This window comes from Mesobacillus jeotgali (assembly GCF_031759225.1).
In the GTDB taxonomy this organism is placed as follows: domain Bacteria; phylum Bacillota; class Bacilli; order Bacillales; family Cytobacillaceae; genus Mesobacillus; species Mesobacillus jeotgali_B.
This window is the reverse complement of record NZ_CP134494.1, coordinates 1,225,515-1,283,185: the sequence shown is the minus strand read 5'-3', so window position 1 is coordinate 1,283,185 and position 57,671 is coordinate 1,225,515. Positions and strand designations below refer to the sequence as shown.

51 protein-coding genes (2 of these 51 cut by a window edge) are annotated in these 57,671 nt (G+C 44.5%); 19 read left to right on the top strand and 32 right to left on the bottom strand.

The window, feature by feature from the left end:
* The 3 genes from cls to RH061_RS06335 form a co-directional block, all read right to left on the bottom strand.
* Positions 1 to 1,467 carry the 5' portion of a cardiolipin synthase gene (gene cls / locus RH061_RS06345; RefSeq protein ID WP_311074723.1) on the bottom strand. 45 nt of this gene lie to the left of the window's left edge, so only the first 1,467 of its 1,512 coding nucleotides appear in the window; it begins with the start codon at positions 1,465 to 1,467; its stop codon lies off the left edge, out of view.
* 147 nt (positions 1,468 to 1,614) lie between these two features.
* On the bottom strand, positions 1,615 to 2,631 hold the full coding sequence (gene moaA, locus RH061_RS06340) for a GTP 3',8-cyclase MoaA (protein ID WP_311074722.1): 1,017 nt from the start codon (positions 2,629 to 2,631) through the stop codon (positions 1,615 to 1,617).
* A 287-nt stretch (positions 2,632 to 2,918) separates the two neighbouring features.
* A complete protein-coding gene (locus RH061_RS06335; RefSeq protein ID WP_311074719.1) occupies positions 2,919 to 4,418 on the bottom strand; it encodes a nitrate/nitrite transporter in 1,500 nt (499 codons plus the stop codon).
* A gap of 339 nt (positions 4,419 to 4,757) precedes the next feature.
* Here RH061_RS06335 and RH061_RS06330 point away from each other — a divergent pair, with 339 nt between their 5' ends.
* Positions 4,758 to 5,456: a Crp/Fnr family transcriptional regulator gene (locus RH061_RS06330; RefSeq protein ID WP_311074717.1), complete on the top strand. Its 699-nt coding sequence runs from the start codon at positions 4,758 to 4,760 to the stop codon at positions 5,454 to 5,456.
* A 68-nt stretch (positions 5,457 to 5,524) separates the two neighbouring features.
* On the opposite strand, the gene RH061_RS06325 is transcribed toward RH061_RS06330, so the two are convergent.
* From RH061_RS06325 to RH061_RS06315, 3 genes are all read right to left on the bottom strand, one after another.
* Positions 5,525 to 6,649 carry a TIGR04053 family radical SAM/SPASM domain-containing protein gene (locus RH061_RS06325; RefSeq protein WP_311074716.1) on the bottom strand — a complete coding sequence of 375 codons (1,125 nt, stop codon included), beginning with the start codon at positions 6,647 to 6,649 and terminating at the stop codon, positions 5,525 to 5,527.
* A 193-nt stretch (positions 6,650 to 6,842) separates the two neighbouring features.
* Positions 6,843 to 7,154, bottom strand: a complete 312-nt coding sequence (locus RH061_RS06320; protein WP_167832161.1) for a metal-sulfur cluster assembly factor — start codon at positions 7,152 to 7,154, stop codon at positions 6,843 to 6,845.
* Positions 7,155 to 7,232: 78 nt separating this feature from the next.
* A complete protein-coding gene (locus RH061_RS06315; RefSeq protein WP_311074715.1) occupies positions 7,233 to 8,000 on the bottom strand; it encodes a prolyl oligopeptidase family serine peptidase in 768 nt (255 codons plus the stop codon).
* Positions 8,001 to 8,260: 260 nt separating this feature from the next.
* Between RH061_RS06315 and RH061_RS06310 the strand changes: the two genes are divergently transcribed.
* From RH061_RS06310 to RH061_RS06300, 3 genes are all read left to right on the top strand, one after another.
* Positions 8,261 to 9,079, top strand: coding sequence for a Cof-type HAD-IIB family hydrolase (locus tag RH061_RS06310; RefSeq protein WP_311074713.1), 819 nt, complete (start codon positions 8,261 to 8,263; stop codon positions 9,077 to 9,079).
* 797 nt (positions 9,080 to 9,876) lie between these two features.
* Positions 9,877 to 10,029, top strand: coding sequence for a hypothetical protein (locus RH061_RS06305; protein ID WP_167832158.1), 153 nt, complete (start codon positions 9,877 to 9,879; stop codon positions 10,027 to 10,029).
* Position 10,030: 1 nt separating this feature from the next.
* Positions 10,031 to 10,222, top strand: coding sequence for a DUF3813 domain-containing protein (locus RH061_RS06300; RefSeq protein WP_311074710.1), 192 nt, complete (start codon positions 10,031 to 10,033; stop codon positions 10,220 to 10,222).
* Between the two features lie 38 nt (positions 10,223 to 10,260).
* Here RH061_RS06300 and RH061_RS06295 read toward each other — a convergent pair whose 3' ends face one another.
* On the bottom strand, positions 10,261 to 11,049 hold the full coding sequence (locus RH061_RS06295; protein WP_311074709.1) for a BsuPI-related putative proteinase inhibitor: 789 nt from the start codon (positions 11,047 to 11,049) through the stop codon (positions 10,261 to 10,263).
* A 22-nt stretch (positions 11,050 to 11,071) separates the two neighbouring features.
* A complete protein-coding gene (locus RH061_RS06290) occupies positions 11,072 to 11,914 on the bottom strand; it encodes a YitT family protein (RefSeq protein ID WP_311074708.1) in 843 nt (280 codons plus the stop codon).
* A gap of 129 nt (positions 11,915 to 12,043) precedes the next feature.
* Between RH061_RS06290 and RH061_RS06285 the strand changes: the two genes are divergently transcribed.
* Positions 12,044 to 12,904, top strand: coding sequence for a DegV family protein (locus RH061_RS06285; protein WP_311074707.1), 861 nt, complete (start codon positions 12,044 to 12,046; stop codon positions 12,902 to 12,904).
* Positions 12,905 to 12,968: 64 nt separating this feature from the next.
* Positions 12,969 to 13,100, top strand: a complete 132-nt coding sequence (locus RH061_RS06280; RefSeq protein WP_071976845.1) for a DUF3941 domain-containing protein — start codon at positions 12,969 to 12,971, stop codon at positions 13,098 to 13,100.
* A gap of 20 nt (positions 13,101 to 13,120) precedes the next feature.
* Here the strand turns inward: RH061_RS06280 and RH061_RS06275 are convergent, their stop codons facing one another.
* A complete protein-coding gene (locus RH061_RS06275) occupies positions 13,121 to 13,984 on the bottom strand; it encodes a CvfB family protein (protein ID WP_311074702.1) in 864 nt (287 codons plus the stop codon).
* Positions 13,985 to 14,316: 332 nt separating this feature from the next.
* On the opposite strand from RH061_RS06275, the gene RH061_RS06270 reads away from it, so the two are divergent.
* The 3 genes from RH061_RS06270 to RH061_RS06260 all read left to right on the top strand — a co-directional run bounded on the left by RH061_RS06270 (position 14,317) and on the right by RH061_RS06260 (position 18,165).
* Positions 14,317 to 14,808 carry a YajQ family cyclic di-GMP-binding protein gene (locus RH061_RS06270; protein WP_311074700.1) on the top strand — a complete coding sequence of 164 codons (492 nt, stop codon included), beginning with the start codon at positions 14,317 to 14,319 and terminating at the stop codon, positions 14,806 to 14,808.
* A 486-nt stretch (positions 14,809 to 15,294) separates the two neighbouring features.
* Entirely contained in the window at positions 15,295 to 16,947 is a 1,653-nt protein-coding gene (locus RH061_RS06265; protein WP_311074699.1) for a CoA-disulfide reductase, read from the top strand.
* A gap of 351 nt (positions 16,948 to 17,298) precedes the next feature.
* The gene (locus tag RH061_RS06260; protein WP_311074697.1) at positions 17,299 to 18,165 is read left to right on the top strand and encodes an SDR family oxidoreductase; all 867 of its coding nucleotides are present in this window, start codon (positions 17,299 to 17,301) and stop codon (positions 18,163 to 18,165) included.
* 207 nt (positions 18,166 to 18,372) lie between these two features.
* Here RH061_RS06260 and RH061_RS06255 read toward each other — a convergent pair whose 3' ends face one another.
* From RH061_RS06255 to RH061_RS06235, 5 genes are all read right to left on the bottom strand, one after another.
* The gene (locus RH061_RS06255; protein WP_311074696.1) at positions 18,373 to 19,416 is read right to left on the bottom strand and encodes a LacI family DNA-binding transcriptional regulator; all 1,044 of its coding nucleotides are present in this window, start codon (positions 19,414 to 19,416) and stop codon (positions 18,373 to 18,375) included.
* Between the two features lie 105 nt (positions 19,417 to 19,521).
* The gene (locus RH061_RS06250; protein WP_311074695.1) at positions 19,522 to 21,054 is read right to left on the bottom strand and encodes an alpha-amylase family glycosyl hydrolase; all 1,533 of its coding nucleotides are present in this window, start codon (positions 21,052 to 21,054) and stop codon (positions 19,522 to 19,524) included.
* Positions 21,055 to 21,125: 71 nt separating this feature from the next.
* Positions 21,126 to 21,968: a sugar ABC transporter permease gene (locus RH061_RS06245; RefSeq protein ID WP_167832147.1), complete on the bottom strand. Its 843-nt coding sequence runs from the start codon at positions 21,966 to 21,968 to the stop codon at positions 21,126 to 21,128.
* Between the two features lies 1 nt (position 21,969).
* Positions 21,970 to 23,253, bottom strand: a complete 1,284-nt coding sequence (locus RH061_RS06240) for a sugar ABC transporter permease (protein WP_311074693.1) — start codon at positions 23,251 to 23,253, stop codon at positions 21,970 to 21,972.
* 442 nt (positions 23,254 to 23,695) lie between these two features.
* The gene (locus RH061_RS06235) at positions 23,696 to 24,973 is read right to left on the bottom strand and encodes a sugar ABC transporter substrate-binding protein (protein WP_311074692.1); all 1,278 of its coding nucleotides are present in this window, start codon (positions 24,971 to 24,973) and stop codon (positions 23,696 to 23,698) included.
* 362 nt (positions 24,974 to 25,335) lie between these two features.
* On the opposite strand from RH061_RS06235, the gene RH061_RS06230 reads away from it, so the two are divergent.
* Together RH061_RS06230 and RH061_RS06225 are read left to right on the top strand one after the other, a co-directional pair.
* A complete protein-coding gene (locus RH061_RS06230) occupies positions 25,336 to 27,096 on the top strand; it encodes an alpha-glycosidase (RefSeq protein WP_311074691.1) in 1,761 nt (586 codons plus the stop codon).
* A 231-nt stretch (positions 27,097 to 27,327) separates the two neighbouring features.
* Positions 27,328 to 28,689 (top strand): MATE family efflux transporter, encoded by a 1,362-nt coding sequence (locus RH061_RS06225; protein WP_311074690.1) that lies wholly within the window; start codon positions 27,328 to 27,330, stop codon positions 28,687 to 28,689.
* Between the two features lie 375 nt (positions 28,690 to 29,064).
* On the opposite strand, the gene asnB is transcribed toward RH061_RS06225, so the two are convergent.
* The gene (asnB, locus tag RH061_RS06220; protein ID WP_311074689.1) at positions 29,065 to 30,912 is read right to left on the bottom strand and encodes an asparagine synthase (glutamine-hydrolyzing); all 1,848 of its coding nucleotides are present in this window, start codon (positions 30,910 to 30,912) and stop codon (positions 29,065 to 29,067) included.
* Between the two features lie 190 nt (positions 30,913 to 31,102).
* On the opposite strand from asnB, the gene RH061_RS06215 reads away from it, so the two are divergent.
* Positions 31,103 to 31,663, top strand: a complete 561-nt coding sequence (locus RH061_RS06215; RefSeq protein ID WP_311074688.1) for a DUF2777 domain-containing protein — start codon at positions 31,103 to 31,105, stop codon at positions 31,661 to 31,663.
* A gap of 37 nt (positions 31,664 to 31,700) precedes the next feature.
* Here RH061_RS06215 and RH061_RS06210 read toward each other — a convergent pair whose 3' ends face one another.
* The 6 genes from RH061_RS06210 to RH061_RS06185 all read right to left on the bottom strand — a co-directional run bounded on the left by RH061_RS06210 (position 31,701) and on the right by RH061_RS06185 (position 38,663).
* Positions 31,701 to 33,740 carry an EAL domain-containing protein gene (locus RH061_RS06210; protein ID WP_311074686.1) on the bottom strand — a complete coding sequence of 680 codons (2,040 nt, stop codon included), beginning with the start codon at positions 33,738 to 33,740 and terminating at the stop codon, positions 31,701 to 31,703.
* A 126-nt stretch (positions 33,741 to 33,866) separates the two neighbouring features.
* Entirely contained in the window at positions 33,867 to 34,220 is a 354-nt protein-coding gene (locus RH061_RS06205) for a YisL family protein (protein WP_311074684.1), read from the bottom strand.
* Positions 34,221 to 34,302: 82 nt separating this feature from the next.
* Complete coding sequence (locus RH061_RS06200) at positions 34,303 to 35,211, bottom strand: fumarylacetoacetate hydrolase family protein (RefSeq protein ID WP_311074682.1); 909 nt, start codon at positions 35,209 to 35,211, stop codon at positions 34,303 to 34,305.
* Positions 35,208 to 35,738 (bottom strand): DNA topology modulation protein, encoded by a 531-nt coding sequence (locus RH061_RS06195; protein WP_311074681.1) that lies wholly within the window; start codon positions 35,736 to 35,738, stop codon positions 35,208 to 35,210. Before RH061_RS06195 ends, RH061_RS06200 begins: the two co-directional genes overlap by 4 nt.
* Positions 35,738 to 36,922, bottom strand: coding sequence for a DUF418 domain-containing protein (locus tag RH061_RS06190; RefSeq protein WP_311074680.1), 1,185 nt, complete (start codon positions 36,920 to 36,922; stop codon positions 35,738 to 35,740). Before RH061_RS06190 ends, RH061_RS06195 begins: the two co-directional genes overlap by 1 nt.
* A gap of 148 nt (positions 36,923 to 37,070) precedes the next feature.
* A complete protein-coding gene (locus tag RH061_RS06185; protein ID WP_311074679.1) occupies positions 37,071 to 38,663 on the bottom strand; it encodes a long-chain-fatty-acid--CoA ligase in 1,593 nt (530 codons plus the stop codon).
* Positions 38,664 to 38,921: 258 nt separating this feature from the next.
* Here RH061_RS06185 and RH061_RS06180 point away from each other — a divergent pair, with 258 nt between their 5' ends.
* From RH061_RS06180 to RH061_RS06155, 6 genes are all read left to right on the top strand, one after another.
* On the top strand, positions 38,922 to 39,143 hold the full coding sequence (locus RH061_RS06180; protein ID WP_311074677.1) for a spore germination protein: 222 nt from the start codon (positions 38,922 to 38,924) through the stop codon (positions 39,141 to 39,143).
* 14 nt (positions 39,144 to 39,157) lie between these two features.
* Positions 39,158 to 39,412, top strand: a complete 255-nt coding sequence (locus RH061_RS06175; protein WP_311074675.1) for a spore germination protein GerPB — start codon at positions 39,158 to 39,160, stop codon at positions 39,410 to 39,412.
* Between the two features lie 40 nt (positions 39,413 to 39,452).
* Entirely contained in the window at positions 39,453 to 40,067 is a 615-nt protein-coding gene (gene gerPC, locus RH061_RS06170) for a spore germination protein GerPC (RefSeq protein ID WP_311074672.1), read from the top strand.
* Positions 40,067 to 40,249: a spore gernimation protein GerPD gene (locus tag RH061_RS06165; protein ID WP_311074671.1), complete on the top strand. Its 183-nt coding sequence runs from the start codon at positions 40,067 to 40,069 to the stop codon at positions 40,247 to 40,249. The genes gerPC and RH061_RS06165 overlap by 1 nt, the downstream gene beginning before the upstream one ends.
* A 5-nt stretch (positions 40,250 to 40,254) precedes the next feature.
* Positions 40,255 to 40,653 (top strand): spore germination protein GerPE, encoded by a 399-nt coding sequence (locus RH061_RS06160; protein ID WP_311076302.1) that lies wholly within the window; start codon positions 40,255 to 40,257, stop codon positions 40,651 to 40,653.
* A gap of 83 nt (positions 40,654 to 40,736) precedes the next feature.
* The gene (locus RH061_RS06155; protein ID WP_214908812.1) at positions 40,737 to 40,955 is read left to right on the top strand and encodes a spore germination protein; all 219 of its coding nucleotides are present in this window, start codon (positions 40,737 to 40,739) and stop codon (positions 40,953 to 40,955) included.
* Here RH061_RS06155 and RH061_RS06150 read toward each other — a convergent pair.
* From RH061_RS06150 to addB, 3 genes are all read right to left on the bottom strand, one after another.
* Entirely contained in the window at positions 40,952 to 41,296 is a 345-nt protein-coding gene (locus RH061_RS06150; RefSeq protein ID WP_311074669.1) for an HNH nuclease-like protein HlpB, read from the bottom strand. The two genes, RH061_RS06155 and RH061_RS06150, sit on opposite strands and share 4 nt — an antisense overlap.
* A gap of 407 nt (positions 41,297 to 41,703) precedes the next feature.
* Positions 41,704 to 45,483 (bottom strand): helicase-exonuclease AddAB subunit AddA, encoded by a 3,780-nt coding sequence (gene addA / locus RH061_RS06145; protein ID WP_311076301.1) that lies wholly within the window; start codon positions 45,481 to 45,483, stop codon positions 41,704 to 41,706.
* Position 45,484: 1 nt separating this feature from the next.
* On the bottom strand, positions 45,485 to 49,060 hold the full coding sequence (addB, locus tag RH061_RS06140; RefSeq protein WP_311074667.1) for a helicase-exonuclease AddAB subunit AddB: 3,576 nt from the start codon (positions 49,058 to 49,060) through the stop codon (positions 45,485 to 45,487).
* Between the two features lie 217 nt (positions 49,061 to 49,277).
* Here addB and RH061_RS06135 point away from each other — a divergent pair, with 217 nt between their 5' ends.
* Complete coding sequence (locus tag RH061_RS06135; protein WP_311074665.1) at positions 49,278 to 50,432, top strand: MFS transporter; 1,155 nt, start codon at positions 49,278 to 49,280, stop codon at positions 50,430 to 50,432.
* Between the two features lie 16 nt (positions 50,433 to 50,448).
* Here the strand turns inward: RH061_RS06135 and RH061_RS06130 are convergent, their stop codons facing one another.
* The 8 genes from RH061_RS06130 to RH061_RS06095 form a co-directional block, all read right to left on the bottom strand.
* Positions 50,449 to 51,966, bottom strand: coding sequence for a class I adenylate-forming enzyme family protein (locus RH061_RS06130; RefSeq protein WP_311074664.1), 1,518 nt, complete (start codon positions 51,964 to 51,966; stop codon positions 50,449 to 50,451).
* Between the two features lie 280 nt (positions 51,967 to 52,246).
* Positions 52,247 to 52,582: a hydrolase gene (locus tag RH061_RS06125; RefSeq protein ID WP_311074662.1), complete on the bottom strand. Its 336-nt coding sequence runs from the start codon at positions 52,580 to 52,582 to the stop codon at positions 52,247 to 52,249.
* 580 nt (positions 52,583 to 53,162) lie between these two features.
* Complete coding sequence (gene fabG / locus RH061_RS06120; protein WP_311074661.1) at positions 53,163 to 53,903, bottom strand: 3-oxoacyl-ACP reductase FabG; 741 nt, start codon at positions 53,901 to 53,903, stop codon at positions 53,163 to 53,165.
* Positions 53,904 to 53,915: 12 nt separating this feature from the next.
* Positions 53,916 to 54,818, bottom strand: coding sequence for an intracellular short-chain-length polyhydroxyalkanoate depolymerase (gene phaZ / locus RH061_RS06115; protein ID WP_311074660.1), 903 nt, complete (start codon positions 54,816 to 54,818; stop codon positions 53,916 to 53,918).
* The gene (locus RH061_RS06110) at positions 54,818 to 55,834 is read right to left on the bottom strand and encodes a 3-oxoacyl-ACP synthase (RefSeq protein WP_311074659.1); all 1,017 of its coding nucleotides are present in this window, start codon (positions 55,832 to 55,834) and stop codon (positions 54,818 to 54,820) included. The genes phaZ and RH061_RS06110 overlap by 1 nt, the downstream gene beginning before the upstream one ends.
* Positions 55,835 to 56,075: 241 nt before the next feature.
* Positions 56,076 to 56,255, bottom strand: a complete 180-nt coding sequence (locus RH061_RS06105) for a hypothetical protein (RefSeq protein WP_311074657.1) — start codon at positions 56,253 to 56,255, stop codon at positions 56,076 to 56,078.
* Positions 56,255 to 57,265 (bottom strand): branched-chain amino acid ABC transporter permease, encoded by a 1,011-nt coding sequence (locus RH061_RS06100; RefSeq protein ID WP_396654863.1) that lies wholly within the window; start codon positions 57,263 to 57,265, stop codon positions 56,255 to 56,257. Before RH061_RS06100 ends, RH061_RS06105 begins: the two co-directional genes overlap by 1 nt.
* A gap of 5 nt (positions 57,266 to 57,270) precedes the next feature.
* On the bottom strand, positions 57,271 to 57,671 hold the 3' end of the coding sequence (locus tag RH061_RS06095) for a branched-chain amino acid ABC transporter permease (RefSeq protein ID WP_311074656.1). 460 nt of this gene lie beyond the right edge of the window; 401 of the gene's 861 nt are visible here — the last part of the coding sequence; the start codon falls outside the window, past its right edge; its stop codon occupies positions 57,271 to 57,273.

Sequence of the window (57,671 nt, the reverse complement as noted above, 5' to 3'; positions counted from 1 at the left end):
TTCCCAATATCCGCGCTTATGATATTGAACAGCACTTATTTTCTCCGAATCCTCCAGGTCCTCTTCATAATGAGCTACAAGGTCCCTGATCGAGCTTGTACCAAACAAGAAGACATTCACTTCAAAATTAAGATGGAAGCTCCTCATATCCATATTGGCTGTCCCAATTGAAGCGATATTCCCGTCGACAATGATGACCTTCTGGTGCAAGAACCCCTTTTTATAAGAGTAAATTTCAGCCCCATTGCGCAACAGTTCCGAAAAATACGAGCGGCTGGCATACTGTGTCAGATAACTATCATTGATTTCAGGCACCATGATCCTTACTTCTATTCCTTTGGCTGCCGCCACTCTCAGCGCAGTCCGGATCGCTTCATCAGGAACGAAATAAGGAGTGGCAATCCAGATTGACTTCGTTGCACAGGACATCATTGTGTAGTAAAAATCACTCATGATCCCTTGCTGTGTATCTGGTCCGCTTGGTACAACCTGGATCGCACCATCGAGTTCATCATCTTCGTGTATTTTTTTCACTGCCCGATGATTTTCCAGGACACTCTCACCGCTTATATATTCCCAATCCATCAGGAAGACATTGTGGAGGGTATAGACAGCTTCTCCAGTCAGCATCATATGTGTATCACGCCAGAACCCTATCTTTTCATCTTCACCCAGGTATTCGACTCCGACATTCAAACCGCCGACAAAGCCGATCTCCCCATCGATGACGACGATTTTCCTGTGATTGCGGAAATTGAATTTCTGGTTGAAGAAGCCATACTTCAGCGGGGAAAATGGAGCCGCTTTTATCCCTGCATCCTGCATGGCCTTTAAATCGGCTGCAGCGATTTTCATGCTGCCCGCGGCGTCAAAAATAAATAACACCTCGACACCCTGCCGCGCTTTTTCAATCAGGATCTCGATTATCTCCCTGCCAAGCCGGTCGGACCTGAAGATATAATATTCCATATGAATGAATTTTTCAGCTTCACGCAGTTTCTTTTTAATTTCGGCAAAAGTCTCTTCGCCATTCCTTAGGATTTTTGCCCGGGAAGCGGTTGTAATAGGGGTCAAAGTCGCATTCTTAGCATATTGCGCAAAGCACTGCTGATTCTCGATTAAAAAAGAAAGGTCCCTAGACTCTTCCTTCCTCATCAATTTCTCCCATTGATCACGGTCACGCGTACGCTTACTCTTATACAAGTAACCTTTCAGATACAGCTGGCCCGAAAACAGATAGAAGAAGTAACCGCCCACAGGAAAAAGCAGCATGACATACATCCACATCAGTGTGTGCTGAGCAGAACGGTTCTCAAGCATCAATGAATACATGCTGATCAAGATGATCGTCGCATAAGTAATGATGGCTGTTACTTTGACAGCCTGGCTTTGATCAGTAAAAAGAACGATATAAAAACATACCATTAAAATAAATACAAATAAAAATTCAAGTCTTCTCTTTAGCATTCAGCATTCTCCAACAAATTTTATAGTGATTTATGTATACCCTAAAATCATTTGTCTGGAAACATAGTATGCCCAAATCTCCCTGAAGAGAGTGAAGCCGGCAGAGTTCATTAAAAATAGCCCCAAAAAAAGACCCCCGAAGGAGTCTTAGCCGCCGATATAGGACATTTCAATTTTCTTTCTGTTCGCAACTGTTTCAGCTGTTCGTTCATCTGAATAACGGTCTGTTCTATGATTCCACACGTCCGCTATACGGGCGCGGAGTTCATCATCCGTGGCACCAGCGCGCATGAAGTCGCGGATATCATGGCCATTGCCATTAAACAGGCAAGTGAAAATCTGGCCGTTCGCTGACAAACGTGACCTTGTGCAGCTTGAGCAGAATGACTCTGATACCGATGAAATGAATCCAACATTAATATCCGTACCTTTATAGCGGTATTTCTTGGCGACCTCACCGAAATACTCCGGATCAACAGGTTCCAACTCATATTGCTGGATTAGAAGGTCATGAATCTGTTTCTTGGTGATGACATCGTCCATTTTCCAGCCGTTCGTGCTGCCCACATCCATATATTCAATGTAGCGAAGCTCCAGGCCTTCTTTCTTGCAGAATTCGGCCATTGGAAGAATCTCAGTATCATTGAGTCCCTTTTTGACTACCATATTGATCTTAACGCCCAAGCCAGCTTCCTTTGCTGCCTCAATACCCTTTAACACCGGTCCGACGCCAACATTCCGGCCATTAATTTCCCCAAACAATTCATCCTTTAAACTGTCCAGGCTGATATTGACTCGCTTCAGGCCAGCAGCATGCAGCTCCTCCGCATACTTAGGCAGCATTACGCCATTGGTGGTCAAAGCGATATCCTTTAATCCTTTGATCTCATTCAGCATCCTGACAAGGATCGGCAAATCCTTGCGCATCAATGGCTCCCCGCCTGTGAGCCTGATCTTTTCCACTCCAAGCTCTATGAATAACTTGGCTACACGTTCAATTTCTTCATAAGACAATAACTCGCTTTTGGGAAGAAACTTAAAGTCAGGGCCAAAGATCTCGGCAGGCATACAATACTGACAGCGGAAATTACATCGATCTATAACAGAAATACGCAAATCGCGGAGCGGTCTATTTAATTGGTCTTTAATTATGCTTTTTACCATATGTGTCAACTCCAATTATAGAAGTGATAATTACTGACATTGTAACAGCAACATAGATTGTTAACTGTTAATATTCTCACAGTAACACTTTTAGTCCTCTATTAGAATAGTAGATTTCATCCTTATGTCTATATTACAACATAAAAACTGCCAGGATAGTGTTTTTATGCAGAAATGTCATTATGTTGTCATAAAATCTTCAGAAATGTAAGCGTATTCGTGCTTAAGCCGCCACTTTCCTTGTAAAGGAAGAAAAGACTGCGTCAAGGACGCAGTCTTTTAATAGCTTATTTTTTTTTCATGGTCATTTCACTGAACATGCCCACAAAGTTCTTGAGTTCGCCAGCCTCATTTTTCACCATGCTGATTGTCAGAAATTCAGGATAAATCCTTCCGTTCTTCTTTTTATTCCAGATTTCCCCTTGCCAGGAACCCTTTTCCGAAATCACTTGCCACATCTCCCTGTAAAAGTCTTCCCCATGTTTTCCGGATTGAAGGAAGCGGGGGTTTTTCCCGATCACTTCTTCAGCACTATATCCCGTTACAGTCGTGAAGGCTGGATTAACTTGCTGTATCATACCCTTTAGATCCGTAATCATGATTCCCTCGGCTGTGTGGTCAATGATATTTTTAGCAAGACTCAATTTATCCTGATAGTACATCCAGATCACGATAATCAAACTTGCCAGTGCCACCTGTGATAAGGCCATTAACCCAATGGCGTAATGTCCGGTAAGATTGAACAGGAATGCCAGCATAAGCGGCGGGAAAAATCCTCCTAATCCGCCCATGGCTGATACGATTCCGTTCACGATACCGGCTTGCTTGGAGAAATAAAGCGGAACTAACTTGAAGACCGTTCCATTTCCGATGCCGGCACTGATTGCGACTGCAAGACAGCCAATTGTATACAGTGTCAACGAAGGTGTGAAGGAAAGCAGGAATCCTGAAATTGTCATACCAGCAAACACACCCATCAGTATGACAAATGAGTTGAATTTGTCACCAAGCCAGCCGCCTATCGGCCTGAAAAATGTTGCGAGGGCAATAAAGCCTGCCGTCCTTAGCCCAGCATCGACTTTATCAAGCTCGAAATGAGATACAAGGAAATTTGGCAAATAAATCGTAAAGGCCACAAATGAACCGAAAGTTATGAAATAAAATAAGCTCAGTGCCCAAAGCTTCTGGTTTTTATATACACTCCTGATCTGCTCACCCATTGGAGTCACAACTTTTATTTCTTTCTTGTCACCAAGGAAAAAGTTAAGGACTGCAAATGCAATCAATAGAATCATGAAAAGCTTGACTGTTGTCTCCCACCCGAACTGGGAGGCAATAACCGGTGCCGAAAAAGTTGTGAGTGCAGTTCCAAGGTTTCCTACTCCATATATCCCATTGACGAATCCGTGGCGATCTTTCGGATAATATTTCGGAAGTGAGGTGACTCCTACAGAGAAGATCGCTCCCCCGATTCCGACAAACAATCCTCCAATCAACAAGTCCGTAAAGGAATCAGCGATACTGATGAAAAACACGGGAAACAAAAGGAATGCAAAGCTGGTAAAAAACAGTTTCCTTGCACCATACTTGTTCGTCCAGAACCCAATTGGAATTCTAAGGACAGACCCGAGAACGACAGGTATGGCAGTGGCCATGGCAACCTGGTTCGCATTTAGCTGTATATCCTCCTTAATGAAGGGCATTAACGCCGATAAAATAACCCAGACCATAAATCCGGCCACCAGACTCAGCGTTTGAAGCGGCAATTGGATATTTTGAGGTTTCATGATTTCCCCCTTTTGTTTGCAGATTATTTTAGATAAATAGTAAGAAAAATCAAAAACAATGGATATGACGAACTTCACATCATCTTTTTTGTTCAATAAACTGTCACAGTTGTTTCTAAACATGCGAAACACCCGTCATCTTTTATCGATATAATAAAAACAGAGAAAGACAATGTTTCTAAAATGTGAACAAAACCGTTTAAGATTGTGACGAGATTATGAACTTTCCTTTATCCATATTTAGTTAACACTATCCCGGTGTTATTATTGTGTCAATAAAGATCTGCCACGGAAAAAGCTCTCATACAAAGAGCTAAAATCAAAAAAAGGGTGATGACCATGCCAAACACAACTAAAGTAACTCATTCAATTGAAATTAAAGAATTACTCCAGTTTGCCGACCGGACGATCCATGTTCCAAAAGGTTCATACCTGTTCCAGGAAGGCATGGAGGCTGAGGAGCTTTACTTGATTCTGGGCGGCAAGGTCCAAATCAGCAAGGTCACCCAGGATGGCCGCGAGCTTGCCTTAAGAATCTGCGGGGAAAATGATATTTGCGGAGAACTGACTCTTTTCACCGATGCACCTAAATATCTCTTGAGTGCGCTTATACTCGAAGATGCAAAAATCGCAGCAATCAGAAAAGATGTGATTGAAAAGGAGATTTTCCACAATCCGTCACTAGCATTTGAATTCATGAAGTGGATGAGCGATCATTTCCGCAAAACTCAGACGAAGTTCCGCGACCTTGTACTCAACGGAAAAAAAGGAGCATTATTCTCTACCTTGATCCGTATGACCAACAGCTACGGTGTCCAAAAAGATACCGGCATTTTAATTGACTTGCCGCTGACGAACCAGGAGCTGGCTAATTTCTGCGGAACTTCACGCGAGAGCACGAACCGCATCCTCAACGACCTGAAGCGTGAAGGAATAATCTCAGTTAAAAAAGGAAAAATCCTTGTACATGATGTGGACTATTTGCGCCAGGAAATCGGCTGCGAAAATTGCCCGGCCGTATTTTGTTCGATTGATTAATATAAAAAAAGCGAGTGAATGCCCTGATGGCATCACTCGCTTTTTTTATTGTCCACCAGGAGAGCTTTTTAGCTCTCCTGTTTTTGTTTTCTCAACGCTTTAGGGATGTAAACGCAGAATGGCTCGCTCTCCAGATAATCACCTGTCATGGCGTATGCCCGTGAACGTGAGCCCCCGCATACATGCCTGAATTCGCACACTCCGCATTTCCCTTTGTATTCGTCCGGATTCCTCAATGACTTAAAGACCGGAGAATCTCTATAAATTTCAGCAAGTGGCTGCTCCCTTACATTGCCTGCTTTCACCGGCAGCAGTCCGCTTGGATAGACATCCCCAACATGGGAAATGAACACGAAACCGTTCCCATCATTGACCCCTTTTGGCGCGCGGCCAAGGCCGTCGATAGACCCGGTCAACCCTTCCTTTGTCAGAGCGGTCAGATAATCAATTTCTTCAGTATGATCCTTCGCTTCGCGCATTTTTTGCTGGATGACAACACGGCGATAATGCTGGGCCGCAGTCGTCTTAATGTCAAACTTGACCCTTTTGCTTAAATCATACAGCCAGGTGAATACTTTTTCATGCTCAACAGGAGAAATCATGTCCTTTTCCTGCCCTCGTCCTGTCGGAACAAGGAAAAACACACTCCAAAGGACACAATCCAGATCTTCAACCATTTTTGCCATTTCATCTAGATATTCAATATTATAGCGTGAGATAACAGTATTGATCTGAATCGGGATTTCCAGTTCATGCAAATACTTGATTCTTTCCATCGTTAAATCAAAAGAGCCTGCTGTTCCCCTGAAGTGGTCATGGACTTCAGCAGTCGGCCCGTCAATACTGAACGCCCAGCGGGATAATCCAACCGACTTAGCCCTTTCAATCGCTTCCTTCGTCACATTAGGTGTCGCACTTGGTGTCATTGATACACGCACGCCTTTTTTCACGGCATACTCAGCAATATCAAAAACATCCTCCCTCATCAATGGGTCCCCACCCGTGAACACAAGCATCGGATTATTCATTTCATATATTTGGTCAATCAGCGCTTTCCCTTCTTCAAAAGACAGTTCACGCGGATCTCGTCTATATTGTGCTTCCGCACGGCAGTGCAGGCATTTTAATTGGCAGGCTCTTGTAAGTTCCCAAATCACAATGAATGGGTCTTTGTTAAAATCTCTTTCAAACATATTGGCGCCTCCTTAAGTACTTCTCTATAAAAGAAGTATATAAGTGTTTCCAACATGATTAAGTGAACTAACTCACATAATTTGAGCCATATTTGCCTTTTTGTATGACAATTTTGTGACCTGAAATATCATGTAGGCTCTTTGTGCAATAGAAAAAGCAGCAGGAGGTTCCTGCTGCTCGAAAGTTAAGATCTTAATCTCTCACACCTAGTGCAATCTTAGCATAACGGGACATCATGTCCTTCGACCATGGCGGGTTGAATACGATGTTTACTTCAGTATCTTTAACTTCCGGAAGGTCGGCAAGAGCCAATTTAACCTGCTCAACGATCGTGCCGGCAAGCGGGCAGCCCATTGACGTCAACGTCATCGTCACTGTCGCAAGTCCTTCCTCATTCAAATCCACATCATATACAAGCCCTAAATTAACGATATCTACGCCAAGTTCAGGGTCAACGACCATCTCAAGCGCACCCATAATGCTATCTTTTAATTCCTCATCCATCGGTGAACACTCCTTTTTTATTGCTGTAACCTATCACTATCATAACAATGATTAAAGATCATTTAAAGCGGAAAGGCATCAAATATGCTTTTCAAACCAATTTGCACTTGCCTCCACGCCTGCATTAGACACATTATGTCCTGCGTTTTCGTCTGAAATGAATTCAAACAATCCTTCTGTTCCCTCATAGCTTTTCCTGTTTTGCTCGTAAAAATGATAAGCCGATTGATATGGTACGACCGGATCCAACTTTCCATGCCAGAATAACAGCGGGCGTTTGTTCAACTTTTCAGGCTGCTGGCTTAAATCGTATTGTTTGAGCTGGTTCAGCAAACTTGAAATTTGTTCCTGGGATAACCCTATCTTGACATTCCTTTTTTCGATTTCATTCAACTGCCATAATGCGAACTCCTCGAAGGCAGGGTTGCCCATCAAGCTGACACCAGCTGTTATCCAATCATACTTGGCCATTGCTCCTAGCGTCGTGATGCCGCCCATCGAGGTTCCGGCAACACCAATTCGGGCTGGATCGACCAGACCTTCCCCTACCAATTCCTCTTTGATCATCGAAAGCTCCTCGATGGAAGTGATGACGATTTCCCAAAAACGGAAACCTAACTCATTCTCTGTCAACCCTTTGCCCCGGGTCCCGTGATATTTCGCCTCTGGCATGATGACCCTGAAGCCCTTTTCTGCAAATAGATAAGCATAATGCATGTTTCGTTCTTTCGTGCTCGTAAACCCATGCAGGAAAACAACCAAAGGCATTCTATCTGAAAATTGCTTCTGTTTCACAATATGGAGAACGGGAATATGTTGAATGCGTTTCTTCTCGACTAAAATCAATGATTAACCCTCCTGAAGCGAGCGGATCTAAAATTTACCGCCCTTTTAAGTATCTAAAATGATTTTTTTACAATTTATATGTAAAATGGTTACCATAGTGGTTATAGACCAATTAACCATCATCCAATATATGTATTGTAGAACTCTTACGAAAAAAGAGCCAATCATACGCATATCAGTAGAAAAGCGGAAGCGCCTTGCTCAGCCCCGACAAGCGCTAAATTGAGACACTACGACAAAACATTTAAGAAGGAGTATTTATGGCTGAAAAACATTTAATTGCATTAGACCTTGATGGAACATTACTGACAGATGATAAAACCATTTCAGAAAGAAACAAGCACGTGATTAAAAAAGCACGGGAAGCAGGCCACGTGGTCATGATCGCGACAGGAAGACCATTCCGTTCCAGCGAGATGTACTATCATGAGCTTGCACTCGATACGCCAATCGTCAATTTCAACGGCGCATTTATCCACCATCCTCTCGATAACAGCTGGGGAGTCCATCATTCTCCGCTTTCAATCGATGTGGCAAAAGATATTGTAGAAGCACTAGATGATTTTAAATTTCACAATATCATTGCCGAAGTAATCGACGATGTATATGTCCACTATCATGATGAAAAACTGATGGATATTTTTAATATGGGAAACCCGAATATCACCACCGGCGACCTAAGAAGGTATTTGAAAGCATCACCAACAAGTATGCTGATCCATTCTGATGAAGAGGACGTCCGTAAAATCCGCCAACACTTGTCAGAAGTCCATGCCGAAGTAATCGACCACAGAAGCTGGGCTGCACCGTTCCATGTCGTCGAAATCGTTAAAAACGGCTTGAACAAAGCAGTTGGTTTAAAGAAAGCATCAGATTACTTCCAAATCCCTGCTGATCGCATCATTGCCTTTGGCGATGAGGATAACGATTTGGAAATGCTTGAATACGCAGGCCGCGGAGTCGCCATGGGCAATGCCGTGGACGAAGTGAAAAACATCGCGAACGACATGACATTGACAAACGAAGAAGACGGCATTGGCGTCTACTTGAATGATTTGCTTAATTTGAAAGCTCTATAAGATACACCCCAATGTCCGGTAGAAAAATGCTATCGGACATTTTTTTGTTGATTACCCAGGTTTGTCTAGCTAAATCTTTAACTATATGGCGATGGAGACAGATAGTCAGATGCCTTGCATATAATCTGCTATCCATTGGCTTGACGGAGACACATAATCAAGAAACCAACGGAATATGCGCTATCCATAGACACGATGGAGACACTTAATCAGCTCACTAACCGAATATGCGTTATCCATTGACCCGATGGAGACACTTAATCAGCCCACCAACCGATTATGCGCTATCCATAGACCCGATGGAGACACTTAATCACCCACCAACGGAATATGCGCTATCCATAGAACCGATGGAGACACTTAATCAGCTCACCAACCGATTATGCGTTATCCATTGACCCGATGGAGACACTTGATCAGCTCACCAACGGAATATGCGCTATCCATAGAACCGGTGGAGACACTTAATCAGCCCACCAACCGATTATGCGCTATCCATAGAACCGATGGAGACACTTAATCAGCTCACCAACCGATTATGCGCTATCCATAGAACCGATGGAGACACTTAATCAGCTCACCAACTGATTATGCACTATCCATCAGCTCGATGGAGACACTTAATATCAATCAACCAACGGAATATGCGCTATCCATGATTAAATGTTAATCATTCCCTGTACAAACCAATTCCAACTTGCCTCAGGACCGTTTGTTTTTATGCCGAAAGAGCATACTAAAAGCGAAGCAGCGTAACTGACTGTTTCAAATTCGCTCGTAGATGGAGGGGTAAAACGATGGGTAAAAGCAATAAATCCAAGCGTTTTGTACAGCAAGGGGTAGATACTGTCTCCAAGCATGATGAAAGAATCCCTTACCACACCACGTATGCCGAGGCTGAAGCTCAAAAGATGGCGAATGTCAGAGAGTCCTCTTTAGGGGGAATTTAGTATGGGAAACAGGCTTTTTCAGGAAGCAAGGAAGGCTGTCCAACTAGCTAGGACTGCGGAGCCTGCGGAACAGTCTGCTGCCATCAATACGGCTAAAAATGCTCTATCGTCAGCCTATGCCAATACGACGATGGCTGAAAAAGAGCAGCTTCGGTCATTTCAGGACGAGCTGAATTCAATCGAAAGCAAGTAAAAGCAAAGCTGGCGGGATTCCCGCCAGCTTTTGCTTTGCTAGTTATTAGGATTGAATCTTTCGAGCAGCACTGGATACGTATGCATGATTTCTCCGTCCTTGCTGCGTTCGTACAAATTAAGGATGACTGATCCATTCTGCGGGAGCTTGCTTTCAGGTATTGACACTTCCAGCGTGAATGGTTTCCATTGTGGGTATTTTGCACCTGAAACAACTTCAGTTTCGGCAATCAGCTGGTTGTGTCCATCTTCAACTGTATAGTAGAAGATGCCATGGATCGGCCTGACTTCACCCATTACTTTATAGATTCCCTTGCCTCCCTCTGAGACCACACCTTTAAATACAGGATTTTCGCCAGGTATGTACATGGTCTTCGTATCTGAGAGCAGTTTTTTGTCACTGATTGGTTTTCCGTTGATGCTCGTTGCTTTTAACTGTGCTGTGACACTGTATTCGCCTTCTGGCACTCTTTTTCCTGAGGACAAATAATCCCAGCCTTCCACCCATTTCATTTTCTCCTGCGGTTTGAGGGTTACAGTTTCAAAGGCCTGGGCAAAAGACTTTCCATCTGAATACTGAAATACCTTCTGTTTATTTGCGTCCACAACGGTAATCTCGTATTTTTGGGACGTCGGGAACTCAAAAGACAGTTCATTATCGCTGAGGTTTTGCAGAACGATTTCAAACACAGCCTTTTCAGGACCGGCCAAGGGGTCAATGTAAAAGCTGTATTCAAGATTTTCTGTTGTCTCTTTTTCTTCCCCAATCGCCAGGACTGGTGCCACGGCCATTAAAAGCAAAATGATCATCAATCCGACCTTCCTCATTTACATACCTCCGTTTCAGTGATTACTCCCTCCGGAAAAATCCGAAGATCCCTGCTGTCTCAACAATATTGGTGAATGCATGTGGATCTACTTCCTTGATAATGTGTTCCAGGTCATACAATTCATACCTAGTGACGACGATTATCAGCATTTCCTTCTCTTCTCCTGAAAAAGCTCCCTTGGCAGGCAGCAGCGTGATTCCGCGTACAAGCTTGTCATGGATCGCTTTCTTTAATTCATCCGATTTCTTCGTGACAATCATCGCCGTCAGCTTCTCATGGCGTGTATGGATGGCATCGATCACCCGTGTGGACACATATAGCGCTACAAGAGTGTAAAGAGCGTTTTCCCAGCCAAATACAAAGCCAGCTGTCATTATAATGATGCCATTCAAGGTAAAGAAATATGTACCAACCGGACGATCCTTCATTCGTGACAGTACCATAGCAATAATATCCATGCCGCCTGTGGATGCCCCCCACTTCAAGGTCAGTCCCACACCGATTGCAGCGATGACTCCCCCAAAAACGGCATTCAGCAGGATATCGCTCGAAACTTCTTTTACCGGAATGATCTCAAGAAAGAATGATGAAAGCAGTACGGAAATGAAACTATAAAGTGTGAATGATTTCCCTACCTTCATCCAGCCAAGGATCGTTACCGGTATATTCAATAATAATAGAAGGATCCCGGTAGAAATATTAAATGGCGCGAATGCACCAAGTATGCTCGAAACAAGCTGAGCGATCCCGGTAAAGCCGCTGGCATAAACGTTCGCCGGGATTAAAAAGAAATTAAGTGATAAAGCATTCAAGAATGCCCCGATCACCACGATGATGATTTTTTTTGTTTCCAACCAGACCATGTAAATCCCCCTTATTCTTTTCTATTCATCCTGTACCCCTATTTTGCCGAAAATCACTATATTTAATTGTCTTTTTGCGATATTCCCTATAAACTATTAACATAAAAAGGTTGAAAGCAGGTGAAAGTGATGTCAGTAAAAATCATGGCTGATAGTGCATGTGATTTGCCATTGAGTTTTTATGAAGAAAATGATGCAATACTGTTCCCGTTGAAGGTACATATTAATGACACTGAATATGAGGACCTACGAACGATCCAGCCAAAACAGGTATACGACCAAATCCGCGCTGGCAACCTTCCCAAAACCTCACAGGCATCTCCTGCTGGTTTTAAAGAAGTTTTTACAGAATTGGCCGAGAATAAGCAGGATGGAATATACATAGCTTTCTCTTCACAGTTGTCAGGAACATACCAGACAGCTGTCATGATTGCCGAGCAGGTCAAGGAGGACTATCCCGACTTCAACTTGTCGATCATTGATACAAAATGTGCATCGCTTGGATATGGACTTATTGTCATGGAAGCTGCACGGATGGCGAAGGAAAACTTTTCAAAGGATGAAATCGTTGAAGCTGTCCAATTCCATAGCGAGCATATGGAGCATCTCTTTACTGTAGATGACCTCGACCATCTTGCTAAAGGCGGACGCGTATCAAAAGCTTCTGCTTTCGTAGGGGGACTATTGAATATCAAGCCACTGCTAAATGTGGAAGATGGAAAATTAGTACCGATTGAAAAAATCCGCGGAAAGAAAAAGCTTCTTCGCAGGATTATTGAAGTCATGAAGGAACGCGGTGCGTCTTTTGAAGACCAAATTGTCGGCATCAGCCATGCAGATGATCTCGAAACAGCCACCGAGATGAAGAATATGATTCTTGAAGAGCTTCATGCAAAGGATGTTTTCATTACTTCCATAGGCGCAGCAGTCGGCTCCCATACTGGACCAGGTACGATTGCTATTTTCTTCTTAAATAAACTGCCTTCATAAATTACATACTCCTTTCGGGTTTTAGGAAAAATAAAATGTACCTAACCTGAAAGGAGTTTTTTATATGCCACACACATCTGATAACGATAAAAAAGCAAAGGACAATAATGCCCTTCGCCATGAAAAAAATATGATGCGTGAAAAAAACCGCAAAGCAGGCAAAAACCAGTACTCCAAGAAAACAGATCACCTATAAAAAAATAGAGCCAGCCGGCTCTATTTTTCTTTTTTATATGTCCAATTGTCTTCCTGATAAATCTTACCTTCCTTCATCAGCCTGCCCATCGCCCGCTTGAAGGAGCCTTTGCTCATGCCGAAACGTTCCTGGATGTCCTCTGCCATGCTCTTGTCATGATATGGCATTGCACCATTGCGGAGTTCCAGATAGTCCATGATTTTTTCTGCGTCCTCATCCAAAGCCTCCTGTTTACGTGGCAAAAGCGAGATATTGACAGAACCATCCGGTTTTACATCGATGATCCTTCCCTCTACTTTCTGGCCAATCCGAGGCTCTATGCGCCGCTGAGATTCATGGATGAAACCTTTAAAGCCTTCAGCAGTGATCATCCAGCTGCCAACCCGAGCCGTCCGGTAAATATAGCCGTGGACATTCTTATTGAAGTCACTTCTTGTGGCCTTTTCGGAGATTTCCTGAATGACAGGATCGGTCGCCATTCGAGCGTATATCATATTGTTGCGATTCACACGAAGCGTGATATAAAGCAAATCTCCTTCTTTTGGCCAGACTGATTTCACTACCGGCAAATCTTCCTCACCGAGCAAAACATCTTTGCTGATGCCAATATCCAGGAATATGCCGATCCCTTCTTTGGCATCAACGACTGGTACCCAATCATATTGCCCTACCTGAACTTTTGGTATCGTTGTGGTTGCAGCCAGTCTGCCTCTTGATTCCACAAATAGAAAGACCTCTACTTTATCTCCCTCTTCAAATGTACGGTCCGTATCATTGGAATGGAGCAGCACATCTTCTTCCCCGTCGGTTAAAAAATAGCCAAAATCAACAATTCTTGCTACTGTCAGCTCCAAAGACTGACCTGTATATTCATTCAAGGACATAATATCCCTCCTGCCTTGTTATTAACATCTTACCCAAATTAGAAAGCGTAAGCGCCTTGGTCAGCCCCGACTAGCGTTGGAGGACCGACCGGTGAAGTCGTTCTTTGACTTCATTGGGCGGACCGAAACGATCGAGGGGCTAGGCGCTGCAGCTAGACTTTAATCTAAATGAAAAAAGTTTATACTTTTATAATCAGGCAAAACGCTCTAAATTACGTAAAGTTGTTTGAACTGCTATATTTTACTATAATGTAAGCAAAAGCGAAAGCGCTGGTATACATACAGCCCCTTATCCCGAGGGCTTCAAAATTTTTCATTATCCGGAGGTAGCCATGTCTAAAGAGAGCTCATTTGATATTGTATCCAAAGTTGAAATGTCCGAAGTCACGAACGCAATCAGCATTGCAATGAAAGAAATCCAAAATCGCTACGATTTTAAAGGCAGCAAAAGTGAAATTTCACTTGATAAAGAAGAACTTGTCCTGATTTCCGATGATGAATTTAAGCTTGACCAGTTGAAGGATGTACTATTCAGCAAGATGATCAAACGCGGCATTCCAATCAAGAACCTGGACTATGGAAAAGTCGAGCGCGCTTCAGGAGGAACGGTCCGCCAAAGAGCAAAGCTCGTGCAGGGGATTGACAAGGAGAACGCCAAGAAAATCAATGCGATCATAAAGAACAGCGGTTTAAAGGTCAAGAGCCAGGTCCAGGATGACCAGGTGCGCGTTACAGGAAAGAACCGTGATGACCTTCAAAAGATCATTGCAGCTGTCAAAGAAGCAGATCTTACAGTAGATGTGCAATTCGTGAATTATCGTTAAAAAAGTGCTAAAACTAAATAATGATGATGGCTAAAAGCGGACATGGTGACATTGTCCGCTTTTACTTTTATGCGTTTGTTATAATTGTTGATTTTTGACACACTGTTGATTGTAGTGGAAGGCGCGAAGACTCCTGAGGGCTTAGCTGGTCAGGTGAGACCTCGCAGGAGCAAAGCGACGAGGAGGCTCAGCGCCAGCCCCGCGGAAAGCGAAGCGTCTGGAACGAAAATAAACATCCCTGTTTATCAGGGTAATTCTAGTAAAGTCATGAATGGTTCACAAACCGCCTGCGGTATTTTTCTTTTTACACGTTAAAATAAATGTATTGTCATGTATGTGTGACATTAGTCTGTTAACCATTCTAAATTACGTAAAACATTCACAAATCCTTCACAAAGTACTATTGGATTTCCCCTATTTTCACGTTAATATACCAGTAGGGGTATAAAACAATTAAATTTTTTTAACCGAAAGGATGACAATACAATGAGTAAAAAAATCGTAATCGTTGGCGGCGTAGCAGGAGGAGCAACTACAGCAACTAAACTAAGAAGGCTTGATGAAAAAGCTGAAATTGTTCTTTTTGAAAGAGGCGAATTCATTTCTTTCGCAAACTGCGGACTGCCTTATCATATCAGTGGTGTAATTGAAGATCGTAAAAAGTTGCTTTTGCAAACTGTTGAAGGCATGAATGCACGCTACAATCTGGATATCCGCAACTTCTCTGAAGTGACTGCAATCAACCGTGAAGAGAAAACTGTTTCTATAAAACATGTCCAAACCGGCGAAGAATACACTGAAAGCTATGATGTTCTTGTTTTATCACCAGGAGCGAAACCAATCGTCCCTCCAATTGAGGGCTTGAAGAGTGCAAATGTATTTACACTTAGAAACATTCCGGATATGGATAAAATCAAGGCTTACCTTGAAGACAATAAGCCAAGCAATGCAGTTGTGATCGGCGGAGGCTTCATCGGCCTGGAAATGGCAGAAAACCTTGTCCACGCTGGAGTCAAGGTAACTTTAGTTGAGAAATTGCCGCAGGTTATGGGTCCGGTTGATCCAGAAATGGCAGCGATCGTTGAGGACGAATTAAGGAAAAATGGAGTTGAACTGATTCTTGGAGACGGTATCACTGACGTCCAAGAGAACGGAACAAAGGTTGTTCTTGAAAGCGGCAAGGTCCTTGACTCAGAATTGATCATCCTGTCAATCGGTGTCCGTCCAGAAAACAAACTTGCAGCTGACTCTGGCCTTGAGCTTGGAGAACGCGGCGGCATCAAGGTAAATGAATATCTGCAGACATCTGATGAATCAATCTATGCAATGGGTGACGCAATCGAGGTTACCGATTATATCAACGGGCAGCCAACGATGATTCCGCTGGCATGGCCAGCAAACCGTCAGGCACATATCGTCGGACACCATATCAACGGCCGCAAGATTGCCTATCCAGGTACTCTGGGAACATCTATTGTGAAAGTATTCGAATTGACTGCTGCTACTACTGGTAACAGTGAAAAGCTATTGCGCAGATTGGGCATCCCATATGAAGTCGTTCACATCCATCCGCTATCTCACGCTGGTTACTATCCTGGCGCAGAGCAAATCTCTCTTAAAGTCATTTTCGACAGAGAGACTGGCAAGATCTTCGGTGCACAAGCAGTAGGTAAAGATGGTGTTGATAAGCGTATTGATGTCATTGCCACTGCAATCAAAGGAGGCTTGAGCGTCTACGACCTTCAAGAGCTTGAGCTTGCATACGCACCGCCATTCTCTTCTGCAAAAGATCCGGTTAACATGGCCGGTTATGTAGCTTCCAATATTGTTGACGGAACAATCGAAACGGTCCAGCACTATGAAGTGGATGAATTGCTTCAGGACGGTGCGTTCATGATTGACGTACGTACTGAGAAAGAACATGCAGATGGCAAAATCGAAGGCTCAAAGAATATTCCGCTTGATGACCTGCGCAATCGTTTGGATGAGCTTCCAAAAGATGAAACCATTTTGATCACTTGCCAGGTTGGCCTAAGAGGCTACCTAGCTTCCAGAATCCTTCAGCAAAACGGATTCAAAGTCAAAAACTTGACTGGCGGTTACAAGACTTACTCTATCTTTAAAAACAAATTACAATAATGAAGTAGAAGCGGCTCCCTATTAAGGGGCCGCTTATTTTATTTACAGCAATGAAGAGTTTCCTTCTGCTTTTACCGTTTCCCGCTTCCTTCCCCCTTTTCGGGCAATGCAACACTCCTGCTTTTACCGTTTTCGGGTCCTGCCACTTTTTCGGGCAATGCAACACTTCTGCTTTTACCGTTTTACGCTTTCTTCCCCCTTTTTGGGCAATGGACTTCTTCTGCTCTTATCCAGGAAACACACTCTTTCTGATTACACAACGAGATGAAATGAAGTAATTTCCATGTTTTTAATTTGGTTTTTAAAGGAATTTAATAAATGGTGATTCATATTAAAGGAGTGGATTTGATTATGTCTAACGAAAATAAGAAACAGGGATTTCCGCCCCAGCATCAAGATCATCAGCCTGGTACTGAGCCGGAAATGAAGCCTGAGCCTAAGTCAGTGGATGAAAATTATAAAGGATCAGGAAAACTTGACGGAAAGGTGGCCCTTATTACAGGAGGCGACAGTGGAATCGGCAAATCAGTCGGTATTTATTATGCTAAAGAAGGTGCTGATGTAGCGATTGTTTACCTGGAGGAAAGCCAGGACGCCCAAACCACGAAAGAGTTAATTGAAGCTGAAGGCCGTAAATGCCTGCTGTTTGCCGGTGATATCGGCAGTGAGCATTTCTGTGAGGAAGTGACGAAGAAAACGCTCGATGAGTTCGGTAAAATTGATATCCTGGTTAATAATGCAGCAGAACAGCATCCGCAAAAGAGTTTGCTCGATATCTCAGCAGAACAGTTGGAGAAGACATTCCGAACAAATGTGTTCTCGATTTTCCACCTGACAAAGGCTGTTTTGCCTCATCTGAAAAAAGGCAGCACAATCATCAATACCTCGTCCATCACTGCCTATAAGGGCCATGAGAAACTGATTGACTACTCTTCGACCAAAGGGGCTATCGTATCGTTTACGCGTTCTCTTGCCATGTCCCTAGCGTCACAGGGCATCCGGGTCAATAGCGTAGCTCCTGGCCCGATCTGGACGCCGCTCATTCCATCGACTTTCACGGCTGAAGAAGTCGCGAAGTTCGGTACGAACGCTCCAATGGGACATGCCGGCCAGCCATATGAATTGGCACCTGCCTACGTATATTTAGCCAGTGACGACTCTACTTATGTAAGCGGACAGACAATCCATGTCAATGGCGGCACAATCGTGAATGGCTAATATAAGAAAAGCGGAAGCGCCTTGGTCAGCCCCGACAAGCGCTGGAGGGCCGACCAGTGAAGTCGTTCTTTGACTTCATTGGTCGGACCGAAGCGACTCGAGGGGCTAGGCGCTAAAGCTGGACAATTCTCGAAGTGAAATTCAACTTTCTTATCTTTGAACAAAAAAACTGCACCTCCAAATTAATATGGGGGGTGCAGTTCTTTTTTACACAAGTATTTCTTTATAATCCTTAGGGTGGCCGCAAGAATAACGTGTCACTATTTTGAACGGGACGATTATCCGTTTGGTCGGCTCATTAGGGTTTTCGATGATTTGGATCAAACTTTTCGCAGCCTGATATCCCAACTCAAAAATATTAATATCAACAGAAGTTAAAGGCGGTCTTGCCATCTCGGCGATCAGCACATTGTTAAAGCTGACGATGGATACATCATGTGGTACCGTAATCCCCATTTCATCCAGCTTATTCAGTACACCAAGTGCCATCAGGTCATCGGCAACAACCATTGCTGTAGGCGGATGTTCTAGCGAGAGCAAGACCTCTACAGCATCCTGGCCGCTTTCACGGAGGAACTCATCATTGACAATGTACTTGTCTTCAAGCTCGATCCCTGAGTTCCGCAAAGCTTTTTCGTAGCCCAGCAAGCGCTCTACCGTAACGACTAAATCAAGATTTCCGCCAATGAAACCGATCTTGTCATGTCCAAGCTGGATCAAATACTCGGTTACTTCTTTCCCTGCTTTAAAATTATCATTATCGACATAGTTTGTAATTTCATCATCTTTAAAAGGCTTGCCGATGACAACAAAGGGAAAATTTCTTTCCTTCAGATAGGCAATGACCCTGTCTTCCACCTTTGAATATAGAAGGATTGCACCATCTACCCTGCCGCCCTGTACCATTGCGACTACTCCATCAAATATTTCATCCTCTGTTTTCCCGGTAGTCATATGAAGGGCGTACTGCTTTGAATGTGCTCCCTCGCTCAATCCTGTCAAGACAGTTGGGAAGAATGGGTTTTGGAATACGACATCAGTAGAACTCGGCATGACTAGACCAATTGCCCGAGTTGATTGGCTGGCTAGGCTTCTGGCGATGAAGTTTGGGTGATACCCAAGCTGGTCCATAACCTCCCTGACTCTTTCTTTCGTTTTTTCGCTTATTCTCGGACTATTGGCGATAACACGTGAGACAGTTGAAGGCGCGACATTTGCTACCTTCGCAACATCTTTAATTGTGACAGCCATTAAGTTCCCCTCCCTTTTGCCAGAAAAATTCCTTATCTCTATTATAAATGAATTGCCGTGTTTTTTTTCTTATTTTTTCAAGCCAAGTTCTGGACTGTTTTTCATCTATTCTTTACTCTTCTTTCTTCTTTTAAAAAGAAGGAAAATGAAGCCGAAGAAAGCAGCGTATACTGCGCCCATTGTCACTAAATAAGGAATGTTCAATCCTGTTTTTTCAGCTAGCACATAAATTTCTGCTTTTTCCCGTTCCAATGCCAGGTTATACTCCCCATCCTTGCTTCTGACCAAGTCATTTGCAAGCAAGCCTCTCAGCTCTTGATCATCTTCGAGCTGGTCCGCTGTCAATGTAACGTACTGAGTGTTTGAAGTGTTATTGATGGCAATGACAGATGTTTCATTTTCATAGGTTCTCTTGAAGACCGCCATGCCTTTCTTTTCATACAGCACTTCCAAATCTCCTCTTCTTAAAGAAGGAAGCTCATTGCGGAGTTCACCAATTTTCGTGACGTAATCGATTAATTCTTTATCCGCCCTGAAGCTCATTTGTCTGCGGTTGTCCGGATCTTCTCCGCCATCGAGGGCGATTTCACTTCCATAATAAACAATCGGGATGCCAGGAGCTGTATACATATATGTCAGCGCCATCTTCCATCTTGTTCCTGGATGCTGCCTGTTCTGCACCGCCTTCCTAGTGAACCTGACCATATCATGATTGTCGATAAAATTGCCCATCAACTCCGGGTTTTCGTATATCGCTTTATTTCTTTTCGCGGTTGTTAAAAGCCAGTCCAAAGTCTGATCAGGTTTTTCGAATGCTGTACGAAGCTGCTCATTTAATGGAAAATCAACAAAGCCATCGATGCCCGCTTTATCATATTCAGCAATATAATTTGGATCCTCCGACCAAACCTCGCCAATTAGATAAAAGTCATCTTTCACACTTTTCACTTCTTTTGAAAAATCTTCCCAGAACTCAACTGGTACGTGGCGGACGGTATCCAGCCTATAACCATCAATATCTGTTTCTTCAATCCACCATTTTGCCGCGTCCAGCAAATATTTCTTTGTTTCAGGATTTTCCTGAGCTAAATCAGGAAGGCCGTAAAGCCAGTTGTTCTCCAGCTGATCCTGGTCATTCCAGTCAATAATATCCTGTTTTTCATGGAACCAGTCTTTCTTGGCCGGATCATTCACCCATTCATGTTCTGGAGCAACATGGTTGACGACGAAATCCAGAATGATCTTAATGTCACGTTCATGCGCTTCTTTTACCAGCTCTTTGAATTTGTCAACGCTTCCAAAATGCTCTTCCGTATTATAGAAATCTTTAATCCAATATCCATGGTACCCCTTGTCGACATTATCGAACACCGGCGTTAACCAGATTGCGGTAAACCCCATGTCCTTGAGATAATCAAGCTGGTCGATTACACCCTGGAAATCGCCTCCATGATAAGCTCTTGGATCATTCGCATCAACCTCGAAATCATTGCTATTGTCTCCGTTGTTAAAACGGTCAACCATTAAAAAATAAATAGTTTCATCCTGCCATGTGCGTCCTTCATTTTCAACGGCACCTACCGGGAGGGCGCTAAAAAGAAGAAACGGAATCAAGATGAAGATGATCATTTTTTTCATCTCCGGTCCTCCTCATAATTTAAGCAAAGGCCAAATATGGCCTTTGCTTAAAATGTTTCTGCCCTAATAGATTATCCTTTTGTTCCTCCTGCCGTCAAACCAGAAACAAAGTATTTTTGGAATGACAAGAACAGGATTGCAATCGGTACCGCGATTAGTACTGCACCTGCAGCGAACGTCGTGAATTCTGCACCGAACTGTTTGGCAACCATATCATATAGTCCAACAGCAAGTGTGTATTTTTCTTCCGTTCTTAAAAGGATTCTCGCAAGGATGAAATCTCCGAATGGAGCGATGAATGCGAACAATGCTACTACAGCGATGATCGGTGTCGCAAGCGGCATGACGATCTGGAAGAAGATCCTGAGGTGGCCGGCACCGTCCATTTTAGCTGATTCATCTAGTTCTTTCGGGATTGTATCAAGATATCCTTTCATCAGCCATGTATTCATTGGGATTGCACCCCCAACGTATACAAGGATCAAGCCTAAGTGAGTATCAAGAAGGCCAGTTAATAGAGCAAGGATGAAAATCGCGATCAGCGCTGCAAAGTTTGGAATCATCTGCAGGATCAGGAATGTCATCAAGCTGTTCTTACGACCGATAAAACGGTAGCGTGAAAATGAATACGCTGTAAGGCTGACAAGGATGACTGTAAACACCATTGTCAGTACACTTACCTTCAATGAATTCCAGTACCAGTATAAGTATGCGCTCTGATTAGTATCGAACAGTTCCTTATAGTGATCAAGCGTAGCATTTTTTGGGATGATGCTAGAACCGGACAAGCTCTGCCCTGGATTGAAAGAAGAACCGACAATCCAGAGGAGCGGATAAATAATAATCGCGAACATAGCCAAAATCACAAGGTACGTTAATGTCAGTCTGAGATATTTCTGTCGTTTGATACTCATATTACATCATATCCTCTTCTTGGAATGATTTCGTTCTCTTGAACTGCCATAAAGCTACACCGATAACGATCAATGATAGCAGCATGGTAATGGCAGCAGCTTTGGAATATTGTGCAGATGTCATTGTCAGGCTGTAAATCCACGAAATCAGGATATCTGTTCCGCCGGCATTCGCGCCAGAAACTGCAGGTCCTCCGCCGTTGAAGAGATAAATGATATTAAAGTTATTGAAGTTGAACGTGTATTGCGTAATCAGGATTGGCGCTGTAGCGAATAGCACGAGCGGCAATGTGATGTTCTTGAATTTCTGGAAGTTTGTCGCGCCGTCCACAGTGGCGGCTTCGTACAATTCTTCCGGGATGGATTGAAGTACCCCTGTTACCATCGCGAAGATGAACGGGAAACCAAGCCATGTTTGGATCATGATCAAGGCGATTTTTGTGTACATCGCTTCAGTCATCCATGGAATTGGATCGATTCCAAAGAATCCAAGGATGTCACGGTTGATCGCACCGAATGATTCGTTGAACATACCTGCGAATACTAGGATGGAAACGAATGCTGGTACTGCCCAAGGCAGGATGAATACTGTACGGATGATTGCTTTTCCTTTTACATCCTTCTGGTTCACCAAGATTGCCAGGAACATTCCTAGGGCAACCTGGAATGTAGTTGCAACGAATGTCCAGATGATTGTCCATGAAAGAACGGAGAAGAATGTCTCACGCCATGATTGCAGCTGGAACAGATCGAAGAAGTTTTTCAGGCCGACCCAGTCAACAAGCTTTGCAGGCGGTGAATGATATAGATCGTAGTTCGTAAAAGCAAGCAAGACTACGAAAATGATTGGAAATACAACGACGAAAATAAGAAGCAGGAATCCCGGTGACATGATCAAGTATGGGAATCCATTATCAATCAGGTTATTGTATTGCTCTTTGACAGTGCTTAGTCGCTCTCCCATGTCTCTTTTCAATCCGGTTTTATATGCGTCATTTAAGTTGAACAGATAGAAACCGATTCCAAAAAGCAGGACAATGAGTGCCAAGATACCTTCGACCATCAAGAAGATAGAGTGGTCACGCGGCGTCTGTTCTCCTAGTGTAAACAGTCCCCATAGACCCATATTGAGCAGGTCTGAGAACACTCCGAAGAATGCACCGGTCAAAACTAAAAATGCGATCCCTTTTAAATATTGTTTGTTGTATAGCTGTCCTAGCCCTGGAATAATCGAAAGGGCTGTTGCTATTCTGCGGTGGTTGGTTTGATAGGACTTCTCTTTCATCCTATATTCCCCTTTCTCTTTCTATGTTTTTTAAGGCTTCTCATCGTGTAACCCGCTTTTCTTGCTTCCTTTGAACCAGTCCCGATCAAACAGCTTCTTTGATAGAGAATGGAAACAGCAATGGAAAAACTGCAATCCCTGCGAAGAAACCTTGGTAAAAGCATCAGATGCTTTATGAGAACGAATACATTGTCATTCATACAGAAGGAATTCCTCTTCCTGTATTATTCCGAAAACTCTTGTTTTCACTCTTATGAAGCACCTGATTAACTTATCTCTATTTTAGCGCAACCGTTTGCCCAATGAAAGACTTTTTTACTGCAGTTTTCGTAAACTTTGTGACTTTTCACATACCGCTTAAGAAAACACAGAAAATGGAATATACTACTGGAAAATATAACAGTACCCCCCATGGGAGGTACTGCTATATCTATTGGCACTATTATTTAGCGTGGTTTTGCTCAATATTTTGCTCGATTTGTTTTACAGCTGAATCAAGAGCTGCTTTTGGCTCTGCTTTGCCAGTTACAACAGTTTGCAATGCGCTAGCCATTGGTGCCCAAACTTCACCCATTTCTGGGATGTTTGGCATTGGAACTGCGTCTTGCGTTTGAAGTGCAACAGCTTTAGCACCTTCGTTTTCAGCAAGAGCTGGGTCGTCAACTAGAGCTACGTTAGTTGGTACTTCAGCTGTTTGCTCGAAACGGTACTTAGCGTTTTCGTCGTTCGTAATGAACTCAAGGAACTTAGTTGCCCATTCCTGGTTCTTAGAATAAGAAGATACGTGCCAGCCTTTAACACCCATGAAAGTCTTCATTGGAGTACCGTCAGCAAATTTAGGGAATGGAGCTACACCGAAGTCGATGCCAGCGTCTTTCATGCCGCCGAATGCCCATGGTCCGTTCATAACAGAAGCAACATTACCTTCGTTGAATAGTCCGTCCATAGCAGAACCGCCGTTTTCACCGATGATTCCATTAGGGAAAAGCTTTTCAGAGTACCATTTTTGGATGTACTCAGTACCTTTTACAGCACCTTCGTTGTTCAGTCCAAGATCTTTTGGATCAAGAGCGCCATCTTTTTCACCGAATACATATCCGCCGTTACCGCCAATTGGTGCGTGTGCAAAGTAGAAGTTATCCCAAAGTGCAAGGAAACCGTATTTACCATCTTTAGTGTTAGCTTTTGCGAATTCGTAAAGATCTTCCATTGTAGCAGGAACTTCAGTCATAAGAGCTTTGTTGTAGATGAATACTGGAGTTTCAGCAGACTTTGGAAGTCCGTATAATTTACCATCGAAAGTTTGAGCTGAGATTGAAGACTCAGAGAAAGTGCTCTTCACATCGTCGCTTACATTAAGTTCAGCGATGTGTCCCTGAACTGCAAGCTCACCGATTTGGTCATGTGGAAGAGTGATGATGTCCGGGCCAGTTCCCGCAGGACCGTCAAGACGTAATTGTTCTTTCATTTTTGTAGCCATTTCTACTTCTTTGAACTCGATTTTAACACCGTGTTCTTTTTCGAAGTCTGCTGCTACTTTTTCTAGCCAGCCAGACTTATCTTTGTCTTCCCAAACTACTAGCTTCTCTGGTTTAGAAGCGTCTTCTGTTTTTTCGCCGTTGTCTTTTGAACCTGTGTCTTCTTCTTCTTTAGGTCCGCAAGCAGCAAGTGCGCCGATCATTAAGACCAGCATCATGAAAATCGACAATGCCTTTTTCATGTGTATACCCCTCCTAAAAATGTGTAATTGCTTTTTCATTGTGCAGACGGTTTCCCTATCTGTGCAAACGTTTGTAATTCAGTTTGCAACTCTATGAAAACGATTGCACAACCTACTTCTTATTATAAAGACTTAATTCTTTTTGACAACTAATTTTTTTATTTTTTTTTAAAGTCCGTCCAAATCGTTAAAGTTTTGTGAATCAACTTTTTAATGATTGACATTTCAAAATGAGTGTTCTACCCTTGTTTTAATCTTGATATAATGTAGCTCTTCCCGTTAATATTTCACCAGGCAGAGCTATGACAAATCTACTCTATGTTTTAAATCGTCACCTTATAAAAGAAAGGAATGGTCTCCCCTTGTTAAAAGAAGCGATTTACCACCGTCCTAAAGACAATTATGCATACGCTTGCACTAATGAAGAATTACATATCCGCATACGCACAAAAAAAGATGATATAAAAGAAGTTTCCCTTCTGAATGGCGATCCATATGACTGGCAGGATGGAAAATGGATGACGAATACCGTTCCGATGATTAAAAGCGGATCAGATCAGTTATTCGATTATTGGTTTGTCGCTATAAAACCTCCCTTCCGCAGGATGCGTTATGGATTTATTTTAAATGATGGAAACGAAACAGCTTGTCTAACTGAAAAAGGTTTTTATGACGAACCTCCGTTGGATGATACAGGCTATTATTTTGCCTTCCCTTACCTTAATAATATCGATGTGTTCCGTGCTCCATCATGGGTCAAAGATACAGTCTGGTATCAGATCTTCCCTGAACGCTTTGGCAACGGAGATCCATCAAATGATCCAGAAGGGGCTTTGCCATGGGGCAGTGCTCCTCCAGAGAGGGATAATTTCTTTGGAGGCGACCTGCAGGGTGTAATCAATAATATCGACTATTTGGCCAAGCTGGGCATCACCGGTATATATTTTACGCCTATTTTTAAAGCCTATTCGAACCATAAATACGATACGATCGACTATATGGAAATCGATCCGCAATTCGGGGACAAAGAAACGTTGAAGAAACTGGTACAGGTATGCCATGAGCATGGCATCAAGGTAATGCTGGACGCTGTCTTCAACCACAGCGGATTTTACTTCCCTCAGTTCCAGGATGTTCTCGAAAAAGGGGAAGAATCTCCTTATAAAGACTGGTTCCACACTAACGAGTTTCCGCTAGTAATGGAGCCAAGGCCAAACTATGATACCTTCGCTTTTGAAAAATCAATGCCTAAGCTGAATACCGAAAACCCTGAAGTCATTGAATATCTGCTTGAAGTCGGGCGCTATTGGGTGCGTGAGTTCGATATCGATGGATGGAGGCTTGATGTTGCCAATGAAGTCGACCATTCTTTCTGGAGGAAATTCCGAACGGAAGTGAAAGCAATCAAGCCTGACCTCTATATTCTCGGTGAAATCTGGCATGATTCGATGCCATGGCTGCGCGGCGACCAATTCGATGCTGTCATGAACTATCCGTTCACGACCAATATCCTGAATCTGTTTGCACGCGGGACTATTTCGGTAAAAGAATTTATTGAGAACATGACGACCGTCAATCATATGTATCCTAAAAACGTCAACGAAGTGGCCTTTAATTTAATTGGCAGCCATGATACTCCAAGGATCTTGACAGAATGCGGGCATGATGAGGGTAAACTGAAGCAAATCTTTACTGTATTGCTTTCTTACATCGGCACTCCGTGTATTTATTATGGGGATGAAATCGGCATGAGCGGCCCGCAGGATCCAGGCTGCCGCGAGTGCATGAAGTGGAATGAAGAAGATCAGAACAAGGAAATGTTCGAGCATGTCCAGAAAATGATCCAGCTTCGTAAAGAGTATCCGCTGCTGGCAAATGAAGGTGAACTTCACTTCATTCCTTCCGATTATCATGAAAGCTGCTTTGCCTATACAAAATCAAACGGCGAAACAACCATTTTGGTCGTCGTGAATATGAGCGAAGAAGAAGCAAGCTATCATCTGCCATTTAATTTGAAAGGCAAAAAAATCACCAATATTTACACTGGTGAAGAATATGCGGCTGAAAGCGATGACCTTACAGCTGAAATTGCCGCAAATGGATTCGCATTGTTCAAATTTTAAATCATAGCACCCCTTTCCTGATTTGGAAAGGGGTTTGATTTTTGTAAAATACCTCCCTTTTCGAGAAAACCTCATTAAGATTTTGTCCATATTTGTTAATGAAGAATTGGTAGTCCTGGATTATGTATTTTTCAGAATAAAGTTTTTTCGGAAAACGAATGATTTTTACTTCAATTTCCTCCTATAGTCTGTATAATTAAAGAATTGAATGACAACTTGGAGATGTAAAACATGAAGAATAAAACTGCTAAATTATCGCTTTTTGCCATTACATGGCCACTTTTCATTGAAATTCTGCTATATATGCTGATGGGAAATGCGGATACACTCATGCTGTCCCAGTATTCGGATAATTCCGTTGCTGCTGTCGGAGTTTCCAACCAGATTCTTTCCATGGTTATTGTTATGTTCGGCTTCATTGCGACAGGAACTGCCATCCTGGTTGCCCAGAACCTGGGGGCGAAAATGGATGACGATGCAAGAGAGGTTTCAGCTGTCTCTATTGGCGCAAACCTTGTATTTGGCTTGATGCTGAGCGCAGCTGTTTTCATTTTCAGTGAGCAATTGCTTAGATTGATGGACTTGCCGCCTGAGCTTTTTGATGAAGCCAACTCCTATTTACGGATTGTCGGCGGTTTCTCATTCATCCAATCGCTGATCATGACAATCAGCAGCATCATTCGCAGCTATGGATTCACGCGGGATATCATGTATGTCACGATCGGCATGAACGTGCTGAATGTCATCGGCAACTATCTGTTCATCTTCGGGCCATTTGGCTTCCCGGTCCTTGGTGTAGAAGGGGTGGCAATCTCCACTACCGTCAGCCGGATTCTCGGATTGCTGGCTGCCATTTATGTGATGTCGAAGAGGATCCCAGGCTCACTGCCACTGTCGATGCTGTTCAGTTTTCCAAAGAAACATTTGAAAAACCTGCTTAATATCGGGATTCCTTCTGCCGGTGAGCATTTGAGCTACAATGGTTCACAGATGGTCATCACCTATTTTATCGCTACCCTTGGAACACAGGCTCTAACTGCGAAGGTTTATACCCAGAATGTCATGATGTTCATCTTCCTTTTCAGCATCGCCATCAGCCAGGGGACACAGATTTTGATTGGCCATATGGTCGGCGCAAAGGAAATTGAAAATGCTTATAAGCGTGCATTAAAAAGCCTGAAGCTGGCGATTATCATTTCCATCGTTACTGCTTCGATTGTTTCCTTCTTTTCAAAAGACCTGCTGGGAATCTTCACTGATAATATGAGCATCATCGAACTAGGCACCACCTTGATCTTGCTCACGATCATCCTTGAACCCGGCAGATCCTTTAACCTGGTACTGATCAGTTCGCTAAGGGCCGCCGGAGATGTAAAATTCCCTGTTTATATGGGAATCCTCTCAATGTGGGGAGTCAGTGTCACCTTGTCCTATTTCCTTGGAATACATCTAGGTATGGGGCTCGTTGGAATATGGATCGCCTTCATCGCCGACGAATGGCTGCGCGGACTTTTGATGCTCTGGCGCTGGAGATCCAGAGTATGGGTGAAAAAATCATTCGTGCCCGATACCCAGCCAGTGCAGGCAGAATAGGTGTATAAGGGGACTGTTACCTCTAAAATGTACCCTTATCGGTGACGATTCCGCTGCATAAGGGTACTATTAGTTCTTAAATGTACCCTTATAGAGGACAATTCCCTCGCATAAGGGTACTATTAGCTCTTAAATGTACCCTTATAGAGGACAATTCCCTCGCATAAGGGTATTATTAGCTCTTAAATGTACCCTTATAGAGGGCGATTCCCTCGCATAAGGGCACTATTAGCTCTTAAATGTACCCTTATAGAGGGCGATTCCCTCGCAAAAGGGTACAATAATTTTAACAAATAGGTTCGGGCTCCTGACTCGCCGGGACCCAAAGCTCTTAAAATACTCAATTAAGCAAGCCCTATCCCAGGGCTTGCTTTTTTAGTCTGCTATATTAATATTGTAATCCCTGAACCAGATATGAATTTGTGCCAGCTGTGCGAGCAGCTGTGGACCTGTCATTAACTGCCCGAACCATGGCACTTTGAAGGATGCTCCCTCGGTCTCAATCATTTTTTGCAGTGTGCCTCTGTCAAAGAATTCATGCAGCGCGCTGTTCGAATCAGCCATGAAATCTGAAAGCATCCCTTGCACTGCCTGGGTATAGGCCGGGTGGTGAGTCTTCGGATAAGGACTCTTTTTCCGGTACAAAACTTCATCTGGCAATGTGCCTTCCAATGCTTTGCGGAGGATTCCTTTTTCCCTGTTGCCGTGCATCTTCATATCCCATGGGATATTCCAGACATATTCGACAAGACGGTGATCGGCAAACGGCACCCTTACTTCAAGGCTGGCCCCCATGCTCATCCGGTCCTTCCGGTCTAAAAGTGTTGTCATGAACCAGATGATATTTAGATAGAATAGTTGTCTCCGCTTGGCATCGATATGGCTCTCCCCATCAAGCACAGGCACCTCTGCAATGGTATCGTTGTACTTTGCCATCATATAATCTTCCAGACTCAATTTTTTCCGCCAATGGTCCCTTAGCATGTTTTGGCGCTCATTAATCGAACGCATCCACGGAAAACCTGACCTATTCAAATCCTCCTCCCTGTGGAACCACGGGTAACCGCCAAAGATCTCGTCTGCACATTCACCTGAAAGTCCTACGGTAAAATCCTGTTTGATTTCGCGGCAGAACCAGAGCAGCGAGGAATCGATGTCAGCCATCCCCGGCAGGTCCCGGACATGAACTGCTTCTGTCAGATAGGCTGCCAGATCGTGCTGTGTGATGATGCTGTTATGATGAACAGTGCCATATGTTTCCGTCATTTTATTGATCCAAAAGGCATCTGCATTTGGCTGGAATTCATTTTCCTTGAAATACTTGTCATTGCCTTCGTAATCGATTGAGTACGTGTGCAGGCTGCCCTTGCCCTCCGCTTTATAATGGTCTGCAGCAATCGCGGTAATGGCGCTAGAATCCAGGCCTCCAGATAGGAAGGTACACAATGGGACGTCTGAGACCAGCTGTCTGGTGACGGCATCCGTGAATAAATCCCGCACTTTTTCAGCTGTTTCATCAAGGGTATCCTTGTGTTGCTCGCTTTTCACATTCCAATATCTCCAAATTTTAAGCCCATTTTTTGAAAAAGTTAGACCATGGCCAGGACGGAGCTCCTTCATGTTTTTAAAAATACCTGCCCCTGGAGAACGGGATGGACCAAGCCCAAATACCTCACAAAGTCCCTCTCTGTCTACCTCAGCCTTCACTTCTGGATGAGCCAGCAATGCCTTTTGCTCAGAAGCAAACATAAGACCCGATGCTGTTTCGAGGAAAAATAGCGGCTTCACGCCCAGCCTGTCGCGGCCGATGAACAGTTTCTCCTGTTGTTGATCCCAGACAGCAAAGGCAAAGATCCCATTTAAATGCTCCAGACAGTCTTCCTTCCATTCCATGAAAGAAGTAAGCAAAACCTCTGTATCAGAATGACCGTTAAAGGAATATCCTTTTAATAGCAGTGCTTTTCTGAGGTCCTCTGTATTGTAAAGTTCTCCGTTATAACAAATGGTATAACGGTTATCTCCTTGTGTCCTGGTCATTGGCTGTTTGCCGCCCTCGGGGTCGACAACTACCAGTCTTTTATGTCCCAGTGCAGCATGCCCCGAAGTCCATACATTGGTATCGTCGGGACCTCTTTTACTTAAAGTTTCCGCCATTTTTGCCATGGTCTCTCGTTCATGATCCAGATTTTTCCGATAATCTATCCAGCCTGTTATTCCACACATTGTTGATCATTCCTTTCAGCGGAACTTTTTGATGTCATTCAGCACTATCTCTAACGTGATAATAGCTTAAGCATTACTCATCTTATGCAGATACAACTCAACTGGTTAATTGCCTATCTTTCAAATCATGTTATAAATTCGCCAAAATCTGTCTACAAAGAAGGTGAGCGATAATTAACGGAGGATCCAAATGAACCGACAACAACGAAGCAATCTAATTGAATTCCAGCCCCGCGCATTCAACGTCGGGACAGTAGAATATATTAATTCACAATGGGTTTTCTTTGATGAAGAAACAGATGAAGCCGCACTTGTTGATGAATTCATCCATCAAGAGGTTGAAGTGCAGCGAAACAATAAATGGTGCAAAGGTTTTTTGCTCGATAATGGGTGCATTCAGACCGGCAATGAGAAAATTAATTTACAGGACCAGGAAATGGTCAGAATCAGGAAACAGCTTATTTATTCATTCGAGCGTTTGCTTGATGAGCTGAATGATGAAGCTTTTCTCCAATTCATCAACACATTGAATTCGCTCAATTTTTCAATCTATGATTGCATCTATTGTTATAATCACTTGACCTTCCTTGATCATGAACAAGGGGTATCAGGAGTCAACTTTTTGATTCTCGATAATGAAGAATTCATCTGCAGCGTGCAGCATCACTTCGATTATTTTGAAACACAAAACGACAGGTTCGAATTAACTTTGAATAATGGGAAACGGACCGTAATCGAGAGGATTTCGTAAAAAAAGGGCCAGCACAAAATGTGCTGGCTCTGGCTTTTTATCTAACGGTATATTCCACTTTTTCCATTGTCCTGAATCCTTTTTCAAAGGCAGCAATGTCCAGGGGTTTCTCAATGTAATAGCCTTGTGCATAATGGCAATCCAAATCCCTTAGGAGATTCAGCTGTTCATGCGTCTCGACACCTTCAGCAACAATTTTCACGGAAAGTCCCTGGCCCATGGTGATGATTGCCTTGACGATTGCGATGTCTGATGGATCGTCATGAAGATTATTGATAAATGATTGGTCGATTTTCAGCGTATCGATCGGTAAATTTCGCAAATAACTTAATGAGGAATACCCTGTGCCAAAGTCATCAATCGAAACCTTTACCCCGAGCTCCTGCAATGATTTCATAACCGAAATGCTATAGGCGATATCTTCCAGCATGGCACTCTCTGTCAGTTCCAGGGAAAGGTATCCTGGTTCAAGTCCGGATGTCTCCAATGCTTTAATCACCTGGCCAATAAAAGCATGCTGCTGGAATTGATAAGCTGAAACATTCACCGAAATACCTAGATTCGGAAATCCATTCTGCTGCCATACTTTTGTCTGCACACATGCGGTTGTCAGCACCCATGCCCCAATCTCCTCAATCAATCCTGTTTCCTCTGCGAGAGGAATGAACTGTGCCGGCGAAACCAGACCAAGGTGCGGATGCCGCCAGCGGATAAGGGCTTCTGTACAGGTGATTTCACCGGACTTCAAGTCCATAAGCGGCTGGTAGCATAGATGGAATTCATCCTTTTGAAGAGCTTTCCTTAAATAGCTTTCAAGCTCAAGGCGGACCATGGCCTGATCATTCATTCCGGTTGAGAAGTAAGTAATCTTATTCCCGCCTTGATTTTTCGAACGATTCATCGCAATATCAGCATTCTTCAACAGGACCTGTTCATCAAGACCATCACCCGGGAATGAACTGATCCCGATGCTCGCTGTGACCGTGAACTCCTGATTCTGATAAGACAAAGGCATTGAAATAAGGTTTTGCAGTTCCCTCGCTATTCGTGTCGTCTGATCGATGCTGACATTCTCTGTTAGCAGCAGGGTGAACTTATCCCCGCTGAACCTGCCAAGAAAAGCTCCTGACGGAAGTCGATCCTGGATTCTCTCCGCCAGTTCCTTCAAAACAATATCTCCGGCATAATGCCCTAGACTGTCATTGATGATTTTGAAGCGGTCGATATCAATGACAAGTACAGCAAGAAGCTCCTTCTTATGCTTGGCCCTATGAATCATTTCTTCCAGCTGTTCGGTGAATCTCATTCTGTTCGGCAACCCCGTATCCTGGTCATAATAGGCCAGTTGAATGATCTTTTCCTCTGTCTTTTTCTGTGTCGTGATATTCCGCCCTATTCCATAGGTACCCACACATGCTCCATTAACCGTTATGGGTATATTTTTGACTTGAAAAATCTGGGCTTCCCCGCTCTTGATTGGTATTTCAATCGTATATGTCTGATCTTTACCTTTAAGTGCCTGAATGAAATGCATTTTGGCACGGTGCACGTCTTCTTCTTTGATAAAATCGAGGGCTGACCTGCCAATAAGATCATCTTCTGTATAGCCAAAGGTTTTCATGAATGCCTGGTTGATGCTTGTGAAGTTTCCTGCTAGATCGGTTGAATAGACAAAATCACCATTGTTATCAAACAGCGAACGGTAGTATTGCTCCGACACTTTGAGGCTTTCATTGAGGTTCAGGATATCCTGTTGTGAGACTTCGACTAAATTGTTCAATGTATTGATTGTGTATTGATCCTGCATAACAGGATTAAGTTCTTGTTTATCAAAAACAGTAAAAGTGAGGATATATTTTTTTTCTTCAGTTAAACAGCATGCTGCTTCACAACACAGCACAGTCGAGGCGGGCAGCTGTTTTTTCAGCCTCCGCTCCAGATGCTGGAGGTCTTGTATTTCATTTTGATTGAAAAAGATTTGCACCAGCAGGTTGCGGTGGTCTTTGAATGAATTGCTCTCTATAAAGCTATTAAGTTGTCGCTCATCCTCGTATACGCAGCTTTTTGTCGTAGCCATTGCATTCTCCAATTATAATATTTCTCCAATAACCCTTACATCTTAAATTATCACATTTCTTTGGGTTAAGATATGACAAAAAAAGAAAAAAGCTGCCTATGAAGACAGCTTTCTTTCGACAAATTATTAGAACAAGTATGTTCCAAGTGGAAGTGAAAAACCTAAATACAATACAAGCAGAACTGCGACAATGAATTGAATCCACAAAATAGACGCTTTTTCGTTCTTTTTCGTACGGATTAAAATCATTTCCAGCATGGCGATCACCCACAAGCCTACTGCTGCTTTCAATACATACATAAGGTTGATGTTAATGCTGAAAAGCAGTCCGAAGCCAGTCAATAGAATCAGCACATAAAACAATCTAAGGACCATCTGGACAATTTTCGCGCCCTTTTCCTTACCGCTTTTATGTAGTCCAAGTGCTACGAAAAATAAAACTAGAGCCAAAAACCAGGCTGTCATATGGGCATGGATCATGTACCCGTCCTCCTAATAGTTAATTCTAAAACATCATACCATATCGGCGCAGAAAACACTAAAATTAACTGGCCAGGCTATGTTAACCTTCCACCTTGTTCTGTAAAGCCCCGATCCCTTCGACAGTGATCTCGATTACATCACCATCCTTCAGGAACCTCGGCGGCTTGAACCCTTTGCCTACGCCCGCTGGTGTTCCCGTTGCAATAATATCCCCAGGCTCAAGTGTCATTCCCTGGGAGAGCACTGCAATGACCTCTTCTACCGGGAAAATGAAGTTCTCCGTATTGGAATCCTGTCGTACTTCCCCATTTACTGTTGTTTTTATATCGAGATTGTTCGGGTTGTCGATGGCTGATTTATGGACAATCCATGGTCCCATCGGACAAGTCGTATCAAGGCTTTTGCCGATGAAAAATTGCTTATGCTTCGCCTGCAGATCGCGGGCTGTCACATCATTCACGATTGTATAGCCAAACACATAATCCAATGCCTCTTCCCTTTTGATCCCTATCCCTTTTTTGCCAATGACGACCGCCAACTCGCCCTCATAGTCCAATTGCTCTGTCAATTCACTATGTGATTGGATATTTTGGCCGTGGGAAATGACTGTGGTAGGTGCCTTTGTGAATACCATGACATGTTCAGGAATATCATCCTTGCTGCCCATTTCAATCGCATGCTCTGCGTAATTCTTGCCCACACAGAAAATATTCTTTGCTGGGCGCGGAATTGGAGCTAGCAATGCTACTGAATCAAGCGGGATGTAAAGCTCGCTGTCGAGATTGTTCTCGTTTACCCATTGAACGGTTTTTTTCGCTTCCTGATAAAATACGTCTCCAAGCGAAATGGCTTCAGCCATGCAAGATGGGAGTGCTGATTTACCTCCCATTTTTTCATAGACTTCCAAAAGCGGCAGTACGCGCCTGCCATCTGCATGAACAATTCCGATAAACTGACCAGATTCATTTTTATATGTAGCAAATTTCATGTTAACGCCCTCCCTTTAATTAATTGCTCTTCTATGAATTTCTCTGTTTCACGCGGATTTGTAAAATGGTATATCTTTTTTCCCTGAAGCTTGAATTCTTCTAACATGCTAATAATGCCAGGAGCTTTTTCACGCTTGTATTTTGCGATCCATTTGATAAAATCCCAATCGAGTCTTTCCGGACAGCCTTCATTCATATCCGGCCTAGTCCTGCCGTGATACATGATTCTTCTTTTGAAAACTCCATACAGGCACCTTGGAGTAGAGTAATCAAGGAAGATGATCGTGTCCGCTGCATTTGCCCTCAAATCCATCGTGCTGCCGTAGTTGCCATCCAGGATCCAGGAATCTTTCTCGATCACTTGCTTGATGAGTGTTTCCCACTCACCTTTTGCCGTTATCACCCAGCCTGGTTTCCAGAACATAGCATCAAGATGATAGACCTGAATGTTAAGGATTCCCCCCAGCTTCCGGGCAAGTGTCGACTTCCCTGCACCTCCGCAGCCAATGATAATAATCTTCTTCATCAAGCTTCTCCCTTTTTAAAAGGCTGTTTTTTCAAATGTGTGCCAACTCGCCATAGCCATTCGACAGGTCCGTAGTGAAACCTTTTAATATACCAGCTGCTAAATGCCAGTTGAATTACGTAGATGACTAGCACAAGCATGGTTCCTGAAAAAATGGACCACTCTCCATAGTATCCTAATCCATAACTATAAAAGATCAGTGTCGAAACGACAGACTGAAATAGATAATTACTGATGGAGAGCCTTCCGGCAGCCTCCAGCGGATAAAGCAATCTGTCAAAATGCTTAACTTCGGAAAGAAGAGCAATGATCAGTGCATACGCCATCGCAACCATCGCACCGCCAAAAACATCCTGCGCATAATCCGTCATCAAAGTTTTAGCATAGAGGTACGGAATTGCTTTTATCAACAAGCCAAGGGTTGCGAATACAGCCGCAGCCATGGCGATTTTCCCTCTTTTCTCTCGTACATTTTCAAACAGTTTGATTTTAGCTGCTCCAGCTCCAATCATGAACAAGGGAAGAATTGTGACCAAATATAAAAATAGTCCCACCAGGTTATTGTTTTTATACCATTCGGATATTCTGTGCGCAGTCACTTCGCCAAAGCTTCCAGTTTGATAGATTGTTATGGACTGTTCCGCAGCCTGTCCATCATACATCGAAAATCCGCTTCCGCTGTCGATTGCTGATGCTGCACCGAGCATCAACAACAAGAGAAGATTAGGAACTATGTATAAGCTTAATCCAGCAATGAAAAGCTTTTTGGCACTCCAGCCAATGAAAAGCAAGAAGGCAAAACCGCATACTGCATAGGTGATGAGGATATCACCTGGCCATATCAAGAATGCATGGATGAACCCAATCAACATTAGGATTGAGAGTCTCCTTAGTGCGAGAGGTTTGAAGTTCAGACCTTTTGCCAGTGTACGTTCTCTTAAAATTACGAGCCCATACCCAAACAGCATTGAAAACAAGGGGTAAAAGCTTGCCTGGATAAATAGGTCAATGAAACGGTATGTAAAAAGATTAATGCTTCCATCCCACCATGTTTCTGGATCGATATAGAAATAAGGAGAATGAAATGAAATCATGTTCACCAGAAAAATCCCCAATAATGAAAAGCCTCGCATCCGGTCAATCGAAACAACTCTTTTGCCAGACAGCTGTCTGTTAATCTCCATCTTCCCCCTCATTCCATCCAAGAGTTTACATCTAATCTATGTATATCACACAACATAACAATATGCCAAAGGTAACAAAGGAACGCCCGCTGCAGCTGGATTTCCCGCAAGAAAAAGGGACGCCACAAAGTGCTGTCCCCCTGTGCTATTAGTTTACAAATCTTCCAGTCTTGCCATTTGCCTCCCAGTATTCATTCCGCAAATGGACCTTCTGGATTTTTCCGGAAGCTGTTTTCGGCAGTTCTTTTACAAAAGTTACTCCGGTTATGGCTTTGAAATGGGCAAGTTTTTCTCTTGAAAATGTAATGAGGTCCTGTTCTGTGACCTGCTCATTCTCACGGAGTACAATATAGGCATGAGGAGTCTCCCCCCACTTTTCGTGAGGGACTGCAATGACTGCTGCTTCCAGGACTGCCGGATGATCATATAATACTCCCTCGACTTCGATGGAGGAGATATTTTCTCCGCCACTGATGATGACGTCTTTCTTGCGGTCAACGATGTCGATATTGCCATATTCATCGACCGTCGCCATGTCCCCGGTATGGAGCCAGCCATTACGGATTGTTTCCATCGTTGCTTCGTCGTTTTTCCAGTAGCCTTTCATGACTCCATTGCTTCGGGTGATGACTTCCCCTATTTCCTTGCCGTTATGTCCAACCTCTTCGCCAAAATCATTGACAACCTTCACCTGGCAGCCAATCATGGATATGCCTGCTTTTGCTTTCATTCGATATTGTTCATTCAAAGGCAGCTGCTTCAAATGCGACCTTACTGTTGAAATCGTGCTTAATGGCGAGGATTCTGTCATTCCGTATACCTGGATGAATTCCCAGCCAAGTTCTTTTTCAACCCGGGTGACGAATGCTGGCGGCGGAGCAGAACCGGCAATGACCACCCGAACCTGCTGTTCGATACTCGGGACATTTTTTTCATAAAACTGAAGCAGTGCATTCAATACTGTTGGAGCCATGTGCATGACACTGACTTTATGTTTTTCCAGCGCGTTGAAAATTGTCTCGGGCGTCGTCTTCCGCAGGCATACCTGCGAAGCGCCGTTCGCTGTGTAATAAAATGGCGATCCCCATCCATTAACATGGAACATCGGCAGGACATGCAGCAGGACATCCTCGTCGCTGACGCGCAGATGATGCATTGTGCTCAAGGCATGAAGGTAATTATTCCGGTGCGTCAGCATGACTCCCTTTGGATTCCCAGTCGTACCGCTTGTATACAGAAGGCTGCAGACATCATTTTCATCAAGCTCTTCACGTTTGAACGTCTCATCAGATTGCTGTGATAGCCATTCATCATAACCAGTTTCACCCAGGCTATCATCCTTGTAATGGACAATAATGTGTTGTACGCTCTCGAGCTGATCCTTAATCGGCTGAATCAGATGATATAAGTCCTGGTCCACAAATAAAACCTTCGACTCACTGTGATTAAGGATGAACAAATAATCATCAGGTTTCAGACGAATATTCAATGGGACCATGACTGCGCCCAGCTGGAATACTCCATAGAAACCTTCAAGCATTTCAATTGAATTTGGTGCAAGATAGGCAATCCGGTCGCCCTTGTTTACTCCCATTTTTCTTAAACCATCGGACAGCCTGTTCACCCTATCGTTCAACTCAGAATATGTAAGTTCTCTATCCTCAGAAAAAATGGCTTTTTTACTGCCGTAAAGCGACACTGCACGATCGAGAAACTGGTTCAACACCAATGGAACGTTCATAATCTGCCTCCTCCAGAATAATTTTATAATTCTAAATATATAAATATATTATCATATTACTCTTCCTGTTATATAACTTTTTAACTGTTATATAACATGTTTTTTTTGCAAGACGGAAGGATCTTTTTTCTATATGGTGGTTTGCCGCTTGTATGAAATTTTTCTGGAAAGGCCCTTATAAACACAATAGGCATTTTAATCACATTCTTCATCTGGGCACATAGGATAATAAAGAAATCTTTTTAAAGGGTGTTGCAAATGCCAGCAATCGTTGGAGTCGCACAGGTCATTTCCCTGGGGAACAGCTCCGTCTTCCATATTGGCGATGTTTATAAAATCAGCCCGATTTCCAATGCAAAAACCTTTTCTGGAGCAGGTTCATTCAATACCGGAGATGGATTGACCGTTTACAATAACCAAAGCTCAACAAATACCTATGATCCAGATGCCGTCGATCAAGGAAATTATCTGAATATATAATGTGGGTGAGTCTGATGAATTTTTTTATACAGCAATCAATCAATATCAACCTTCTGAGGATAGATGGAATCACGAACTCTTCTGTTCTGCAAATTGGAAGTGCAGGAATGATCAAGCCAGTTTCCTACCTTTATAACACCGGTGGATTTACAGCTCCTGCGCCAGAAGCGGTCCACCCCACAGAAATCTCAACTGGCATGGGGGATATGCAAGGCGGTACACTTGAAGCTCCTGCCGTTCCATTGCAGGCCCCGGTTCGACGCAATTAGGGATGTGTATTAAAAATCGGTGAAATCGAGGTGATTCATTTTGGATGCGGAATTTTATCAATATATAAAGAAGCTGCATTTATATGTGGAGCACCAGAGCAGAAAGACTGCAAGATTGGAGAAAATGATTTCGGAACTGCAGCAGGAAATTGCTGCACTGAAGGAGCGGCCTCCGGTTCAAATAGGGAATATTGAGTATAAGTTCGACCAGTTAAAAGTGGAAACCCTTGAGGGAACCTTGAATATTGGTCTAAACCCAACAGATTTGGATGGAATCGACGATTTTACCGTTGATCAAAAATCTGTAAATGTGCCGATTCCTCCAAAGCAGTTATTTAAAAGGACCATTGAGATCGAAACAGCACTGAACAAATATTTGGAAACTGATTTGGAGAACATTTACCGGGGGGCCCAGGCGGAGCTGGGAATCAGTGTAGATGATTCTTATTTCGAGTTCATAAAAAATGATATTAAAAAACAGTTGTCTGGCAGAGCAGCTCAGCATTTACAGGAGCAATCATCAGGTGAAAGAGGCACGGAACTGAGCCCTGAGCTGAACGAACGGGTGATTGATCTCCTTAAGCAGGAAATCCAGAATGGAGTGTTCCTGTTCTTGAAAAACCTGCCTGATAATGTAAAGGAAGGACGTTCATAATGAATTTCCAAGTTTATAACCGTGATATTTGCGTCGGCGACATAAGGATCATAGGTGTTTCGAGTTCCTCGCTGCTAATGGTTGGTGATGCAGATACGATCCAGCTGGCAGCAACCTTTGATACACCGGCAGAATCGTTGATTGTCGGGCCATTTGTCCCGCTGACGCCGGATATATCGTGATCGCTATGCTACAGAGAATATCCTGTGTTGACCAAATAAAAATTGACGCGGTATCCTTCTCCTCGATCTTACAGATTGGTGACTCAGAGCAAATTCAGGCATTGTCCAGGGCGCTGGCCGTCCAAAGAGAGGCAGAGATATTTTTGGATAATGAAGGCAACTTCGCAGCATTCCCGATTTTTTCTGAAACAATTCCTTTTCAACCAGCAGTTGAAGAAAATGTAGTTTTCTCAACCCACAACCTCAACCCTGTATTGAAGGTTCGGAACATTGATATTCTGGGAGCCTCATCTTCGTCTGTAGTGCACCTTGGAAACAGTTCCAATATTGCCATGGAGGCCCGTGTAAAGCATATACGCCAGCTTTTGCCGAGGAATAACATGTTGAATGGGGAAGATAGGTAGATTTGATGAGAAGCTTTAGGTCTTAAGCATTCATAAGCAACAATGGAAAAAAGGTTAAAACAAAGCAGAAAAGGATGTTTTCAATGCCAGCAATAATAGGTCCTGTGCAAATATTGAATGTAGGCGGCGGGACGGTACAGTTTGGCGACACGCTGTTCATCTCGCCAAAAAGCAGTTCAAAAACAGTCGCTGGTCAGGGAGGATTCAACACTGGCGGATTCATTGTGACAAATAACGGATTAAGTGCCAGCAATGTCCTTGATGCCAACTTGATTGACCAGCCGATAGCAGGTAATAACTAGCGTTTATTCCGTTTTCGCGCATTCGATTTTGATATTTTCGGCAGCCTTGTAGAAGGCTGTTTTTTTATCCATTTCAAAAACTTCTGCAAATCTGGATGCGAACGCAGACGGTCAATCGTGTTCAATCCCGATGCCAGCTCTTCATTCGTGAACAGAGCATGAATCTGTTTATGGCACGGGATACATAGATTGGCTGTCGCCATGAAAGTGCCACCCATTTCTTTAGGAACCAGATGGTGTATGGTCACCTCCACCTCTTCCCTGCCGCATAATTCACATGTGCCGGATTGCTTTTTCTTTGCCACTCGGGTGATCCCTCCCCTGTAAGAAAATGAAGTCATTTTTCCCATACCCATTTTTGTAATCGCAATCGCATAGCTGCGACCAAAATTTCGTCGTTTGCATTTTTGGACAACAATTAGCTTTCTTGGTTACCTATTTTCCAGAATTTCTGTTTTTCAGGGCACCAATACGCTCTATTGGTTACCTCTTTTTCTGAATTTCTGCTTTTTAAGGCACCAATACGCTCCATTGGTTACCTCTTTTCCAGAATTTCTGCTTTTTAAGGCACCAATACGCTCCATTGGTTACCTCTTTTCCAGAATTTCTGTTTTTCAGGGCACCAATACGCTCCATTGGTTACCGCTTTTTCTGAATTTCTGCTTTTTAGGGCACCAATGCACTCTGGCAAAAAAAAACCGGCAGGATTATTATTCACATCCCACCGGTTTTTAACATCATATTATAGTTAGTCTAATTCAAGCAGATGGCCGCCGTCGAAGAAATATAGGTATTTCTCTTCTACTGGCTGCTTCCATACCTGTTCGATTGCTTTGGCATACAAGCTGATTTGGATTCGATAGCGCTCCTCCAGAATCGGCTTTGCTTGCTCGAAACCGCCTTTGTAGCGGTCATGGATGCCGTCCGTTTTGAAGTCCAGCAGGACGGTTCCTTTTTCATCTTGGAAAATGCAGTCAACTACCCCCTGGATAAAGATCGGTTCGTTTTCTCCCTGCCAATCAGGATAAACTTCCTTTGACGGCAATGACAGATAAAACGGTACCTCACGGCTGACTTTTTCAGCCGAAACCAGTCGCTTGCCGATGTCCGTTTCAAAGAAGGCAAGGATCCATTTTTTATCAACAGCATCGCGCTGCTCAGGGAAAAGCAGCTCCTTCTCTACCATCTCCTCCAGCTGCAAATCGAGAGAGGCTTCGGTTACTGGCTGATTCAGGTTGATATGCTGCATGACCATATGCATTGCGGTTCCGCGTTCTGCAGGTGTGAGTTTCTTTTCCTGCATGAACCTTGGCCTGTTGAGGATTGGTTTTGAAAACCTCCTGACAATCTGTGTTCCGCTTTCTTCATCCCTTGTTTCGTGGTTGCGTTTCAACTCAGTAACGGACTGCTTTGACCGGTGGTTTGCTGCTTCTTTGAAATGATAATTCCATGAAAGCTGCCTGTTCACTATCTCTGCTAATTCTGAGTCTCTGTTTACGGGCTTCCCTGCTGCAACAAGGTCCATCAAGCTTTCGTGCTCTTCGGTTTGTTCATCTGCATATGAAGCGATTTCCTCCGCTTTAATGCTTTCGATTTTCCAGCGGGAAGGATGGTTTATAATATCCTCACCCATTGCCGGATGAAGGCTATCTCCACTTTTCCGGATATAGTCACAATCCCGGTGGCGGATCACCGCCGGTCCGATCCAGTCGATATAACCCGAAGCAGAAGCTCTTGAATATTCATCCAGCAGCCACTCAGGATGGCTTGCCTCGTCCTGCCACTTGCTGATCGTCTTTTCTGCATCCTTGACCGATCCAATCAAATAGAGCTTTTCCTTTGCCCGTGTCAAGGCAACATATAATACACGCATTTCCTCTGCCAGCATTTCCATCTTCTTCTTGCGCCTAAAGGCCAACTGCGGCAAGGATGGGAAGGAAATCCGCTTCTCAGGATTGATATATTTTGCCGCGAAGCCAAATTCTTTATCGAGCATATAGAATTTTTTCAGGTCCATCGTATTGAAATTCCGGGCAAGCCCTGCAACGAAGACAACCGGAAACTCAAGTCCCTTGCTGCTATGGATCGTCATGATCCTGACCACGTCTTCCTGCTCCCCAAGAGCTCTTGCAGCACCAAGGTCATCGCCCCGTTCCCTCATGCGCTCAATGAAGCGCAAAAAGCGGAACAGGCCACGGAAGCTTGTTGCCTCATATTGTCTCGCGCGATCATAGAGCGCTCGCAGGTTTGCCTGACGCTGCTTGCCACCTGGCATCCCACCGGCAAAATCGAAGAAACGGGTTTCCCGGTACAATTGCCAGATCAAGTCTGATACGGAACCCTGTCTGGCCGAAGTTCTCCATTTCTTTAAGCTTTCAAAGAAACGGCTTGTCTTCTCATGCAATGCTTCATTTTCAGGAACCGGCTTTTGAACGCAGAAAGCTGTCAACGCCTCATAGAAAGAACCTCGTTTCTGGCTGACCCTGATGATGGCAAGCTTTTCTTCGTCCAGTCCGACAATAGGGGACCTCAGGACAGCAGCAAGCGGAATATCCTGATAAGGATTGTCGATCACTTTTAACAATGAAAGCATGACCGCCACCTCTGTTGCCTGGAAATACCCTGTGGACAGATTCGCGTAAATCGGGATGCCTTGCTGTTTGAACTCCTCCATGATTTGCGGCGCCCATGTCATGGAGCGGAGGAGAATGACGATATCACGGTAATTGACGGGCTTCGATGTCTTTGTCTTCGGATTGTAAACGCCCCGCCGTTCTTCTACCATATCCTTAATATGCTTGGCCATCAGCCTTGCTTCGAGCTGTGATTGTTCAAGGTCATCCGCGTCGAATTCACCTTCTGCCGCTTCATCCCCGGGTTCTGTTTCCGTGGATTCACCCTCGCTTTTATCAATCAAAAGCAGCTCCACAGGGAACTCGTCATCCTCAGGATAAGGAGCTCCTGGTTTCAGCTCGGCATTTTCATCGTAATCAATCTCGCCAACCTTGATTCCCATGATCTGCTTGAATAAATAATTCGTCCCGTCAAGGACCTCCCTGCGGCTCCGGAAGTTCTTGGCCAAGTCTATTTTCAGCCCAGTTCCTTCTCCGCTGGATGTGAACCTGGTGTACTTTCCCAGGAACAAATTAGGCTCAGCAAGACGGAACTTGTAGATGGATTGCTTTACATCGCCAACCATGAACAGGTTGCCTGATTCTTCCCCTTCAGCTGTCACAAGCTGGAGGATCGCTTCCTGCACCATGTTCGTGTCCTGGTATTCATCCACAAGAACTTCTTTGAATTTCTGGCGATAAGCGAGTGCTGCCTCTGAAGGTGCAGTTTTTCCCGGTAGTGCCACTTCTCCCACATCTATATTGGCTGTCAGGATATCAAGTGTATAATGCTCAAGATCAGAAAAATCGACGAGGCCCCGTTCCTGTTTCACTTCTCCAAACCTGCGGGAGAATTCTTTTACAAGTTCGATCAGGACAGAAACCAAAGGCTTCATTTCCTGCATGTCCTTCAGGAAGCTCTCAGGTCTGCGTGAAAATAATTCCGCTCTCAGATCCTGGACGATTTTCTTTGCCTTGTCGCGTAGCTTCGCTGCCTTGTCTACAAGATCCTTGTTGAAGTCGTCACCGCGGCATGTTTTCGCCCTGCCAAAATTGGCGAGCTGAATGGCCTCATAAAGCTCTGCCCATGATCTGTCCTTTGCAGCAAGCAAAGTATCTATCACATGCATGTCTTCTGTAAAATTGACCGCCCTTGGTGCCGGCCCTCCTGGCATTCTCGCAATTTCCATCGCTTTTTCCAGAAGCTGTTTCGCCCCCTGTAGCTGCAGCTCGATATCCGCCACGAGCACCTTCATGAAAGGCAGATCCTCCATTGTTGCGCTGTCTGCTGCGTCATACATCGAAACGATTGAATCCAGGTATGCATCAGGTGAAGGATTGGACCTGGCAAAATCGAACAGGTCGACTATGATATCCTTCAAACCTTCATCGCTGCGGTCATTCGTGAACGCATCCACCAGGTTGAAAAATGGCTGGTTGTCTGCCTTTCCGTATTCTTCCTCGAAAAGGTCCTCGATCACTTCGTCCCGAAGCAGCTGACCTTCTGTTTCATCCGCAATCCTGAAGCCAGGATCGACATCAATCAAATAATAATATTTCCTGATCACTTCAAGGCAGAAGGAGTGAAGTGTTGAGATCGACGCCCTGTTGAGCAGGCTAAGCTGCTTTTTCAAGTGGGTCGAAGCCGGATTGCTGTCGATTGCTTTTTCCAGCGCTTCTCCTATCCTGTGGCGCATTTCAGCAGCGGAAGCATTGGTGAACGTCACGACTAGCAGTTCATCAACATCCATAGGATTGCTTTCCGAAGTGATCTTCTTGATGATCCGCTCAACAAGCACGGCAGTTTTTCCCGACCCTGCTGCCGCTGCGACAAGAATATCCTGCCCTGAGGCCATGATTGCCTTCCATTGATCTTCCGTCCAGGTTGCCCCCTCAGGCACTGGCGGTATATTCATTTTAGCCAAGATCCTCTTCCTCCTCTCCGATTGATGCGAGAATATCCAGTTTCCTGATTTCTTCTAACCGCTCATTCGCTCCAGGCAAGCCATCGTTTGCCTTCATATGCTGGTCCTGACGGAGCGATGCCAGCAAATCTTCCTTTTTAATGACCGGAAGCTTCCTGAAATCATTCGATTCAACTGCCTGGTCAAACTGGCAGACTGGCTTGAAAGAACAGAATGTGCATGGGGCCCTGTCTTTGAGTTTATAAGGCGCTACATCGACAATTCCGCTGACAATCCTGTTTCCAGTCTCTACATATTTGTGGCGGACGAATTGCCGCAAATGGTCAAAGTCTTCCTTGCTGGCCACTTTTGAGCTTTTCAGCAGGCTTCCATCCTTTTTAAAACCTGCGGAAATAATCTGTGAGCTTCCTGTATCAAGCCCCTTGTCCATCATCCTGATGACATTCTCATCCCCAAGCAGCAATCCATTCATTTTAAAACGTTTGAGGATTTCCTCCTCGATTTCATCAAGAGTCAGCATTTTCGATGCATTGACAATAGGATTATGGACATGGAAATACAGAACTCCCGCTGGGTCAGCAGCCTTGCCGACTAACATTGGCGAATGAGTGATGATGATATCCAGATAGGTGAGCATCTGCAGGGCCACACCATAATAAACCTCTGTCAAATTGACATCCTTCACGCTGGATTTATAATCGACGACCCTCAGGTACACTCCCTTTTCGTCTTCCGCTTTATCAACGCGGTCAATTCGACCCATGAGCTCCATCTTCGTTCCATTTTTAAGAGAAAAAGCAAGCGGCGGCAGTTTTCCCTGTCGTCCGAAGCCAAGTTCCAAGCCTATTGGTGAAAATCCGCTGACCTTTGCATGCTCACTTAATACGAGCGATGCACGGCTGATGATATTTTGCAGCTTCTGCCTGATATAATGATGCCTGTTCGAGCTTAGCAAAATCTCGTTCTGCAATTTAGGAGCCAGCTTCTGGACTGCATCCCTTGCCAGTTGTTCCGCCTGGGCTCTTGTCAGCTGGGCCCAGCTGAGGTTTTGCTGCATGACCGTCTCGGCAATTTCCTTCAGCGCAGCGTGGAACAGATCCCCGATATCAGGAGCCTCAAGCCGGAAGATCTGGCGGTCGCGCAGCTTCAGTCCATGCTGGACAAAATGTGAGAATGGACAGCTGTTGAACAGCTCCATCCTTGAAACACTTCCCTGAATTTCTTCACCATAAAGCTCCTTGGTGATGGATTCCGAAAGCTGCTTCGTCCTGTTTTCGTAAAATAAGCTTGAAAGAACCTTGCGTGCTCTATCTCCCCATTGATGACTCTTTATATAATAATCATACACATCCCACCAGAAATCATAGACAGGATAGTTGCGCTTTTTCAATTGTAGCTGGGAGGTCAAATAGGACAGAGCGACATTTTCGCCAGCTGCATATTTCAACTGCTCTTCCTCCGGCAATTCAGATGGATCGGGCAGGTAGAAATGCGTTTGATGTTCAGGGAAAAGGTCAGAAATTCTCTTGATGAATGAAGATGGCATCAGAGCTTTCCCCTCTTCATTGGCTATCGGATAACTGATATACAGTTGTTCCGACGGTGTCACAAATGCCTTGTAAGCAATAAAGTTTTCGTCCAGGAGCTTGGTGCGGCTGCTTGGAGCAAGCTTTATTCCCTTTGACTGAAGAAGTTCGCGATCATCATCCGCAAAAATTCCTTCCTCCGTCATCTTCGCCGGGAGGACACCTTCATTGACGCCGATGACGAATGCGACCTTGACATCAGCAAGCCTCGTCTTTTCAAGATCGGCAATCAATATTTGGTCGATCGCAGGAGGAATCAAGGAGAATCTTAGTGATTCAAAACCTGCATCAAGAATGGAAACGAACTGTTTTGGCGCTACCTTCGTGTCACCAAGCATCTCGACGAACTGGTCAAGTAGATTGACCACTGCGTTCCAGGCTTGTTCATGCTCCCTTGCCTCTACCAATCTGCCTTCCTGTTCAGCAACCATTCTCCAGGCTTCAAGCTTCGCCGGGATATCAAGTTCTTCCATGAACAGATAGACTGCTTCCGCAAGCTTCCTTCCCGTATCAGCACGCTTCAGGCGGCGGGCCATCCGCAGCAGCGGAGATGTAATCAGCAGCCTCAGGTCATTCAGTTCCTGCTCTGTCTGCTTTTCTGCATCAGTCTGGGCCAATCCGTCATACTCCAGGCCGCGGATCCTCCGGTATTTCCAACGTTCTTTTTTCGTCCATTTATCTCCCTGGATGCCATATGCAAGTACATAGTTTTCCAGCACATCCATCTGTTCGCGCATCTTATTCAGATTCACTCCATCCGGGAACAATAGATCCGTTTTTACCGCACGGAAAATCGGTTCATACCTCCAGTTCCCCAATACCGTTTCAAGACTCGAACGGACTAGCTCAATCAATGGATGATGAAGCATATTCCGCTTCTGGTCGATAAAGTATGGCAGTCCATAATCATCAAAAATCGTCTCCAGCACTTCTCGGTATTCGCTGCCTCGCATCAGTACCGCAATGTCGCGATAACGGTAACCATTATCCCTTGCCAGCCCAAGAATCCTGCGGGCAACTCCTTCAAGTTCTGCCCTTCTGTTGGCAGCCTGGGCAATATGGATTGCAGCCTCCCCGTTATATTTAACAGCAGGCCTGGAATCGAATTCCCTTTCAAGATGCTTTAGCGATTCATCCTGCCAGCGCCTCTGTTCCGACAACACGATTTCCTCTTCCAGCTCATAGCCTTTTGCTTTTATGATGTCATGAAGTGTTGAGCAGGTTTCTCCTGTTACCCTGAATAAATGCAGTTCGTCAGGCTGTTCATCTTTAAAACCCTTGTCGACCGGGAGCGCGATGGTCACTCTTTTACATGTGCTCATCAGCTGGTCAATGATCATCAATTCAAGAGGCGTGAAACTGTAGAAACCATCAATGTACACTTCTGCATCCTTCAAATATCGAGAAGCAGGTATTTTCTCGGCAAGCAGTTTGAAATAATCCTCTGAATCTATATATTTGCCGAATAATTCGTCTTCAAATTGTCGATAGACTAGCTCAAGATCATGGATTTTATCTTTCAAAGCTTTATTCTCTGATGAGCTTTCCGCCATTTTACCAGTGAGCTCATCAGGATTGATCGCATAGCGTTTGAACTCAATCAGCATCTGTTCCATCTGCTGGACAAAACCATTCTTATCCGCTGCCTTCTGGAAAATCTTCAGCTCGTCCTTTTTGTCTTCAATGATTTTTCGGATCATCATGCTGATCCCGACACTGTCCAAATGCTGGCGAGTGTACCCGCCTGTTTCCTGCAGGATTCTCCATGCAAGGCGCGGAAAGCTGAAAACCTGAGCCCTGATCATTCCCCCAAGCTCAGGGTCAGTGGACAATCTGTATTCGGAAAGGAATGACATTTGTTCAGGGACTAGATAAGCAATCGGGTCTCCCTGCGGGTCCGAGATGAGCCTGTCCTTGATTTCCTTAATGATCATCTCGGTCTTGCCGCTCCCCGAGCGCCCCATTACTAAACGTACAGACATCTGACTTCCCCTTTCTCTCTTAAAATATCTATCTTTATAAAAATTGAAAAAGGCGCTTTATACTCATGCGCCTTTCCATACCAAACGATTGTTCTATATATCTTTCATTATACCTTTTTTGCGGACCATTTTGGAAGCAGGAAGCCCGTTAATTTTTCCCAAAACAACCTGCTAAAACTGTGGTGTCTGCATATGTTGATGGTGGCAGGTGATATACATGAAACCCATGTCCTTTTTTCAAAAGGCTTCCATCCTTCTGACACTTTGTGCCATCATGGTCGCTAGCAATATTTATACATTGATTCCAATTTATTCGGTCCTTGCAGATGACCTATTGATCGCTGAATCCCACGTAGTCCTTGCGGGTGGGCTATTCACTTTCTTCTACGCCTGCGGACTGCTGTCATTCGGGCCGGTTTCCGACTTTACTGGCAGAAAGAAAATCCTTGTGTTCGGGCTACTGGCCTCTGCATTGACGACACTGGCAGTCGGATTCTCAGCCGGGTCCCTCAGTTTGTGGATTGCCCGATCACTGCAGGGAGTCACCCTTGCTACTTTCGCTTCAGTTGCTTTCGCCTACTCCTATGATATTTTCAATTATCGGCATAGGACGATTCTGGTCGTGCTGATCAACACAGGATTTTTAATCGCAGGGATCTTTGGGCAGGTTGCCAGCGCCTTTCTGACGGATGTTTTTTCCTGGAACAGCGTCTTCTTTTTCTTCTCAGCACTTTATTTCATTCTATTTGCTAGTGCTTTATTCCTGCTGAAAGAATCACCACCGCCTGCGACAGAAAGCAAGCCTTTATGGAGAATCTTTTTTCAATTGCTCAAAGAGCCTGTTTTGATGAAATGCTATAGTATTACATTCTCACTGTTGTTCGCGATTATCGCCTTCTATGACGCTATTGGCCGATTTTTTGACGGACCTTCGTCAGACTTGCTGATGATCCGGCTGGTTGGATTGATTGGGGCTTCTCTTTCCCTTTTCACAGGGAAGCTGATCGACCGCTGGGGTGAGCTGCGGACATTGATGTTTGGCTTGGCCATCGGGTCAACAAGCGCTTTTATGCTGCTTTTCTTTCATTCCACCGGTGCTTTGATTATCTTTTCCATATTTTTTGTCTCATCGATTTCACTCGTCATCCCGACTGTCATTACCTTGATCGGATTTTACGGCAGCAGCCAGCGCGCCAAAGCATTGTCACTCTATTCTTTCATCCTGCTGACAGGAGCCAGCCTCGCTCCGCCCATTGCAGCCCTGCTGCCATTCAGCGGTGTGATGATTCTCTTATCTTCACTCTTCTTCTTCAATATTGGACTTTGTATTTTGATCCAAAAAAAGGCATTACAGTCAGCAAACGCTGGCTGAAATGCCTTTTTTCTTATCAAACAGGCTTATGGCCCGATGCAGAGAGAGCGACTTCCCGCAGTTTCTTTTTATCGATTTTGCCTACATGCGTCTTCGGCATATGGCCAATAGTTTGGATAACTTTCGGTACTTTATAGCCGGCGAGCTTCTGCCTGCAATGCATTTTGGCTTCATGCTCTCCTAAAGCAGCTCCCTCTTCAAGGACAATGAACGCAGTCACGACTTCTCCCCATTTTTCATCTGGGATGCCAACGACCGCGGCCTCGTGAATCGATGGGTGTGAGCAGAGCCAGTGTTCGATCTCGAGAGGAAATACATTTTCACCGCCTGTGATGATCATCTCTTTTTTCCTGCCAACAATATAATAATATCCATCTCTGTCTCTCTTCGCCAGGTCACCTGTATAAAGCCAGCCGTCCTTCAAGGTGTCTTCGGTCGCATTCTGATTATTCCAGTAATAAGAAAAGGCATGGTTCCCCTTGATAGCAAGTTCACCGACCTCGTCCGCTCCAGCCTCGTTCCCTGCTTCGTCCAGGATCTTGATAGAATGGAACAGCATAGGCTTGCCGACTGAACCTCTTTTTACATTCGCCTCTGAAGGATCTATGTAAAAATTATTCGGGCCAGCCTCTGTCAGCCCATATCCCTCCTTGAAGGCGATACCCTTCTGTTTGTATGCTTCATAAATTTCAAGCGGGCACGGTGCACCTCCTGATAAAAACAGCTTAAGATCCGTGAATTCCGCCTTCTGGAAAAGATCCGTTTTTACCAACATATGATGCATCGTCGGCACAAATAGGACGATTGTGCACTTATGTTCGATTAGGTTCTTGATCGCACTTTCCGGTGTGAAATCATTGGCCAGAACGACGGTGCCCCCGGCCATCAGGATCGGAATGGATAGTGCATTCAAACCGCCTGTATGGAATAAAGGTAAATACGTCACCGTTCTGTCCTCGTTCGTCAGATTCCAGCTGGCGATCGTCGAAACGCTGTTCCAGATGATGGCGCGATGTGACAGAACAGCTCCTTTTGGCTTTCCGGTGGTCCCTCCTGTATAAATCATCGCGAGCGGATCTTCTTCCTCCACTTTTTCTCCATCCAGCTGGCCAACTGTTACGCCAAGCAGCTGAGCGTATCGTGAACCATCAATTTGAATGCAACGGTCTTCTTCATCCCAAATCATTGTCACTTCTTTTGTTAAATTGGAATGGAAAGCCAGCAGCCTTGGCTCACAATCCTTAATAATATATGCCAGCTCATCGAGGGACAGCCTCCAGTTCAGCGGCACAAAAATGGCGCCAATTTTGCCGCAGGCAAACAGCAAATCAAAGTAACTGATTCCGTTCGGCGCAAGCAGCGCAACCCTGTCGCCTTTTTTGACTCCCTTTTCACCCAGCCACACTGCGATTGCTTTAGCCCGATCATTGATTTCCCTGTATGACCATTCCTGAGCCGTCCCTGCATCGGCAATCGCAACTGCATCTGGTGTCAATCCCGCTCTAGATTCAAGCCAGTCGAGCTCCCACCTCACCGCAATCTCTCCTTCTCTCGTCTTGATGGATTCATTTTAGGAGATGGTAGTTACAGGTTAGTTACATATGAAAAAGCGCAAGCGCCTTGGTCAGCCCCGACAAGCGCTGGAGGGCCGACCAGTGAAGTCGTTCTTTGAATTCATTGGGCGGACTGAAGCGACTCGAGGGGCTAGGCGCTGGAGCTGGATTAAGAAAACTACTCGTAGTTATCCACAACTAAATAATTTTATAACTATAAACTGCAAAAAACACCACAGCATCAGCCGTGGTGTCAGAAGTTTATATGCCCTTCAACTCATCTTCTGTAAATATCTCCATACTTTTCACATGGTTCCTGGCTTCAGCATCACCCAGTTTATAAACCATTGCGTAAATTTCCTTCATTGCAAAGTCATATTCAGCATGCTCACGGTCTGGGTCGGTAAAAGGGCGCAAATGGGAATTGCCAAAAGTGGCCCAATCCGCTTTATAGTTTTCCGTCAGATACTCCCGTAAATCCTTGATCTCCTCACCGGTCGCAATCAACGTGAATAAATGGCCCTCCGGCTCAGCCGGCGTGTCCAGCACCTCGCCGCTTTCTATATTAAAGTAGTATTTCTGCTTTGTGTCTTCCATGTACAGCACCTCATCCTTTTTTAATACCATTTACCACTTTTGGAGGGAAGTTAATCCTGAAGTGAATATCAGCGGACTCAAAAAGTAAAATGAACATATGATTAGCTGGTTTTTAGAGTGCGTGGGGCAAAGTTCTTGGGATCAGTTAGTTTTAATGCCAGTTAGAGGAGATTTAATACCAGTTGGGACAGTTTTAATACCAGTTAGCGCATTTTTAATACCAGTTGGATCGGTTTTAATACCAGTTAGGAGGATTTTTCCCGGTTTGACGGTTCATTTTAACGGTTGGGAGGAATTATTTAACGGTTGAGACGATTTATTTGATGGTTGGCACGAATTATTATACGGTGGATAATTTTCTTAACGGTTGCAGCATAATTCTCCGGTAAGCCATTTTAATCCCTGTTGCCGGTGTTATATTCCCGGTTGGAGCAGATTTATTCCCGGTTGAAAGAAATTTATTCCCGGTTGGAGCAGTTTTATTCCTGGTTGAATAATTTACACTCCAATAGAATAGAAATCATTCCTCTCCCCACACCTACCCCAAAATAAAAAAGCGCATCAAATGCGCTTTTTAAAATCACATCATGATCCCGCCATCGACATGGAGGGTGGTGCCGTTCACGTATTTTGACTCGTCTGATGCGAGGAACAGGTAGGCATGTGCGATATCCTCTGGCAATCCGAGCCTTCCCAGCGGGACGAGCATCTTCATTTGTTCAATCACTTTATCCGGCACAGCGGCGGTCATGCCCGTTTCGATGAATCCCGGAGCGACTGCGTTTACATTGATGCCTTTGCGTCCGAGTTCCTTTGCCCATGTTTTCGTCATGCCGACGACTCCGGCTTTGGTCGCTGCGTAGTTTGTCTGGCCTACATTGCCGTATACGCCGGAAACGGAGGATGTATTGATTATTCTGCCTGAACCTTGCTGGACCATTGCTGGAACAACAGCCTGGGCACAATTGAACACACCCGTCAGGTTGACATCAACGACTTTCTGGAAGTCCTCGGCAGCGAGCTTGTGCAGCATTCCATCCCTGGTGATGCCTGCATTATTTATTAGAATATCAATTTTGCCAAAGTGGCCGAGAACATTTTGGACCAGCGAATCAACACTGGATCTGTCGGCGACATTCACCTGAAAAAAAGCGATATCATTGCCTTCAGCTGACAGTTCTGCCGCACGTTTGGTTCCTGTTTCTTCATCAAAGTCCGCCATGGCAACCCTTGCGCCTTCACTGGCAAAAGTTTTAGCTGCAGCAAGCCCGATTCCGTTCGCTGCCCCTGTAATAATCGCTACTTTATCTTTCAATCTCATAAAAACACCTTCCTACTCTGCTAAAAATCCTTCGATATGCTGCAATAGCTGATCCAGGTCATCCACTAATGGCGAATGGCCGCAATCCTTCAATTCCACAAACCTTGCACGCCCTGCAAAGTCCTCGACAATTTCATCTGCCATCCTCCCAGTGACCACTAGATCCCGGTCACCCCGGAGCACAAGCACAGGAATCTGGATATCCTTCACCTGATCTGTACCATCCTTCAAGCCATTATTTAAAGCACTGATGTTAAAAGTATTAAGAGAGTGGTAGACTTCAGCGAGATTGCGCTGTGTCAGCATATCATCAACATACTCGTCATAATGCCGTTCTTCCGGCTGACGACCGGTATAAATCAACATATTCCACATTGCCTTTAGAAATCCTCTATTTTGCTGGTCGTAAGCACTCTGTACGGCAATCGTTTTACCAGCATCTCCCTTAACATCCTCATAAGTAACGAGCCTGTTGTTCACATCAGGGAGGCCTTCAGCACTTGTGCCGAAGAAAGGATATCCTCTTGTAGAAGCGGAAGCGAGCAGCACAAGCTTTTCACAATAGCCTGGGTAATCAGCGGCGAACTGCATTCCTACCGCTCCTCCCGTCGACCAGCCTACAAGGGCAAAATCCTTCAGCCCAATTCCATCAACAAACATTTTTACATCATCGGAAAAATCCTGGATCGACATGATTGGCTTATGATAGCTGGACTCCCCGAACCCCCGCAAATCCACCGCAAAAACTTTATATTCAGGATCAATCGCGTCAATCAACAAGTCCCAATGTTTGGATGATGTCATATTGCCATGGACCAAAAGAACATTTTTGGTTCCGCCATCCCGCTCCCTATAAGCGATTGTTTCCCCATTTGGCAAGTCAACCTTCTTCATTTCCACTGCCGTTTTTTCCATTACAACACGCCCTTTCCCCAAACAATAGTCGTCGCACCCCACGCATAGCCGATACCGGCACTGACTAGGACGACAATGTCTCCATCCTTTAATTTCCCTGCCTTTTCTGCCAGTTCTAGAGACAGGATCTGGTCAATCTGTCCAATGTGCCCAAAGTCTTCTAGGTAGATGGAATTCTCTTCCGTTAATCCCAGCTCCCTTAATACAAATTCATGTGCCGACCGCTTCATATGAAGCATCCCGACGTAGGCGATGTCTTTTTCGGAAAAACCGCTTTTCTCCACCGACCGCCGGATGACTTTTAAAAAATTGGCCATCGACTTTTGCTCGAGCCGCTCCTTCATTCCCTCTGGATCAAGTACATCAAGCTGGTACAGGCCTCTTGCCAGGCTCTCTGCTGTAATCGGATTTTTTGTTCCGCCGGCAACGACGACGACATCCTCGGAAAAAGAACCATCCGTAATCATTTCTGTCTCTAGCAACCTGTTTTCCTGATGGTCCTTTTGCAATAAAATCGCACCGCCGCCTGCCCCGAGATTGTACATGAACCGTGTTCTTGGATTCTGGTAATCTATGAAATCACCATTGCGATAGCCCCCTGCGAGGAGGACGGTGTTGATTGCCGGATCAGAGACCATCATTCCCTTCGCCAGCTTCAGGGCCATCACTGTCGTTCCGCATCTTAAGGCCGTGTCGAAGGCCCAGGCATTTCTTGCCCCGATTTCCTCCTGCAGTTTAATACCTGCTGTCCATAATGGATATTCCTTGTACTCCTCACCAATATAGATGACAAGGTCGATGTCCAACGGATCCAGGTTCGCTTTTTCCAATGCAATCCTTGCAGCCTTGATTCCCATTTCGCATGTATGGTCTTCCGGTCCTGGCATCGGCTTTTTCCTTATTCCCATTTTTTCTTCCACAACTTGTTCGGGAATTCCTGCCAACCTGGCAATTTCCGCTCCTGTGACATAGTTTTCAGGAAGGTAGATTCCCGTACTGACAATGCCAATTTGCATCTTGGTTCCTCCTTTAAGAAAAGCGCAAGCGCCTTGGTCAGCCCCGACAAGCGCTGGAGGGCCTGACAGTGAAGTCGTTCTTTGACTTCATTGGCAGGACTGAAGCGACCTCGAGCTGCTCAAAGCTAACGCTTCTCGCAAGATACTCGAGGAGGCACTCACAGCGATGAAAACTGGCTAGGCGTTGGAGCTAGACACTAATCTAAGTGCAAAAGTTTATACTTTTAAAAGAAAACCCCTTCTATGATTCTCCAACTATACCTTTGATGAATTCCATTGCTGACTCTAAGGAATCAAAGACTGCTTCTTTTTCCTCCTGCACATGGGTTACCTTGACCCTCCAGTATTTTCTGCCGCTGTCGCTTTCGATGTCCGTGAGCTGGAAGCGGAGAACGAATGAAGTAACTTGCTTTGTTTCCATCACGAATCTCCCTGGCTTACTGTCTCTGAATCAACCGGAACCTTGATTTTCTCTTTCTTTCTCAACTTCAGCTTCTGCAGGGAACCGACAATCCCCTGAGGGAAGAACATGACAGCAAGGATATAAATGATGCCGAAAAAGATGATCCATCTTTCGAAAATCCAGTGAACCTTTGCAAGCTCAGTCAGCCAGTGATGGGAAAACTCGATGATTCCCGCGCCGATGATTGCCCCGACCAACGTCCCGACTCCTCCAATGATCGTCATCAGCAAGGCATCCAGTGTGATATCCATTGTAAAAACGCTTGTATTCACGAATCTGAGGGAAACAGCATATAAAATCCCCGCAATTCCGGCAATGACTCCAGACACGACGCTGGCAATGATTTTATATTGCAATACGCTGTATCCAAGCGATTCTGTGCGCTGTTCATTTTCCCTTATTGCCTGAAGAACTCTTCCAAGCGGGGAATTGGTGAATCTTCTCAATAAAATGAACACCAGGACCATCGAACCGAGGCAAATCAAATAGAAGTCAGTGCGGTCCTTCAGAAAGTCCGGAACCCTGAATGTAAAGCCGTCATTCCCATAAGTAACCGTCCGCCATTTTTCAGCCAGTACTAAAAACAATCCGGCGAAGGCCATAGTCAGCATCGCGTAAAAGTGGCTTTTCAAGCGCAGTGTCAGCAGTCCGACGAAATAACTTACGACAGCAGTCAGCAAAATCGTGACCAGGACAGCCAGCAGAAAGTAGCTTGTTTCAGGTTCAAACCTTTTCATGAAGACTCCTACTGTATACGCCCCAATCCCGAAGAACATCGCATGACCGAATGAGACGATGCCGGTGTATCCGAGAAGGATGTCGTAGCTCATCGCCAGTACGGCAAAAATGAACACCTGGGAGAGCAGGATGAGCATGCTCCTGGAATCGTAGACAAATGGAAGTACTGCCAGGAACCCGGCGACAAGCAAATATAAGATGTTCATGCGATTTGAAAACAATCTTGTCATCCTTCTCACCCCTTTGCCCCGAATAAGCCCTGCGGCCTGAAAATCAGCACTACTGCCATCAGCAGCATGTTCGCTGCCAAAGCGAGGTCGGGAACATAATAGGCCATGAATGAACCTGACAGGCCAACTAAAATCGCAGCCATCACCGAGCCTGTAAAGCTGCCCATTCCGCCTATGACCACAACGATGAACGCGAGGATCGCAAACTCCATGCCCATATCCGCATAAATCACACCTGAATAGGGACCTAAAAGCATTCCGCCAAGAGCCGCCATTCCCGCTCCTATCATGAACACGAACATGAATACTCTCTGGATGTTGACACCCAGTGATTGGACCATTTCCTTGTTCATGACACCGGCGCGGACGACAAGGCCGATTTTTGTCTTTTTAAGCAAATATTGAA

Coding starts and splice junctions, on each gene's coding strand:
- moaA (WP_311074722.1), bottom strand. CDS start 2,631: ATGGTAAAAAGCATAATTAAAGACCAATTAAATAGACCGCTCCGCGAT.
- RH061_RS06335 (WP_311074719.1), bottom strand. CDS start 4,418: ATGAAACCTCAAAATATCCAATTGCCGCTTCAAACGCTGAGTCTGGTG.
- RH061_RS06330 (WP_311074717.1), top strand. CDS start 4,758: ATGCCAAACACAACTAAAGTAACTCATTCAATTGAAATTAAAGAATTA.
- RH061_RS06325 (WP_311074716.1), bottom strand. CDS start 6,649: ATGTTTGAAAGAGATTTTAACAAAGACCCATTCATTGTGATTTGGGAA.
- RH061_RS06320 (WP_167832161.1), bottom strand. CDS start 7,154: ATGGATGAGGAATTAAAAGATAGCATTATGGGTGCGCTTGAGATGGTC.
- RH061_RS06310 (WP_311074713.1), top strand. CDS start 8,261: ATGGCTGAAAAACATTTAATTGCATTAGACCTTGATGGAACATTACTG.
- RH061_RS06305 (WP_167832158.1), top strand. CDS start 9,877: ATGGGTAAAAGCAATAAATCCAAGCGTTTTGTACAGCAAGGGGTAGAT.
- RH061_RS06300 (WP_311074710.1), top strand. CDS start 10,031: ATGGGAAACAGGCTTTTTCAGGAAGCAAGGAAGGCTGTCCAACTAGCT.
- RH061_RS06295 (WP_311074709.1), bottom strand. CDS start 11,049: ATGAGGAAGGTCGGATTGATGATCATTTTGCTTTTAATGGCCGTGGCA.
- RH061_RS06290 (WP_311074708.1), bottom strand. CDS start 11,914: ATGGTCTGGTTGGAAACAAAAAAAATCATCATCGTGGTGATCGGGGCA.
- RH061_RS06285 (WP_311074707.1), top strand. CDS start 12,044: ATGTCAGTAAAAATCATGGCTGATAGTGCATGTGATTTGCCATTGAGT.
- RH061_RS06280 (WP_071976845.1), top strand. CDS start 12,969: ATGCCACACACATCTGATAACGATAAAAAAGCAAAGGACAATAATGCC.
- RH061_RS06275 (WP_311074702.1), bottom strand. CDS start 13,984: ATGTCCTTGAATGAATATACAGGTCAGTCTTTGGAGCTGACAGTAGCA.
- RH061_RS06270 (WP_311074700.1), top strand. CDS start 14,317: ATGTCTAAAGAGAGCTCATTTGATATTGTATCCAAAGTTGAAATGTCC.
- RH061_RS06265 (WP_311074699.1), top strand. CDS start 15,295: ATGAGTAAAAAAATCGTAATCGTTGGCGGCGTAGCAGGAGGAGCAACT.
- RH061_RS06260 (WP_311074697.1), top strand. CDS start 17,299: ATGTCTAACGAAAATAAGAAACAGGGATTTCCGCCCCAGCATCAAGAT.
- RH061_RS06255 (WP_311074696.1), bottom strand. CDS start 19,416: ATGGCTGTCACAATTAAAGATGTTGCGAAGGTAGCAAATGTCGCGCCT.
- RH061_RS06250 (WP_311074695.1), bottom strand. CDS start 21,054: ATGAAAAAAATGATCATCTTCATCTTGATTCCGTTTCTTCTTTTTAGC.
- RH061_RS06245 (WP_167832147.1), bottom strand. CDS start 21,968: ATGAGTATCAAACGACAGAAATATCTCAGACTGACATTAACGTACCTT.
- RH061_RS06240 (WP_311074693.1), bottom strand. CDS start 23,253: ATGAAAGAGAAGTCCTATCAAACCAACCACCGCAGAATAGCAACAGCC.
- RH061_RS06235 (WP_311074692.1), bottom strand. CDS start 24,973: ATGAAAAAGGCATTGTCGATTTTCATGATGCTGGTCTTAATGATCGGC.
- RH061_RS06225 (WP_311074690.1), top strand. CDS start 27,328: ATGAAGAATAAAACTGCTAAATTATCGCTTTTTGCCATTACATGGCCA.
- asnB (WP_311074689.1), bottom strand. CDS start 30,912: ATGTGTGGAATAACAGGCTGGATAGATTATCGGAAAAATCTGGATCAT.
- RH061_RS06215 (WP_311074688.1), top strand. CDS start 31,103: ATGAACCGACAACAACGAAGCAATCTAATTGAATTCCAGCCCCGCGCA.
- RH061_RS06210 (WP_311074686.1), bottom strand. CDS start 33,740: ATGGCTACGACAAAAAGCTGCGTATACGAGGATGAGCGACAACTTAAT.
- RH061_RS06205 (WP_311074684.1), bottom strand. CDS start 34,220: ATGATCCATGCCCATATGACAGCCTGGTTTTTGGCTCTAGTTTTATTT.
- RH061_RS06200 (WP_311074682.1), bottom strand. CDS start 35,211: ATGAAATTTGCTACATATAAAAATGAATCTGGTCAGTTTATCGGAATT.
- RH061_RS06195 (WP_311074681.1), bottom strand. CDS start 35,738: ATGAAGAAGATTATTATCATTGGCTGCGGAGGTGCAGGGAAGTCGACA.
- RH061_RS06190 (WP_311074680.1), bottom strand. CDS start 36,922: ATGGAGATTAACAGACAGCTGTCTGGCAAAAGAGTTGTTTCGATTGAC.
- RH061_RS06185 (WP_311074679.1), bottom strand. CDS start 38,663: ATGAACGTTCCATTGGTGTTGAACCAGTTTCTCGATCGTGCAGTGTCG.
- RH061_RS06180 (WP_311074677.1), top strand. CDS start 38,922: ATGCCAGCAATCGTTGGAGTCGCACAGGTCATTTCCCTGGGGAACAGC.
- RH061_RS06175 (WP_311074675.1), top strand. CDS start 39,158: ATGAATTTTTTTATACAGCAATCAATCAATATCAACCTTCTGAGGATA.
- RH061_RS06165 (WP_311074671.1), top strand. CDS start 40,067: ATGAATTTCCAAGTTTATAACCGTGATATTTGCGTCGGCGACATAAGG.
- RH061_RS06160 (WP_311076302.1), top strand. CDS start 40,255: ATGCTACAGAGAATATCCTGTGTTGACCAAATAAAAATTGACGCGGTA.
- RH061_RS06155 (WP_214908812.1), top strand. CDS start 40,737: ATGCCAGCAATAATAGGTCCTGTGCAAATATTGAATGTAGGCGGCGGG.
- RH061_RS06150 (WP_311074669.1), bottom strand. CDS start 41,296: ATGACTTCATTTTCTTACAGGGGAGGGATCACCCGAGTGGCAAAGAAA.
- addA (WP_311076301.1), bottom strand. CDS start 45,483: ATGAATATACCGCCAGTGCCTGAGGGGGCAACCTGGACGGAAGATCAA.
- addB (WP_311074667.1), bottom strand. CDS start 49,060: ATGTCTGTACGTTTAGTAATGGGGCGCTCGGGGAGCGGCAAGACCGAG.
- RH061_RS06135 (WP_311074665.1), top strand. CDS start 49,278: ATGAAACCCATGTCCTTTTTTCAAAAGGCTTCCATCCTTCTGACACTT.
- RH061_RS06125 (WP_311074662.1), bottom strand. CDS start 52,582: ATGGAAGACACAAAGCAGAAATACTACTTTAATATAGAAAGCGGCGAG.
- fabG (WP_311074661.1), bottom strand. CDS start 53,903: ATGAGATTGAAAGATAAAGTAGCGATTATTACAGGGGCAGCGAACGGA.
- phaZ (WP_311074660.1), bottom strand. CDS start 54,818: ATGGAAAAAACGGCAGTGGAAATGAAGAAGGTTGACTTGCCAAATGGG.
- RH061_RS06110 (WP_311074659.1), bottom strand. CDS start 55,834: ATGCAAATTGGCATTGTCAGTACGGGAATCTACCTTCCTGAAAACTAT.
- RH061_RS06105 (WP_311074657.1), bottom strand. CDS start 56,255: ATGGAAACAAAGCAAGTTACTTCATTCGTTCTCCGCTTCCAGCTCACG.
- RH061_RS06100 (WP_396654863.1), bottom strand. CDS start 57,265: ATGACAAGATTGTTTTCAAATCGCATGAACATCTTATATTTGCTTGTC.